Source organism: Streptomyces sp. NPDC091280, from assembly GCF_044768565.1.
Lineage (GTDB): Bacteria > Actinomycetota > Actinomycetes > Streptomycetales > Streptomycetaceae > Streptomyces.
This window is the reverse complement of sequence record NZ_JBIVUZ010000003.1, coordinates 227,374-284,295: the sequence shown is the minus strand read 5'-3', so window position 1 is coordinate 284,295 and position 56,922 is coordinate 227,374. Positions and strand designations below refer to the sequence as shown.

The 56,922-nt window shown below is 71.8% G+C and carries 49 protein-coding genes (2 of these 49 cut by a window edge); 22 read left to right on the top strand and 27 right to left on the bottom strand.

Translation table 11 applies throughout. From position 1 onward, the window contains the following. Together ACIQPR_RS11325 and ACIQPR_RS11320 are read right to left on the bottom strand one after the other, a co-directional pair. On the bottom strand, positions 1–29 hold the beginning of the coding sequence (locus ACIQPR_RS11325) for an ATP-dependent nuclease (RefSeq protein WP_403645448.1). 1,717 nt of this gene lie to the left of the window's left edge; the window shows 29 of its 1,746 coding nt (coding positions 1–29); the start codon lies at positions 27–29; its stop codon lies off the left edge, out of view. Between the two features lie 396 nt (positions 30–425). Continuing rightward, positions 426–1,208 carry a hypothetical protein gene (locus ACIQPR_RS11320; RefSeq protein WP_403645445.1) on the bottom strand — a complete coding sequence of 261 codons (783 nt, stop codon included), beginning with the start codon at positions 1,206–1,208 and terminating at the stop codon, positions 426–428. Positions 1,209–1,466: 258 nt separating this feature from the next. Here ACIQPR_RS11320 and ACIQPR_RS11315 point away from each other — a divergent pair, with 258 nt between their 5' ends. The 3 genes from ACIQPR_RS11315 (at position 1,467) to ACIQPR_RS11305 (ending at position 4,618) form a co-directional block, all read left to right on the top strand. Next, positions 1,467–2,165, top strand: coding sequence for a type 1 glutamine amidotransferase domain-containing protein (locus ACIQPR_RS11315; protein WP_403645442.1), 699 nt, complete (start codon positions 1,467–1,469; stop codon positions 2,163–2,165). Positions 2,166–2,365: 200 nt separating this feature from the next. Then, complete coding sequence (thrS, locus tag ACIQPR_RS11310; RefSeq protein WP_403645439.1) at positions 2,366–3,616, top strand: threonine--tRNA ligase; 1,251 nt, start codon at positions 2,366–2,368, stop codon at positions 3,614–3,616. A 42-nt stretch (positions 3,617–3,658) separates the two neighbouring features. Next, on the top strand, positions 3,659–4,618 hold the full coding sequence (locus tag ACIQPR_RS11305) for a nucleoside hydrolase (protein ID WP_403645436.1): 960 nt from the start codon (positions 3,659–3,661) through the stop codon (positions 4,616–4,618). Between the two features lie 86 nt (positions 4,619–4,704). On the opposite strand, the gene ACIQPR_RS11300 is transcribed toward ACIQPR_RS11305, so the two are convergent. Further along, positions 4,705–5,664 carry an LAETG motif-containing sortase-dependent surface protein gene (locus ACIQPR_RS11300; protein WP_403645433.1) on the bottom strand — a complete coding sequence of 320 codons (960 nt, stop codon included), beginning with the start codon at positions 5,662–5,664 and terminating at the stop codon, positions 4,705–4,707. A gap of 165 nt (positions 5,665–5,829) precedes the next feature. Here ACIQPR_RS11300 and ACIQPR_RS11295 point away from each other — a divergent pair, with 165 nt between their 5' ends. Beyond that, the gene (locus ACIQPR_RS11295; protein ID WP_403645429.1) at positions 5,830–7,491 is read left to right on the top strand and encodes a glycoside hydrolase family 13 protein; all 1,662 of its coding nucleotides are present in this window, start codon (positions 5,830–5,832) and stop codon (positions 7,489–7,491) included. 5 nt (positions 7,492–7,496) lie between these two features. On the opposite strand, the gene ACIQPR_RS11290 is transcribed toward ACIQPR_RS11295, so the two are convergent. Further along, positions 7,497–8,234 carry a DUF4142 domain-containing protein gene (locus ACIQPR_RS11290; protein WP_403646449.1) on the bottom strand — a complete coding sequence of 246 codons (738 nt, stop codon included), beginning with the start codon at positions 8,232–8,234 and terminating at the stop codon, positions 7,497–7,499. A 208-nt stretch (positions 8,235–8,442) separates the two neighbouring features. Further along, on the bottom strand, positions 8,443–8,916 hold the full coding sequence (locus ACIQPR_RS11285) for a carboxymuconolactone decarboxylase family protein (protein ID WP_403645426.1): 474 nt from the start codon (positions 8,914–8,916) through the stop codon (positions 8,443–8,445). A gap of 258 nt (positions 8,917–9,174) precedes the next feature. Here ACIQPR_RS11285 and ACIQPR_RS11280 point away from each other — a divergent pair, with 258 nt between their 5' ends. Beyond that, positions 9,175–9,723 carry a DUF1062 domain-containing protein gene (locus ACIQPR_RS11280; protein ID WP_403645424.1) on the top strand — a complete coding sequence of 183 codons (549 nt, stop codon included), beginning with the start codon at positions 9,175–9,177 and terminating at the stop codon, positions 9,721–9,723. 89 nt (positions 9,724–9,812) lie between these two features. Then, entirely contained in the window at positions 9,813–10,511 is a 699-nt protein-coding gene (locus ACIQPR_RS11275; RefSeq protein ID WP_403645421.1) for a DUF6445 family protein, read from the top strand. Between the two features lie 40 nt (positions 10,512–10,551). On the opposite strand, the gene ACIQPR_RS11270 is transcribed toward ACIQPR_RS11275, so the two are convergent. Continuing rightward, entirely contained in the window at positions 10,552–11,793 is a 1,242-nt protein-coding gene (locus tag ACIQPR_RS11270; RefSeq protein ID WP_403645419.1) for a threonine/serine exporter family protein, read from the bottom strand. Between the two features lie 279 nt (positions 11,794–12,072). Between ACIQPR_RS11270 and ACIQPR_RS11265 the strand changes: the two genes are divergently transcribed. The 5 genes from ACIQPR_RS11265 to ACIQPR_RS11245 all read left to right on the top strand — a co-directional run bounded on the left by ACIQPR_RS11265 (position 12,073) and on the right by ACIQPR_RS11245 (position 17,310). Next, positions 12,073–13,566: an APC family permease gene (locus ACIQPR_RS11265; protein WP_403645416.1), complete on the top strand. Its 1,494-nt coding sequence runs from the start codon at positions 12,073–12,075 to the stop codon at positions 13,564–13,566. Next, positions 13,563–14,000, top strand: coding sequence for a hypothetical protein (locus ACIQPR_RS11260; RefSeq protein WP_403645413.1), 438 nt, complete (start codon positions 13,563–13,565; stop codon positions 13,998–14,000). Before ACIQPR_RS11265 ends, ACIQPR_RS11260 begins: the two co-directional genes overlap by 4 nt. Before the next feature lie 5 nt (positions 14,001–14,005). Next, positions 14,006–15,358, top strand: a complete 1,353-nt coding sequence (locus ACIQPR_RS11255; protein ID WP_403646447.1) for a dipeptidase — start codon at positions 14,006–14,008, stop codon at positions 15,356–15,358. A gap of 51 nt (positions 15,359–15,409) precedes the next feature. Then, complete coding sequence (locus tag ACIQPR_RS11250) at positions 15,410–16,702, top strand: hypothetical protein (protein WP_403645410.1); 1,293 nt, start codon at positions 15,410–15,412, stop codon at positions 16,700–16,702. 80 nt (positions 16,703–16,782) lie between these two features. After that, positions 16,783–17,310 carry a hypothetical protein gene (locus ACIQPR_RS11245; protein ID WP_403645407.1) on the top strand — a complete coding sequence of 176 codons (528 nt, stop codon included), beginning with the start codon at positions 16,783–16,785 and terminating at the stop codon, positions 17,308–17,310. Positions 17,311–17,376: 66 nt separating this feature from the next. On the opposite strand, the gene ACIQPR_RS11240 is transcribed toward ACIQPR_RS11245, so the two are convergent. Both ACIQPR_RS11240 and ACIQPR_RS11235 read right to left on the bottom strand, forming a co-directional pair. Beyond that, entirely contained in the window at positions 17,377–17,751 is a 375-nt protein-coding gene (locus ACIQPR_RS11240; RefSeq protein WP_403645404.1) for a DUF6479 family protein, read from the bottom strand. Between the two features lie 10 nt (positions 17,752–17,761). Beyond that, the gene (locus ACIQPR_RS11235; protein WP_403645401.1) at positions 17,762–19,300 is read right to left on the bottom strand and encodes an FAD-dependent monooxygenase; all 1,539 of its coding nucleotides are present in this window, start codon (positions 19,298–19,300) and stop codon (positions 17,762–17,764) included. Between the two features lie 140 nt (positions 19,301–19,440). On the opposite strand from ACIQPR_RS11235, the gene ACIQPR_RS11230 reads away from it, so the two are divergent. Beyond that, positions 19,441–20,121 (top strand): TetR family transcriptional regulator, encoded by a 681-nt coding sequence (locus tag ACIQPR_RS11230; RefSeq protein ID WP_403645398.1) that lies wholly within the window; start codon positions 19,441–19,443, stop codon positions 20,119–20,121. Positions 20,122–20,190: 69 nt separating this feature from the next. Then, complete coding sequence (locus tag ACIQPR_RS11225) at positions 20,191–21,357, top strand: histidine kinase (protein WP_403645395.1); 1,167 nt, start codon at positions 20,191–20,193, stop codon at positions 21,355–21,357. An 18-nt stretch (positions 21,358–21,375) separates the two neighbouring features. On the opposite strand, the gene ACIQPR_RS11220 is transcribed toward ACIQPR_RS11225, so the two are convergent. The 10 genes from ACIQPR_RS11220 to pstC all read right to left on the bottom strand — a co-directional run bounded on the left by ACIQPR_RS11220 (position 21,376) and on the right by pstC (position 36,823). Then, positions 21,376–23,325, bottom strand: coding sequence for a YncE family protein (locus tag ACIQPR_RS11220; RefSeq protein WP_403645392.1), 1,950 nt, complete (start codon positions 23,323–23,325; stop codon positions 21,376–21,378). A 162-nt stretch (positions 23,326–23,487) separates the two neighbouring features. Continuing rightward, complete coding sequence (locus ACIQPR_RS11215; RefSeq protein WP_403645389.1) at positions 23,488–24,387, bottom strand: calcium-binding protein; 900 nt, start codon at positions 24,385–24,387, stop codon at positions 23,488–23,490. Positions 24,388–24,582: 195 nt separating this feature from the next. Beyond that, positions 24,583–25,704, bottom strand: a complete 1,122-nt coding sequence (locus ACIQPR_RS11210; RefSeq protein ID WP_403645386.1) for an acyltransferase family protein — start codon at positions 25,702–25,704, stop codon at positions 24,583–24,585. Positions 25,705–25,793: 89 nt separating this feature from the next. Next, positions 25,794–26,621, bottom strand: coding sequence for a phosphate ABC transporter ATP-binding protein (locus ACIQPR_RS11205; RefSeq protein ID WP_403645383.1), 828 nt, complete (start codon positions 26,619–26,621; stop codon positions 25,794–25,796). Between the two features lie 16 nt (positions 26,622–26,637). Further along, the gene (locus tag ACIQPR_RS11200) at positions 26,638–27,573 is read right to left on the bottom strand and encodes a sortase (RefSeq protein ID WP_403645380.1); all 936 of its coding nucleotides are present in this window, start codon (positions 27,571–27,573) and stop codon (positions 26,638–26,640) included. Positions 27,574–27,665: 92 nt separating this feature from the next. Then, the gene (locus ACIQPR_RS11195; RefSeq protein WP_403645377.1) at positions 27,666–29,657 is read right to left on the bottom strand and encodes an Ig-like domain repeat protein; all 1,992 of its coding nucleotides are present in this window, start codon (positions 29,655–29,657) and stop codon (positions 27,666–27,668) included. Between the two features lie 126 nt (positions 29,658–29,783). After that, positions 29,784–32,429 carry a hypothetical protein gene (locus ACIQPR_RS11190; RefSeq protein ID WP_403645374.1) on the bottom strand — a complete coding sequence of 882 codons (2,646 nt, stop codon included), beginning with the start codon at positions 32,427–32,429 and terminating at the stop codon, positions 29,784–29,786. Continuing rightward, positions 32,426–34,147, bottom strand: a complete 1,722-nt coding sequence (locus ACIQPR_RS11185) for a phosphate ABC transporter substrate-binding protein PstS (protein ID WP_403645371.1) — start codon at positions 34,145–34,147, stop codon at positions 32,426–32,428. Before ACIQPR_RS11185 ends, ACIQPR_RS11190 begins: the two co-directional genes overlap by 4 nt. Then, positions 34,147–35,838: a phosphate ABC transporter permease PstA gene (gene pstA, locus ACIQPR_RS11180; RefSeq protein WP_403645369.1), complete on the bottom strand. Its 1,692-nt coding sequence runs from the start codon at positions 35,836–35,838 to the stop codon at positions 34,147–34,149. Before pstA ends, ACIQPR_RS11185 begins: the two co-directional genes overlap by 1 nt. 1 nt (position 35,839) lies before the next feature. After that, entirely contained in the window at positions 35,840–36,823 is a 984-nt protein-coding gene (gene pstC / locus ACIQPR_RS11175; RefSeq protein ID WP_403645366.1) for a phosphate ABC transporter permease subunit PstC, read from the bottom strand. A gap of 356 nt (positions 36,824–37,179) precedes the next feature. On the opposite strand from pstC, the gene ACIQPR_RS11170 reads away from it, so the two are divergent. Further along, complete coding sequence (locus ACIQPR_RS11170) at positions 37,180–38,745, top strand: PH domain-containing protein (RefSeq protein WP_403645363.1); 1,566 nt, start codon at positions 37,180–37,182, stop codon at positions 38,743–38,745. Positions 38,746–38,772: 27 nt separating this feature from the next. Here ACIQPR_RS11170 and ACIQPR_RS11165 read toward each other — a convergent pair whose 3' ends face one another. Then, a complete protein-coding gene (locus ACIQPR_RS11165; RefSeq protein ID WP_403645360.1) occupies positions 38,773–39,117 on the bottom strand; it encodes an antibiotic biosynthesis monooxygenase family protein in 345 nt (114 codons plus the stop codon). A 277-nt stretch (positions 39,118–39,394) separates the two neighbouring features. Here ACIQPR_RS11165 and ACIQPR_RS11160 point away from each other — a divergent pair, with 277 nt between their 5' ends. The 6 genes from ACIQPR_RS11160 (at position 39,395) to ACIQPR_RS11135 (ending at position 45,356) form a co-directional block, all read left to right on the top strand. Then, the gene (locus ACIQPR_RS11160) at positions 39,395–40,579 is read left to right on the top strand and encodes a beta-ketoacyl-ACP synthase III (RefSeq protein WP_403645357.1); all 1,185 of its coding nucleotides are present in this window, start codon (positions 39,395–39,397) and stop codon (positions 40,577–40,579) included. Positions 40,580–40,741: 162 nt separating this feature from the next. Next, entirely contained in the window at positions 40,742–40,975 is a 234-nt protein-coding gene (locus ACIQPR_RS11155; protein ID WP_403645354.1) for a phosphopantetheine-binding protein, read from the top strand. After that, positions 40,975–42,210, top strand: a complete 1,236-nt coding sequence (locus ACIQPR_RS11150) for a beta-ketoacyl-[acyl-carrier-protein] synthase family protein (protein ID WP_403645351.1) — start codon at positions 40,975–40,977, stop codon at positions 42,208–42,210. The genes ACIQPR_RS11155 and ACIQPR_RS11150 overlap by 1 nt, the downstream gene beginning before the upstream one ends. 65 nt (positions 42,211–42,275) lie before the next feature. Next, complete coding sequence (locus ACIQPR_RS11145) at positions 42,276–43,271, top strand: 3-oxoacyl-ACP synthase III family protein (protein ID WP_403645349.1); 996 nt, start codon at positions 42,276–42,278, stop codon at positions 43,269–43,271. An 85-nt stretch (positions 43,272–43,356) separates the two neighbouring features. Then, on the top strand, positions 43,357–44,124 hold the full coding sequence (locus tag ACIQPR_RS11140; RefSeq protein WP_403645346.1) for a ferredoxin: 768 nt from the start codon (positions 43,357–43,359) through the stop codon (positions 44,122–44,124). After that, positions 44,121–45,356: a cytochrome P450 gene (locus tag ACIQPR_RS11135; RefSeq protein ID WP_403645344.1), complete on the top strand. Its 1,236-nt coding sequence runs from the start codon at positions 44,121–44,123 to the stop codon at positions 45,354–45,356. The genes ACIQPR_RS11140 and ACIQPR_RS11135 overlap by 4 nt, the downstream gene beginning before the upstream one ends. Here ACIQPR_RS11135 and ACIQPR_RS11130 read toward each other — a convergent pair. The 6 genes from ACIQPR_RS11130 to ACIQPR_RS11105 all read right to left on the bottom strand — a co-directional run bounded on the left by ACIQPR_RS11130 (position 45,322) and on the right by ACIQPR_RS11105 (position 54,526). Beyond that, positions 45,322–46,113, bottom strand: coding sequence for a crotonase/enoyl-CoA hydratase family protein (locus ACIQPR_RS11130; protein ID WP_403645341.1), 792 nt, complete (start codon positions 46,111–46,113; stop codon positions 45,322–45,324). The two genes, ACIQPR_RS11135 and ACIQPR_RS11130, sit on opposite strands and share 35 nt — an antisense overlap. Before the next feature lie 93 nt (positions 46,114–46,206). Then, positions 46,207–47,415, bottom strand: a complete 1,209-nt coding sequence (locus ACIQPR_RS11125; protein ID WP_403645339.1) for a cytochrome P450 — start codon at positions 47,413–47,415, stop codon at positions 46,207–46,209. A gap of 126 nt (positions 47,416–47,541) precedes the next feature. Beyond that, entirely contained in the window at positions 47,542–49,182 is a 1,641-nt protein-coding gene (locus tag ACIQPR_RS11120) for a GMC oxidoreductase (RefSeq protein WP_403645337.1), read from the bottom strand. Between the two features lie 222 nt (positions 49,183–49,404). Continuing rightward, positions 49,405–50,742, bottom strand: a complete 1,338-nt coding sequence (locus tag ACIQPR_RS11115) for a lipase family protein (protein ID WP_403645334.1) — start codon at positions 50,740–50,742, stop codon at positions 49,405–49,407. 309 nt (positions 50,743–51,051) lie between these two features. After that, positions 51,052–52,326, bottom strand: a complete 1,275-nt coding sequence (locus ACIQPR_RS11110) for a PE-PGRS family protein (RefSeq protein WP_403645331.1) — start codon at positions 52,324–52,326, stop codon at positions 51,052–51,054. Positions 52,327–52,330: 4 nt separating this feature from the next. Then, positions 52,331–54,526 carry an McrB family protein gene (locus ACIQPR_RS11105; protein ID WP_403645328.1) on the bottom strand — a complete coding sequence of 732 codons (2,196 nt, stop codon included), beginning with the start codon at positions 54,524–54,526 and terminating at the stop codon, positions 52,331–52,333. Positions 54,527–54,656: 130 nt separating this feature from the next. On the opposite strand from ACIQPR_RS11105, the gene ACIQPR_RS11100 reads away from it, so the two are divergent. After that, the gene (locus tag ACIQPR_RS11100; protein ID WP_403646445.1) at positions 54,657–54,917 is read left to right on the top strand and encodes a CopG family transcriptional regulator; all 261 of its coding nucleotides are present in this window, start codon (positions 54,657–54,659) and stop codon (positions 54,915–54,917) included. Then, positions 54,914–55,357 carry a PIN domain-containing protein gene (locus ACIQPR_RS11095; RefSeq protein WP_403645325.1) on the top strand — a complete coding sequence of 148 codons (444 nt, stop codon included), beginning with the start codon at positions 54,914–54,916 and terminating at the stop codon, positions 55,355–55,357. Before ACIQPR_RS11100 ends, ACIQPR_RS11095 begins: the two co-directional genes overlap by 4 nt. Positions 55,358–55,413: 56 nt before the next feature. Here the strand turns inward: ACIQPR_RS11095 and ACIQPR_RS11090 are convergent, their stop codons facing one another. Both ACIQPR_RS11090 and ACIQPR_RS11085 read right to left on the bottom strand, forming a co-directional pair. Then, the gene (locus tag ACIQPR_RS11090; protein ID WP_403645322.1) at positions 55,414–56,511 is read right to left on the bottom strand and encodes a lactonase family protein; all 1,098 of its coding nucleotides are present in this window, start codon (positions 56,509–56,511) and stop codon (positions 55,414–55,416) included. Positions 56,512–56,524: 13 nt separating this feature from the next. Then, positions 56,525–56,922 carry the 3' portion of a sugar kinase gene (locus ACIQPR_RS11085; RefSeq protein WP_403645319.1) on the bottom strand. It continues 577 nt past the right edge of the window, so only the last 398 of its 975 coding nucleotides appear in the window; its start codon lies beyond the right edge, outside the window; the stop codon is at positions 56,525–56,527.

The window sequence follows — 56,922 nt, the reverse complement described above, 5'->3', positions numbered from 1 at the left end:
GAGTGGCCGCTGCCTGCTTGCTCTTCCATGCCAAACTCCAGACTGTCGGTCTGATCTACCTTGCTGCCCTATGATGCCCAACTCGCCGCATTGGTGCCCGGTCTTGGCGTAGTGCACGCGTTCAGAGGCGTACATCCTCTGCGGCTGCACGCCTTATGAAGCTACGGTCAACGAGCGAGCCAGGATCGCTACCATGAGCGATCGAGGGGTGAGGTTGGTACTGCTCCACGTGGTGTGGTGCCCGATCCTATGGATGCAGGAGGTTGCAAGTCTCCGTGCAGAAGACAGGGACTGTGGACCCCGTGTGGACCACGGACTCTGCACAAGGCTCGCGCTCGGTACGCTGTACCCGCCCCACCCCAGGTGGCGAGGGGCACAGGTGGGTTCCCCGAGCGGCCTAAGGAAACAGTCTCGAAAAGGAACCCCTACACCTGCACCCGCCCCTGCAACTGCACCTCAGTGAGCCGCTGCGCCCCCACCTCCAGTGCTCGGCCCATCGCGTCCGGAGGGACGTTCGCCAGGCCGCCGTTCGTGAGGGTGATGGTGTCGCCGCCGATGCGGACGGCGGCGGTGTCCAGGGTGAGGGTGGACTGGTCGCCCTCCGGGGTGGTGCCGGTGAGGGTGACGTGGAGGCCCTCGCGGGCGTCGCCGACGTTCGGGAGGGTGGCCTCCGTGACGGTCACCGTCTGCGGGCCCGAGCGCGTCGTCGCCGCCGTGAACTGGGCGCACTTCTGCGGGAGCGTCTTCAGCCAGGCCAGCGCGCGGTTCACGTCGGCCGGTGGGAACGCGGCCACCTGGTAGTGGAGTTGGGCCTCGTCGTCGGTGTCGTCGAGGCCGATCACCGCCTGGGCGGTGGCGGGCGTGCCGAGGAGTTCGTCGGCGTAGAGCGCGTCCAGGAGGCGTTGGCAGTCGGGGTCGGCGGTCTTCGCCTTGAGGAGGCTGTCGCGCCAGGTCGCCGTGCCCTGGGTTGGGGTCCAGGGGGCGCCCAGGTCCGCGTCCGTGATCAGTGCCGTCTGCGCCTGCGCCTGGGTGAGGACGGGGGCCGCGGCCGGGGACGCGTGGGCGGCCGGGGTGCGTACCGCCGAGGGGGAGGGCGCGCTGGTCACCTTGTGCAGGGCGGCCTCGTTCGCACAGCCCGCCGCCGTCAGCACGGCGCTCGCCGACAGCGCCGAGACGAGGAGGAGGACACGGGCCGGGGAACGGGTCATCAAGGGTCCCTCCTGGGGCGGACGCGCGTGGCGCGGTTGTGTGGCGCTGGTGTCGGCGCGTGCTCCCACGGCACCATCGCCCGTGCCCGCCCACCAGCGCTCCGGGCCGTCCGGGTGACGGGCCGCCTCCGCGCGGGCCATCGGGAAACCAATACCGGCCATTCGATTCGTCATTGGCCGCGCGTCCGCGCCCCGCCTACGGTCGAACTACTGTCGAAGTCACCTCGTCCAGCCGATCCGACCTCCTGGAGACCCCCCATGTCGAAGATCCTCTTCGTGCTGACCGGCGCCGACCACCTCACCCTGGCCGACGGCACCCCGCACCCCACCGGCTACTGGGCCGAGGAGGCCGTCACCCCGTACGAGGCGTTCAAGGCCGCCGGCCACGAGGTCGTCGTAGCGACGCCCGGCGGGGTCGTACCGCCCGTGGACCGGGGCAGCCTGGCCGCTGACTTCAACGGCGGCCAGGAGAACGCCGACCGGGTCGCCGCCCTGCTCGCGTCGAGCCCCGAGTTCCAGCACCCGGTCAAGCTGACCGAGGTCGACCTCGCCGACTACGACGCCGTGTACTACCCCGGCGGCCACGGCCCGATGGAGGACCTCGCCGTCGACGCCGACTCCGGCCGCCTCCTCACCCTGGCCCTCGCCTCCGGCAAGCCGCTCGGCGTGGTCTGCCACGGGCCCGCCGCGCTCCTCCCGGCCACCAAGGAGGACGGTACGAACGCCTTCGCCGGGCGGCGGCTCACCGGGTTCACCAACGACGAGGAGACCCAGGGCGGCCTCGCCGACAAGGTGAAGTGGCTGCTCCAGGACCGGCTGGTGGAACTCGGCGCGGACTTCCGGCACGGCGAGCCGTGGGCGCCGTACGTCGTGGTCGACGGCAATCTCGTCACCGGTCAGAACCCGGCGTCCTCCGCGCCGGTCGCCGACGAGCTCCTCAAGAAGCTGGGCGCCTGAAAATCCGTGGCCGGGGCGGTCGTACGACTGCTACGGTCCGCCGCATGAAGCGCGCCAAGCCGTTCGAGTCCGCCAGGACGACGACGCCGGAGAGTGTCCCGGCGCGCTGACTGCTGACCCAAGTCGAAGCCCCGGGGCGAGTGCCCCGGGGTTTCGTGGTGCTCGCTCCTTGGCTTCCGAGATCACCGAGGGAGTTCACCATGGACGACCAGCACCTGCACGACCAGCACTTGCACGACCACCGACGGCTCGGCCGCGAACTCGGTCTCTTCGACACCGACCCGCTGATGGGCGCGGGACTGCCGTACTGGCTGCCGGACGGTGCCGTCGTACGGCATCAACTGGAAGAGTATGTGAGGGAGTTGGAGTGCGCGGCCGGGTATCGGCACGTGTATTCGCCGGTGTTGGGGAAGCGCGAGCTGTACGAGATCTCCGGGCACTGGGCGCACTACGGCGACGACATGTTCCCGCCGATGCGGCTGGGCGGTGGCGGTGAGGAGGTCGTGCTGCGGCCCAGTCTCTGTCCCCACCACGCGCTCATCTATCGGTCCCGGTCGCACAGTTATCGCGAACTCCCGCTCCGGATCGCCGAGTTGGGCGGCATGTACCGCTCCGAGCTGTCCGGTGTGCTGGGCGGGCTGACCCGCGTGCGGGCCATCCAGCTCAACGACGCCCATATCTTCTGCACCCTCGACCAGGCCGTCGAGGAGGCCCGCGCCGCCCTCGCCCTCATCGCCCGCGCCTACGCCGACCTCGGCATCCGCGCCTCCCGCCACCGGCTGTCGCTGCCGGGCGACGGCGCCAAGTACGTTGCCGATCCGGCCCTTTGGCGGCGGGCCACCGCACTGTTGCGGGAGGTGCTGGACGGTTCGGGGATCGCGTACGACGCCGTCGAGGGCGAGGCCGCCTTCTACGGGCCGAAGATCGACGTCCAGATCGTCGACCCGGCCGGCCGCGAGGCCACCCTCTCCACCGTCCAGATCGACTTCCACCAGCCCGAACGCTTCGACCTCGACTACATCGGCCCCGACGGGGCGAAACACCGGCCGGTCATGGTGCACCGCAGCGTCGTCGGGAGCGTGGAGCGGGCGGTGGCGCAGCTGGTGGAGCAGCACGGCGGGGCGTTCCCGGCGTGGCTGGCGCCCGTGCAACTGGCCGTCCTCCCGGTGTCCGAGGCGCAGGAGCGGCAGGCCCACGACCTCGCCGAGCGGGCCCGCGCCCGGGGACTGCGTGCCGAGGTCGCCGCCGAGGGCAGCCTCGGTGCCCGGATCCGGGCGGCGCGGCTGGTCCCGTACCAGGTGGTGATCGGGGAACGCGAGGCCGACGCGGGCCTGGTCGCCGTACGGCTGCGGGACGGTCGCCGGGTCGACCCGCTGCCGCCCGCCGAGCTGCTGCACCGCGTCACCGCGCGGGTCGGGGCGCGCGGCACCGAACTGTGGGCGGATGCGTAAGGTCACCCTTGATCCGCCGAACAGCTGCGAGAGGACCCTGCCGTGACCGGTCAGCCCATCCCCGTGATCATCGACTGCGACACGGGGGTCGACGACGCCCTGGCGCTGCTGTTCGCCGTCCGCCACCCGGGCCTGGACCTGCGCGCGGTGACCTGCGTGGCCGGGAACACGGACGTCGACCAGGTCGTACGGAACACCCTGATCGTCCTGGACCACGCCGGTGCCGCAGACATCCCGGTCGCGCGCGGCGCGGCCCGGCCGCTGATCGAACCGGCGCGGTCGGCCGCGCACGTCCACGGGCAGGACGGCATGGGCGACCTGGGGCTGCCCGCGTCGGCGCGCAGGCCCGTCGACGTGGACGCGGTGACGCTGCTGCGCCGCGAGATCCTGGCCTCGCCGAGCCCGGTCACCCTGATCCCCACCGCGCCGCTGACGAACATCGCGCTGCTGCTGCGCACGTTCCCCGAGGTGACGGCCAACATCGAGCGGATCGTGTTCATGGGCGGCGCGGTGGCGGTCGGGAACGCCACGCCCGTCGCCGAGTTCAACGTCTGGCACGACCCGGAGGCGGCGGCGATCCTGCTCACCGCGGGGGTGCCGATCACGATGTACGGCCTGGACGTCTTCGAGCGGGTCCAGGTCCCGGCCGCCGACGTCCAGCGGCTGCGGGAGAGCGCGGAACCCCGGCTGAGGCTGGCGGGCGACCTGCTGGCCCACCGCGACCCGGCCGCCTCCGGGGACCCCACGCCCACCGGCGGTCTCGGCGACGCGGGCGCGGTCTGCGCGGTCGCCGACCCGGCCGGCCTCACCACCCGCCTCCTGCCGGTCGAGGTCTCCCTCGCCCCCGGGCCGGGCCGGGGGCAGACGATCGTCGACCGCCGCCCCCGCCACGGCGAGTCCGAGATCCACGGCGGCGCCCGCGAACAGGCCCTGGTGGACGTCGGGTTGGACGTGGATGTGGAGCGCTACGTGAAGCTGTGGCTGGCGACCGTGGAAGGCTAGACCGGGAGACGGGACCGGGACCAGGGGAGATCCCCCACCCGATCCCCGGTCCCGTACGTACTCCGCTCGGTCGCCGCCCGCGAGGGCTACGAGTGCGACGAAGCCCGCCGACGTCGGGTGGCGACCACGATCGCCGCGCCGCCCGCCAGCAGGACCGCCGCGCCGCCGACCAGCGCGCCCGTGTTGCTGCCGCCACCCGTCTCCGCGAGGTCGCCGCCACCGCCGTTGGGCGAGGGGGCCGCCGGGGTGGCGGTCGTCTCGGAGGCGGACGGGGGCGGGGTGGACGACGAGCCCGGGGTCGACTCGGAGGCGCTCGGCGTCGGCGTCGGGGTCGAGGACTCCGAGGCGGGCGGGGTGGACTCCGAGGCCGGCGGCGGGACCGACGCGGGGGTGGACGGGGTCGGGGACGGCGACTCGGTGCTCGTGCAGTCCTTGCTGCCGCCGTTCCAGGCCGCGATCAGCTTGTCCTTGATGACCGGGTGGTCGGGGCCCTTGGGCAGGTCGCCGTGGACGAAGCCGTCGCCGGCGGCCGGGTTGCCGTCGAACTTGACGGCGCCGCGGTAGAGGTCGATCTGCGCGAAGCAGCCCTGGTCGGGCACCGAGATGTCGAGCGAGTCGGTCTGGCCCTTCTTCACGGTGACCGTGTCGAAGTCGACGAAGACCTGCTGGCCGGAGGTGGCGAAGGTCGGGCCGTGCGCGGTGTACGAGGCGAGCGAGGCGGTGCAGGTGGAGGCGTCGCCCGCGGTGCGGACCTTGATGTGGACCTTGCCGTCGTCGGTGGGCTTCAGGTTCTGGTCGTCGACCTTGACGGACGGGAAGAAGCCGGTGCCGTCCAGCGAGAACTGGCAGCCCTCGGTCTCGGTGACCGTGCCGGCGCCCGAACCTGGCTTGTAGTGGCCGCCGGACTCCCAGCCGTCACCGCCGCCGCCGTGTCCGCCGGTGGCCCAGGCGCCGGACGCGGCGGCCACGGAGGCGGCGGCGAGGGCGAGGGAGGCGGCGCCTGTCCCCAACAGGCGGCGCACGGTGACACGACTGGCTATGGACATACTGATCCCATCTGGCGTGTTCAGGGTGTGGAGGGTGTGGAGCAACGCGACGCGAGAAACACCGGGCTCACTGGTCACATGCGCCACAGCGTGTGCACATCGTGGGTCCACCGGAAGTTGACTGTCAACTTGCCTCGGCGCAGAGGGAATTCATAAGGAGACCACGTGACCGACCTGTCCTCCCGTGACCCGAACTGGTGGCGTCAGGCCGTTGTGTACCAGGTCTATCCGCGCAGTTTCACCGACGCGGACGGCGACGGGCTCGGCGATCTGCGGGGCGTCACCGAGCGGCTGCCGCATCTGGCCGCCCTGGGCGTCGACGCCCTCTGGCTCAGCCCCTTCTACCCCTCCGAACTCGCCGACGGCGGCTACGACGTCGCCGACCACCGCGCGGTCGACCCGCGCCTGGGCACCCTCGACGACTTCGACGCGATGGTCGCCGAGGCGCACCGGCTGGGCCTGAAGGTCATGGTCGACATCGTGCCCAACCACACCTCGCATCTGCACGGTTGGTTCCAGGAGGCGCTGGCCGCGGGGCCCGGTTCCGCCGCCCGCGACCGGTACGTGTTCCGGGACGGGCGCGGCGAGGAGGGCCAACTCCCGCCCACCGACTGGCCGTCCGTGTTCGGCGGCAGCGCATGGCGCCGACTGCCCGACGGGCAGTGGTACTTGCATCTCTTCACCCCCGAACAGCCGGACCTCAACTGGGCCGACGAGGAGGTGCGGGCCGACTTCCGCACCACGCTGCGCTTCTGGTCCGACCGGGGCGTCGACGGCTTCCGGATCGACGTGGCCCACGCGCTGGTGAAGGACCTGACCGAGCCGCTGCGCGACATCGGCCCGCTCGCGGCGAACGCCGAGGCCGTCCTCGACTCGATCCCGCCCGGCAGCCACCCCTACTACGACCGCGACGAGGTCCACGAGATCTACCGCGACTGGCGCCGTACGGTCTTCGACACCTTCGTCCCGCCGCGCATGGCGGTCGCCGAGGCCTGGGTGCCGGCCGCCCGCCGTGCGCTCTACGCCCGCCCCGACGAACTCGGCCAGGCCTTCAACTTCGAGTACCTGGAGGCCGGTTGGGACGCGGAGGAACTGCGCGAGGTGATCACCGGCTCGCTCGCCACGGCCCGCGCGGCAGGGGCCTCCGCCACCTGGGTGCTCTCCAACCACGACGTCGTACGGCACGCCTCGCGCCTGATGCTCCCGCCGGGCACCGACCCGAACAGCTGGCTGCTCTCCGACGGCCGCACCCCGCCCGTCGACCCGGCGGCAGGCCTGCGCAGGGCACGGGCCGCGACCCTGCTGATGCTGGCGCTGCCCGGTTCGTCGTACGTCTACCAGGGCGAGGAACTCGGACTCCCCGAGGTCGCCGACCTGCCCGTGGCGGTCCTCCAGGACCCGATCTGGGAACAACAGGGCCACACCCACAAGGGCCGCGACGGCTGCCGGGTCCCCCTGCCCTGGACCACGACCGGCCCGTCGTACGGCTTCGGGTCCGGCCCCGCGTGGCTGCCGCAGCCGACGACGTTCGCGTCGTACGCCGTCGAGGCACAGGAGGGGACCGAGGGCTCGACGCTGGAGTTCTACCGCACCGCGCTGCGGCTGCGCCGCAAGCTGCTCGACGGGGAGGCGCTGACCTGGGCCGCCGACAGCCCGCCCGGAGTGCTGGACTTCACGCGCTCCGAGGGCTGGCGGTGCGTCACCAACCTGTCGGCCGGTCCGGTCGCCCGGCCGCCGGGGGAGGTGCTGCTGAGCAGCGGACCGGCGGCGGGCGAGGGGCGGTCGGGACTGCTGGCCCCGGACACGACGGTGTGGCTGGGGGCGTAGCGCGGTCACCCCACGGTCGGGGTCCCGGTGGCCGCGCTGCTTCCGCTCGGTGTCTCGCCGGGCAGCAGCGGCGGCTGGGTGGTGCTGTTCACCGGCGGGGTGAGCACCACCTGCGGCTGGCCCGCGGCCGGGACCGGCGGGGTCAGGTCCACGGCCGGCAGCTTCGGCGGGGTCGTCTCCTGGAAGAGGACCTGGCTGAAGTTGACCAGGCCGGTCTCCTCCATCACGGTGATGTGGTCGAGGACCGTCGCGTTGGCCTGGTTGGCGAGGATGCGCACCAGGGTGTTCTCGGTCGTGGAGCGGATCTTCGCGATGGTGTTGAAGATCGAACCGTGCGTCACGCGCAGGATGTTGGCGAAGTCCGTGTCGAACTGCTTGCCGCTGTCCGCGTTCAGGGTGTTGATGAATCCCTGCTGCTGCGGGCTGGGCAGGTTCGGGATGGTGATGTTGAGCATCGGGGCGATCTTGCGGCAGCTGGCGTCCAGCGCGGCGTGTCCGTCGATCAGGTGCTTGCTCGCGGTGATGACCGCCGGGCTGGCGCCCTTCTTCAGGCCCATCTGCCCGACGGGGTACTCCCACAGCCCGGCCGCACGCACCTTGACCACGAAGTCGCGGTCCGCCTCGGTCAGCGGCCCCCACTGCGTGTTGGCGATCACCCGTGAGGTGTTCGCCGAGACCGTGTTGACGCCGAGCATTGCCGGATAGGCGAGGGCGACGAGGGTCAGGCTGAGGGCACCGCCCACCACCATGGTTCCTGTCGCATTCCGCGAGAAGCGCACCGTGCCTCCTGTGTCGTGGGCCGCCCGTCAGCGGTACGGACAGTGGGGAGTACGGATCGCGGAAGCGTTCGAAGTCTTTGGTTTTGGTAAAGCCCGAGTGGGGCGCGTCACAAGTGGCGGGTGTCGCCTCCGGTTCCGCGCCCCGGTTCGTCCACCTGGGCTGTACGGAGGGCTAGTTGAACTGACCGGGCCGGTAGTCGCCCGCCGGCATCGTGAGTATGACGTTCATGCGGTTGAAGGTGTTGATGAGGGCGATCAGGGAGACCAGGGCCATGAGCTGCTCGTCGTCGTAGTGCTTCGCGGCGGTCGCCCACACCTCGTCGCTCACCCCGCCGGCCGCGTCCGCGATGCGGGTGCCCTCCTCCGCGAGTTCCAGCGCGGCGCGCTCCGCGTCGGTGAACACGGTGGCCTCGCGCCACACCGCGACGAGGTTCAGCCGTACCGAGGTCTCGCCGGCGGCTGCCGCGTCCTTGGTGTGCATGTCGGTGCAGAACCCGCACCCGTTGATCTGACTCGCCCGGATCTTCACCAGCTCCTGTGTGGCGGCGGGCAGCGACGATTCGGCGACGACCTTGCCCGCCGCGACGAAGTGCTTCAGGGCCTTGCCTGCGAGAGGGCTGGCGAAGGCGTTGAGTCGAGCGCTCATGAGGGGCTCCTCGTTGATTCGTTGCCGTTGCTTTCACCGGACTGACGAAACGAGGCGGCCGGAATGTGACACGGCGCGAAAAAAGAAGTGGAGCGGCGCCGCCGTCCGCCCCTACCGTGCTGCCCGACCGAGTCGTCTGGGCGAGGACGTGCCGTTGTACACCGTGTGAGACCCCCCGAGAGCTGAATCGTCGCGCGTCGCGCAGCTGCGCCGCGCTCCCTTTTGCTGCGGTCTTCTCACTGGAAACGGTGTACTTCTGTGCTCGAAAACTGGGTGGTCACTCCCACCTGCCTGCCCCTCGTCCGCCGCCGCTGCCACGCGTGCGGGGCCGGAGGCTTCCGGGCGAGCGGCAAGTTCCGCGTCAACGCCCACCACAAACTGCTGGACGTGTGGCTCCTCGTGCTCTGCGCGGGGTGCGGGGACACCGCGAAACTCACGGTCATGGAACGGGCGAACGTCCGCTCCGTCCACCCCGGACTCCTCGACCGCCTCCACGCCAACGACCCAGTCCTGACAGCGGAGTTGCTCGGGTCCCCGGCCGTACTGCGCCGCAACCGTGTCGCCCTCGACTGGTCCGGCGCCTGGCGTCTGGACACCGGCGGCCCGGACCGTCCGGCCGACGAGGCGATCGATGTCACGGTCCACTTCACGGCACGTATCCCGGTTCGTCCGGTCCGGCTGATCGCGGAAGGCTTCGCCCTGCCGCGCTCCGAGGTCGAGACCCTGATCACGAGCGGAAACCTGGTCTCCACGGCCCGCCTGAACACCCGACGCTCCGAGGACTTCGTGTTCACGCTGAAGCGCTGACCACCCCAGGGGTCAACAGCCCGTCGTTGACGGAATGTTGACCCCTGCATGGCACAGCATTGGCGAACCCCCGCTATACGTTCGGCCGCATGTCACCACTCCCCCCACACCCCCAGCGGCCGGTCCGACAGGCCCCGCTCCCCGTACTCCCGTACCGCAAGCCCACCAAGGGGCGTGACTACTGGGTGCTCAACGACGTGCTCCCGGACGCCGACGCCGTACGGGAGCGGTGCCTCGCCAAGGACGACTGGGTGAAGGGGTATCCGTACACCTCGGAGACCTGGCCGGGGCTGCGCACCATGCCGGGGCTGGAGCCGGCCGAGCTGGGGCGGATCGAGCGGCTGGTCAGACAGGCCACCGGGGCCAAGGAGTTGTGGGTGCAGAAGGCACCCGGCGGCGGGACGCTCAACCACAACTGCGTCCAGGTCGTGGGGGAGGGCGAGAGCGAGCCCCGGCCCCACACCGACTCGCGGTCGCTGTGCCGCTACGCCGCCGTGCTGTACCTCAACCCCTCCGTGCCCAAGGACTGCGGCACCAGTTTCTACCGGCAGCATCTGCCGGGCGGGCGGCTCGGCGGCAATGTCGTGCAGGCCCCGCACAACAACCTCGTCGAGGCCTTGGGCACGCGGTTCGTGGCGCCCGACGCGTTCGAGGAGGACGTACGCGTGCCGCACCGGTACAACAGTCTGCTGCTGTACCACGCCAACCTCGTGCACAGCGCCACCGGTTACCACGGCAGCACGCTGGAGGAGAAGCGGATGACCGCCGTCTTCTTCTGGATGGCCTGACCGGCCGAGGCTCCCGATCCCCTGACATCGCGGACACGGCCTACGGCCGTCGGACCCGCTCCGTCAGGGCCGCGCCGAACACCATCCCCACCGCGATGGCCGTCCCGATCGTGACCAGTTTCAGCAGGTCGCGGAAGCCCTCGATGACATGCCCGCCCGCCAGCGTCGTCAGGCCGCGCATGCCGAGGGAGCCGACGGTGAGGGTGAAGAACGCGGGCAGCAGCAGGACCAGCCGGGGCGGGCGACGGTCCGCGCGGGCGGTCAGCGTGGCGGCGGCCGACAGCACCGCCGCCGCCACGAACGTGCCCCCGACCTCCCCCACCAGCTTCGTGAACAGCGACTGCACACCCACCGTGAGGTACACCAGCACGAGCAGCGGCCAGAACAGGCGGCGCGGGACGGCGAAGGCCAGCACCGTGCCGAACGTGAACACGATCCAGCCCAGGAACAGTGCCCAGCGCGCCATGTCCGAGTCCGCCGCGATGTCCCAGAGCGCGTGGGTGGAGGTGCCGGTGGCGAACACCCCCAGCATCACGCCCAGATACAGCTGCACCAGCAGGAACACGGCGTAGACGAGGCGGATCGCGCCGGTGGTGATGAGACCGGCGGCCAACTCGGCGGCAGCCGCGCTCAGATAGTCGCCCGGGACGAAGAAGAACAGGGCGGGCAGCATCAGCAACACCGGTCCGCCGTGCGACGGTTCGCGGGCGAAGACCTCAAGGGCCGTCACCGACACCACTGTCGACACCACCAGCGGCAACACCTTCGCCAGGCGCGGGAGCCGGTCCGCGGCGACCGCCAGCGCCGCCGCGATCGTGGCCAGCACGGCCGTCGACCCGACCTCGTACCAGGTGGGCTGCATGAGCGGGGCGAAGCCCAGGGCGAACAGCACGATGCCGACGAGCTTGAGGGGCCAGGGGTAGGGGGCCTTCGCGTTCTCGATGCCGGCCAGCCGCCGGTCCGCCGCCGCCACGTCCAGGCGGCCCGCCCGTACGTCCGTGAGCAGCGGTTTCAGCGCGGTGACCTGGTCGAGGCGGAACACCTCGGGGAAGCCGCGCACGGTCACCGTCCGGGTGCCGCCGCCCGCGGTGACGGTGAGCGCCGCCGCGTCCGGGACCAGCAGCAGGGTCGCCTCGCCGCCCAGGGCCCGGGCTGCCGACCGTACCGAGTGCTCGATCAACTCGGCGCCCTCACCGCTGGATCGCAGCAGCAGCCCGGTCAACCGGGCCAGGAAAACGGTGAGTTCGTCGAGCGCGGGCGTCGTCGTCCGCCGCTGGTCCACGGACGCCTCCCTCACACGGAGATAGCAGAGACAGCGGAGATAACAGAGACAGCGGAGATCGTAGAGACAGCAGAGACAGCAGAGACAGCAGAGACAGCGGATGTCGCCGACAGAAGGCCGATGCGGATGTGGCCGACTTGACCGGCCTGACCAGCATGAACGCTGCCCGCCCGGTCGGCATCCCGGGCCGTCGCCCTCACCCGAACAGCCCACCCGACCTGCGTCCGCCCGCTCCGGCGCCGAGCCTTGCAGCATCCCCGAGATCCCTCTGGAGGGCCCGTGGCCTCGATGGACGTCCCCGCCGACCTGCCGAAGTCAAGACAAGCAGCGGTGCGTACGGAGGCCAGAACCCGGGCCGCGCCCACGATCACCTGGGTCACCCTGGCGCTGATGACCACCTCGTCGGTCGCCAGTCTGCGCGCCGCCCCGACGATGGCCGTCTACGGCCTGGCCTGCGTGTTCCTCTATCTGGTGCCGGCGGTCGTGTTCCTGCTGCCGACCGCGCTGGTCTCGGCGGAACTCGCCTCCGGCTGGAGCGGCGGTGTCTACCGCTGGGTCAGCGAGGGGCTGTCGAAACCGCTCGGATTCCTCGCCGTGTGGTGCCAGTTCGCGATGACGATCTTCTACTACCCGAGCCTGCTCGCCTTCGTCGCGAGCACCATCTCGTACGTCATCGACCCGGCCCTGGCCTCCAACGGCCTCTACACCGCGATCGTCATCATGGTCCTGTACTGGACGGGGGTGTGGGTGTCCTCGCGTGGCACCAAGGCCCTTGCGGGGCTGTCCAGTTGGGGACTGATCATCGGAACGCTCGTACCGGGCACGATCCTTGTCGTCCTCGGCATGGTCTTCCTCGCCCAGGGCAACCCGTCGGCCGCCCCGATGACGTCGAGCCACCTGCTGCCCGAGTGGACGGGCCTCGCCAGCCTCGTCCTCATCGTCAACAACTTCCTCTCCTACTCCGGCATGGAGATGAACGCCGTCCATGTGTCGTCGCTGAAGGACCCGGCGAAGGAGTACCCCAAGTCGATGTTCCTGGCGATGGGGCTGGTGCTGCTGATCTTCATCCTGCCCGCGCTGGCGATCAGTTGGGTGGTGCCCTCGGACCAGACCAGCCTCACCGCGGGCGTGATGCAGGCGTTCAACGCGTTCTTCTCGTACTTCCACATCGGCTGGATGACCCCGATCGCCGCCGTGATGCTGGTCTCCGCCTCGCTCGGCGGCATGCTGACCTGGCTGGCCGGACCGTCCAAGGGGCTGCTGGAGATCTCCCGCAGCGAGGGCTATCTCCCGCCGTTCCTGCAGAAGTTGAACCGGTTCGGGGTGCAGCAGAACATCCTCGTCACGCAGGGTGTCGTCACGACCGTCATCGCCCTCGGGTACGCGCTGCTGCCCAATGTCTCCAGCGTGTACTGGATCTTCTCGACCATCACCACGCAGGTGTACCTGATCGTCTACCTGCTGATGTTCGCCGCCGCGATGAGGCTGCGCAGGACACAGCCCGACCATCCGCGCGGCTACCGCGTCCCCGCCCTCCATCTGCTGTGCACGGTGGGCCTGTTGGCGTCCGTCGCGGCCCTCGCGATCGGCTTCGTGCCGCCCTCGCAGTTCGGCGGCGGCAGCATCTGGTCGTACATCGGCATCATCGGCGGCGGCCTGGTGATCCTCGGGCTGCTGATCCCCTGGGCGTTCCTCAAGTTCCGCAAACCGTCCTGGCGCACGGAGGCGGCCGACGCGGGCACGGCGGACACGGCGGCCGGTGGTGCCGTATGAGCCCCACCCGGTTCGCCTCCGAACACCGCTGGATCTACGTCGGCGCGATCGTCGTGCTGGTCGTGCTCGCCGTCGTCGGGGTCATCCAGTACGACAGCGTGAAGACCACCAACAAGGCCGCGGACAAGGCGAATCAGCTCGCCGACGCGGCCGTGGCGGCCGGCTATCCGCGGCCCGACACCAAGACCGTCTCGCGTGCGCTGGGCACCGACGGCGGGATCGTCTGCGAGAACCCGGGCAGCGCGCTGAAGTCGGCGCTGTGGAAGATCAACGTGTCCAACGGGGCCGCGTTCGTCGGCCAGCGCCCGGTGATCGGAGACTCGGCCGCGCTGCGGGCCGAGATCAAGATCCTGGAGATCTACTGCCCGGACAAGCTGCACAAGATCCAGGACAAGATCGACGACCTGAAGACCGACGACACGGTGAGGCAGTGACCATCATGACCGAACTGGCGTCCCGCATAGCCGAGTTGATGCCCCGCGCGCAGGCCGACCTGACCGAACTCGTCGCGATCCCGTCCGTGGCCGACCCCCGCCAGTACCCGCCCGAGGAGTGCCGCAAGGCGGCCCAGTGGGTCGCCGACGCCTTCACCGGGGCGGGGCTGCGGGACGTCCACCTCGTGGAGACCCCGGACGGCAGCCACGCCGTGATCGGCCACCGCCCGCCGCCGCCCGGCGCGCCCACCGTCCTCCTCTACTGCCACTACGACGTGCAGCCCCCGCTCGACGACGACGCCTGGACCACCCCGCCGTTCACGCTCACCGAGCGCGACGGCCGCTGGTACGGGCGCGGCACCGCCGACTGCAAGGGCAACATCGTCATGCACCTCACCGCGCTGCGCGCGCTCGGCGAGGACCTCCCGGTCGGGCTGAAGTTCGTCGCCGAGGGCTCGGAGGAACAGGGCACGGGCGGCCTGGAGCAGTACGTCGCCCAGCACCCCGAGAAGTTCCTCGCCGACGCCCTGCTGGTGTGCGACACGGGCAACGCGGCGGTGGGCGTCGGCACCGCGACCACGACCCTGCGCGGGCTCGCGAACGTCGTCGTCAGGGTCGACACCCTCGCGGGCGAGGTCCATTCGGGCATGTTCGGCGGCCCCGCCCCCGACGCCCTCGCCGCGCTCATCCAGATCCTGTCCTGCCTGCGCGACCCGAAGACCGGCGCCACGGTCGTCGACGGCCTGGACTGCGAGGGGACTTGGGAGGGCGTCGGCTACGACGAGCAGCAGTTCCGCACGGACGCCGGGGTGCTGGACGGCGTACGGCTGACCGGCACCGGAAGCGTCGCCGACCGGCTGTGGGCCCGGCCCGCCGTCACCGTCCTCGGCATCGACTGCCCGCCGGTGGTCGGCTCGGCGGCGGCCGTACCCGCGACCGCCCGCGCCCGGGTCAGCCTGCGCGTCCCGCCCGGCACGGACCCGGGCGCCGCCCGCGAGGCCCTCACCGCGCACCTCACGGACGCGGCCCCCTGGGGTGCGCGGGTGTCGGTCGAGACGGAGGGCACCGGCTCCCCGTTCCGCGCCGCCACCGACGGACCGGCGTACACCGCCCTCGGCACCGCCATGCGCGAGGTCTACGGCAAGCCCCTCGCCTTCCTCGGCCAGGGCGGCTCCATCCCCCTGTGCAACGTCCTCGCCGAGACCTACCCCCGCGCCGAGATCATCCTCATGGGCGTCGAGGAACCCCGCTGCCTCATCCACGCCCCGAACGAGAGCGTCGACCCCACGGAGATCGAGCACATGGCACACGTGGAGGCGCTGTTCCTACGGGAGTTCGCGAAGGCGCGCGCCAACTGACCGACCGGGAGAGGGGGTTCGTGCGGCGGTCCCCGCCGTGGAGGAGGCAGGGTGACGGAACGGGCGACGGAACTCGACCTGCTGCGGGCGCGGGTGGCCGAGCTGGAGGCGCAACGGGCGCGCGGGCCCCGGCACCCGGTCCGTTCGCTGGTCGCCGTACTGCTGGTCGTCCTCGGGTGTGTGCTCGCCCCGCTGGGCGTGGTGGCCGCGTGGACGGCGGACACGGTCGGCGACACGGACCGCTATGTCAAGACGGTCGCGCCCCTCGCCACCCAGCCGGACATCCAGGACGCCGTGGCGGGCCGGGTGACCTCGGCCGTGATGGACCACCTCGACCTCACCACCCTGCTGTCCGGCGTCGCTCCCGCCCAACGGCCGCTGCTGGAGAAGGCGTTGGGGGCGCTGGGCGGTTCCCTTGAGGACGCGGTCCGCGCCTTCGTGCACGACAAGGCGCGGGCCGTCGCAGCCTCCGACGCCTTCGCCAGGATCTGGAAGGACGCCAACCGGCGTGTCCACAGCACTGTGGACAAGGCCCTGACCGGCAGCGGCGGCGGTGCCGTACAGCTCGACGGCGGAGCGGTCACGCTCGACGTGGCCCCCGTCGTCGACCAGGTGAAACAGCGGCTGGTCGACGACGGGATGACGGTCGCCGGGAAGATCCCCGAGATCCACACGTCGATCACCCTCGTCAGGAACGACGACCTCGACGCCTACCGGAAGTACTTCCGCCTCCTCCAACTCGCCGGTTTCTGGCTGCCGTTGGTGGCCGTCCTCCTCGTCGCGGCCGGGGTACTGCTGGCGCGGCGGCGGCGCAGGGCGCTGGTCACGGGCGCGCTGGGCGTGGCCGCCGCGACGGCGCTGCTCGGCCTCGGGCTGGGGATCGCCCGCGCCCTGTATCTGGACGCGCTCCCGTCCGGGGTGTCACAGCCCGCCGCCGGGGCGGTCTACGACGCGCTGACCCGCTTCCTGGCCACGACCGTGCGGATGGTCGTGGCCCTGGGCGTCACCGTCGCCCTGGGCGCCTGGCTGACCGGACCGGGCCGGCGGGCCGGTCTCGTCCGGCGGCTGTGGATCTCCGGGATCCGGGCCGTGCGGGCCACGGCCGACGGGGCGGGGCTGAGCACGGGGCCGGTGGGACCGTTCGCGCGCCGGTACCGGGAGTGGATCGGCTGGGTGCTGGTGGGCGGAGCACTGCTGGCGTACCTCCTGTGGTCGCGTCCGACGGGGTGGGTGGTGGTGGGGCTGGCCCTGGCGCTGCTGTTCGCGCTGGCGGTGGTGGAGTTCCTGGCGGCGGAGCCGGAGGAGGGGCCCGAGGCCGCCCCGGGTATCACCCGAACGGCGTAACCCCCCTGGTGGCGGCGGTGCCAGGGCCGGATGGTCGAAGCACCGAAGCACCACGGACCACAGAGAGGTGGGGCACGGCCATGACGCAGCAGCCGCATTCGACACAGCAGCCGCACTCGACGGCCACCGGCGGCGAGGAGAAACCACCGGTCTGGAACGACACCGGTCAGCACACCGGCCGGCCCCAGGACGCCCGCGGCTACGGCCCGTCCCCCTCCGGCAGCGGCCTCGCGGTCGGCGGCGCCGTCTTCGCGGGTGTCCTGATGCTGATGAACGGTGTCATCGCCATCCTCCAGGGCATCTCCGCGCTCGCCAAGGACGACGTCTACACCCGCGTCGGCGACTACGTGTACAGCATCAACCTCACCGGCTGGGGTGTGATCCTCCTCTGTCTGGGCGCCGTGGGCGCGGTCACCGGCTGGGGCATCCTCAGGGGCATGAGCTGGGCCCGCGTCTGCGGCATCGTCCTCGCGAGCCTCAGCGCGATCCTCCAGTTCATGTTCCTGCCGTACGCCCCGATCTGGTCGGTCATCATGATCGCGGTCGACGTGTTCGTCATCTGGGCCCTGGCCGTCTACGACCCGAAGGCCTCCGGGGCACGCCAGTAGCCGCGGACAGCGGAACCGGTGGTGGGCGGGTCGGACGGGTCGGATCTGCCGGACGGTTCGGACGGGTCAGACGTGTCCGATGCCGCCCCCACCGAAGGAACCGCTCCTCCCGGGCAGCCAGCGCTGCCGCTTCTGGTCCTTTCCCGTTCTGCTTCCGGAGTGGTGGAGCTGGTACGGCATCAGCCGTTCCCGTTCCTCCGAGGCGACGGGCATCTCGTCGGGTTCCCGCATCTCGCGCATCTCGTGGACCGCGCCGGTGGCGGGGAGGTGGGGCTGCTCCTCGGGGAGCGGCCGGGGAAGTTCCTGGTCCCGGACCTTCATACCGAAATGTATGGCCCAGACCAGCGCGCCTGCGATCAGCAGGCCACCCAGGAAGGCTGCGGTCACGTCGAGTCCGTTGTGCGACGACGCGGCCAGCACCTCATACGCTGCCGTGCTCATACTCCGAGTATCACTCTTTGGGAGTGAATGTGGCGATCCGCTGGAGATAAGCGGTGACCTCCGCGGGGTCCTGGGCGAGCAGGGCCACGTGATTGTCGGGGCGGATCAGCACCAGGGCCGGACCCGTCACGCCGTACGCCCGCCGCGCATGCCCCTCGTGGTCGCGCAGGTCGCCGCCGTCCACCGTGAACGCCTGGATCAGGCCGTCGTGCTCGGCCGCCAACTTGCCCACCGATTCGGCGACTTCGGCGCCGAAGCCGAGCAGCGTGAACCGCGGGTCCGCGTACATCTGGAAGAGCCGGACCGGATCGCCCGAGGCGTCGAGGCACGGGGCGTCGGGGGCGCGGTCGCCCGGGCGCAGCACGTCCGGTTCGCCGGTGGTGGCCGGCGCGGCGAGGGAACTCCACGGATATCCGGTGCCCATCGGGGGCGCCGCGGCGACCTCGACGCCGGTGCCGGGTTCCTTGACCGCTTCGAGCACCTTGGCGAACAGCTCGGTGGAGACGCCCAGGGTCCAGGCGGCCACCGGAAGGCGCTCCTCCTCGTAAGTGTCCAGCAGCCCGGCGTCCGCCCGGCCGGTGGCCACCAGGGCCAGCTTCCAGCCCAGGTTGTAGGCGTCCTGGATGCCGGTGTTCATGCCGAGTCCGCCCGCGATGGGATGGACGTGGGCCGCGTCCCCGGCGAGCAGGACCCGGCCGACCCGCATCCGGTCGACCATCCGCACGTTGACCCGCCACACGGAGAGCCAGGTCGGGTCCGTGAGCGTGATGCCGGGCACGCGCGCGTGCCGGTCGAAGATCCGCTGGAAGCTCTCCAGTGACGGCGGCAACGGCTCGCCGTCCGCGTCGAGTTCGGGTCCCGCCTGGAACTGGAAGGAGTCCGTGCCGGGCATGGGGCACAGCATCACCCCGCCCTCGGGCGTGAACCACTGGTGCCAGGCGTCCCGTCCGATGCCCTCGGCCACCACGTCCCCGACGACCATCGACTGCTCCGGCTCGCTCGTCCCGTCGAACCTCACCCCCAGCGCCTTGCGCACCCGGCTGCGCCCGCCGTCGCAGCCGACGAGCCGGCCGGTCCGGACGCGCTCCCCACCGGCGAGGAAGGCGGTGACACCGTCCGCGTCCTGCTCGAACCCGGTGACCTCGGTGCCGGACTCGACGTCGACCCCGAACTCCGCGAGCCGCTCGCGCAGGATCCGCTCCACCTGCCACTGCCCTATGAGCACCCCTCGCTCGTACGGCGCGTCGGGCGTGGGGCGGGCGTCCGCGAGGCGGGCGGTGTCGTTGACGTACTCCCCGTCGAAGTACTTGCGGAAGGGCAGGTCCGTCGTGCCGGTGGCGAGCACGCGCTCGGTGACGCCCAGGTCCTCCAGCACTTCCAGCGTGCGCGGCTGGATGCCCTTGCCCCGGGACTCCCGGTGCGGGGCCGGTGCCGCGTCCACGATCCGCACCCCCACACCGCGCCTGGCCAGCTCGATGGCGAGCGTGAGCCCGGTCGGTCCGGCGCCCACGATCAGCACGTCCACAACGTCCAGAACGTCGTCGGTCATCTCGAATCCCTCTCGTCGTCGTTGTGCCAAGCGAACACCGAACCCGAAGAAAATGCAACCGGGTTTCAGAAGATTCTCGGACTCATTCATTTCTCGGTCTCGTTTGGTTCCGGGTCTCATCGTCTGGTAATGTGGCACGCATGGACGAACCCGCAGGCCTGCGCGAACGCAAGAAGGAACGCACCCGGAACCTCATCGCCCAGGAAGCCCTGCGCCTCTTCCGCGAGAAGGGCTTCGACGAGGTGTCGGTCGTCGAGGTCGCGGCGGCGGCCGAGGTCTCCAAGGCCACCCTGTTCCGGTACTTCCCGGTCAAGGAGGACCTGGTCCTGCACCGCTTCGCCGACCACCTCGGCGAAGCGGCCCGCGTCGTACGCGAACGCCCGCCGGCCCTGACTCCCACCGCGGCCCTGCGCGCCCACTTCCTGGACCGCCTCGCCGCCCGCGACCCGATCACCGGCCTCAACGACCACCCGGACGTGCTCAGCTTCATGGACCTGCTGTACGGCACCCCGAGCCTCCAGACCGGCCTGGTGCAGCGCTACCGGGTCCAGGAGATCGACGCGCTCGCGGAAGCACTCGCCGAGGCCGAGGCCGACGCGGGACCCGGCACAGCCGCCGACACGGCCGCCGGCACCGGCGGCTCCACCCCGCTCACCAGACGGCTCGCCGCCACGCACCTGATCGTCGTGCAGCAGGAACTCGGCAAGGAGAACTGGCGGACGATGGCCGCCGGACGCACCGCCGACGAGGCGTACGACGATGCCGTGGCGGAGGCCGAGCGTGCCTACGGCCAGCTCATGACAGGACTGGACACGGTGTAGCCGGCTACACCACGGATTCGGCACCCTGCTCCCCCGCGCCGCCCGGCGTCCGGTGCCAGCCTGGTGAGCATGGGTAAGACAGTGCGGCAGGCGACACGGGCGACGGTTCAACTGGCCAGAGGCGTGGCCATGACCCTCGGGACATATCTCTTCGTCACCGCGCTGCTGATCGCCGCCGTGGGGACGCTGTTCGTGGTCGGCGCCTGGATGCTGCCCGAGGTGGTGCTGCTGGTGCGCCGGATCGCGGGCGCCAGGCGGCAGCAGGTCGCGCGGTGGAGCGGGCGCGGGATCCCCGAGGCGTACCGGCCGCTGGACGGGCTGCCGTTGCGGGAGCGGTTCGTGGTGGCGGTGCGCGATCCCGGTACGTTCCGGGACCTGCGCTGGATGCTCGCCCAGTACGGGTACGGGCTGCTCGGACTGATCGCCGTCCCGCTGTGGATCGTGGGACTGCCCGTGGACGCCGTGCGGTGCGGGCTGCTGCGCCGCCGGGCGCTGGTCCTGCCGCTGCTCGGGCGGCTCGCCGACCTCGACGCGCGCTGGTCGACCGCCCTGCTGAAGCCGTCCCCGAACGCGCTGCTCACCGAGCGCGTCGAGGAACTCGCCGTGACCCGGGCCGGGGTGATCGCCGCGCACGAGGCCGAACTGCGGCGGATCGAGCGGGACCTGCACGACGGGACGCAGGCCCGGCTGGTGGCCCTGTCGATGCGGATCGGACTGGCGAAGCGGGCCTACGACCGCGACGGCGGCGGTGATCCCGAGGCCGCCCGGCGGCTGCTGGCGCAGGCGCAGGACCAGGCGGAGGAGGCGCTGACGGAGTTGCGGCACGTCGTGCGCGGGATCCACCCGCCGATCCTCACCGACCGCGGGCTGGCCGGTGCCGTACAGGCGCTCGCCGCCGGCAGTGGGCTGCAAGTCGCCCTGGATGTCGAGGAGTTGGCGACCGGTCCGCGTGCTCCGGCCGCCGTCGAGGCCGCCGCGTACTTCCTGGTCGCCGAGGCGCTCACCAACGCGGTCAAGCACAGTGGTTCGGAGCACGCGCAGGTGCGGCTGGCCCGGGTGCCGCACGGGCTGACGGTGTGCGTGCGGGACGAGGGGAAGGGCGGTGCCGAGGAGGCCGGCGGCACCGGACTGCTCGGGCTGCGCCGCCGGATCGCCGCCCTCGACGGGACCGCGTATGTGAGCAGCCCCGCCGGAGGACCCACGGTCGTCGCGGCGGAGCTGCCCTACACCTGGTGATCAGGCCTGGTGGAACGGTCAGTTGGAGAAGTAGATGTACTTCCAGCCGCTGTACGTCGTCGAGTTGACGCTGTCACCGGACGAACCGTTGATGTACGCGGCCCGGATGCGGGCCTTGATGCCGGACTGGCCGGGCGCGCCGAGGTTCACCGCGACCTTGCCGTTGGTGCCGAGGCCGAAGTACTCGGAGTCGGAGTCGTACCAGCGGCCGTCGTAGTAGACCTGAAGGTCCAGCCGCTCCTGGCGGTTGGGGTAGTAGGTCATCGTGGTGGTGAAGATCGGCGCCGAGTTCTTGTGGAACCAGTAGTACGACGTCGAGCCGATCTTCGCCGTCTTGTAGTGCTTGCTGATCGCGGTGGAGATCCTGACCTTCGCGTACGCGTTGACCTTCACGGTCTTCGAGGCGTAGCGGGCGTCACCGGCGAAGACCGCGGAGACGGCCGTGTCGCGGGTCATGTCCACGGTCACCGTGAGGTTGCCGCTGGAGTTGACCTTGCCGGTCTTGACCAGCTTCTTCGGCTTGTCGCCGCCGAAGGGGTCCGCGTAGATCGCGACCGTGCGGTTCTTGTAGGTCTTGCCGAGGTGCGCGGTGAACTTCACGTCGGCGCCGTACGCGTACAGCTTGCCGTTGTTGTTCAGGCTCAGGCTCGTGGCCGCGCGGGACACGGAGACCTTGTCGGAGGCGCTGACCGCCGCGTGCGCCGGGTCGCCCGCGTAGGCCACCTTGTAGGTGACCGTGCCACCGGCCGGCGGGGTGTCCGCGAAGGAGTAGGTGCCGTCCGTCTTCACCGTGACGGCGGGCAGCGCCTTGCCCTTCGGGGACTCCAGGTCGGTCCGGGTGACCTGGAGCTTCACCCCGGCGGGCAGCGCGACCGCCGCCGACAGCCTGCCGGTGACGGTGAGCTTCTTGGCGCGGGGCGCGGAGCCGGGGGCGTTGACCGTGAGGGTCGGGACGTTCTTCTCGGGGTCGGTCAGCGCCTTGAGCGTGTAGCCGCCGCCGGACTTCCCGGCCAGCACGAAGATCCGCGAGTTGTCCGGGGCCCAGGTCAGGTCGGCCGCGCCGTAGGAGCCGATGTCGTACGTGCGGATCGCCTTCGTGGCGTTCGGCCGGTACGTCGCGATCGTGTTGCCGTTGACCTGGGCGACCGTGCCGTCCGGGGCGATGTCGGCCTGCTGGCCGGACGGGTAGGAGCCGGCCGCCGTGAACTTGCCGTCCGCGTAGGCGTCCCGTACCGAGCCGTTGACCAGCACCTGGTCGGCGCCCGCGACGAGGTCGATGTCGCCGATGCCGTTGTTCAGCGTGTAGTCGCCGGAGTACCAGGCGGTGAGCGCGGGGGTGCCGCTCGACACGTCGACCACGGCCATCGAGTCGGTGGAGATGCCGGTCTCGCCGATGGCCAGCAGGCCGGGCCGCTGCGGGTCGGTGTCCAGCAGGGCCTGGCCCCAGATGCCGATGGAGGTGCCCTCGGTCGGGAACTGCGCCATCGTCACCGGGTCGGTGGTGCCCGCCGGGTCCACCGCCGGGTCCACGGAACCGATGTCGCCGTCCCACTGGTCGCCGTAGCTGAACCACACCTTGCCGCCGGCGAACGCGATGTGCCGCGGGCCGGTGTCGGTGGGGATCGCGTAGCGGGTCTTCACGGCGAGGGTCGCCGCGTCGATCGCCACGATCTCGTGGGTGTTCTGCACCGCCGCGTAGACGGTGGCCCCGTCCTCGGAGACGGCCAGGTCGGAGACGCCGCCGATGCCGGCGACCGAGGCCAGGACGTTGCCCGAGTAGTCGGTGGCCGTGACCCGGCCGGTCGAACTGTCGCCCACGAACACCCGCTTGAGGGCGCCGTCCGCGACCAGGCCGTCGGGCGAGGTCACGGTGGCGGTGGCCGCCGAGGCCGTACCCGCCGCTACGACGCTGAGCGCCGCCGAGCCGAGAAGAACCGCGAGCGCTGTCGCGGTGGAGATGCTGCGCATCCGCACGTGCTGTTTCCCCCCACATGGAAAACCGGTCGGCAGACCGGGAGTTGAGAGCGCCGCGCAGCACCCGGGCGTGACCGCGGATGAGAGACGCGGTGACGCGCGGGGCGCGGCTGCTGTGTGCAGCGTATGGCATGCCTGTGACAGGTGGGAAAGGGATTAGTTCTGGTGGACGCTGTCACGGCCCGGGCCGCCCGACAGGACGTCCCGGCCGGTGCCGCCCCACAGGGTGTCGTTGCCGGAGTTGCCGTACAGGGTGTCGTTTCCGGCCCCGCCGTAGAGGGTGTCGTTGCCCGTGCCGCCGTAGAGGAAGTCGTTTCCGGCGCCGCCGAGGATTCTGTCGTCGCCGCTGCCGCCGGTCAGGCTCTGGCCGCCCGCGCCGCCGGTGATCCGGTCGTTGCCCGCGCCGCCGTCGGCCGCGTCGCCCGTGGTGGTGATCGTGTCGTTGCCGTTGCCGCCCTGCGCGATGGTTCCGGCACCGGCGTGGAGGGTGTCGGCGCCGTTCTCGCCCCAGCCCACCGAGTACGTGCCGAGGGTGAGCGTGTCGTCGCCGGTGCCGCCCGAGACGTAGGAGCCGTCGACGCGGCCGTCCTCGGTGTACTTGTCGGCGCCGGCGCCCAGGTCGGCCGAGGCGAAGTAGTACGTCTGGTTCGTCCTGTTGTGGTAGGTGAGGGTGTCGTTGCCGTCGCCGAGCGTCAACTGCACGGTGGGGTAAGGGTCCTGGCTGTCGTAGGTGGCGACCGTGCAGGAGACCTTGGTGTGGTCCGAGGCGGTGGGGTACGCGCAGCCGGTGCCGGGCCTGATGGTGACGACGTCGTCGATGACGTAGGTGATGGTCGAGAGGTCGGTCGTCGACGCGGTGACGACCGCCTTGTTGGTCTGTCCGGCGGCGGCCGTGTAGACGACCTCGTTGCCGCCGTTGCCGAGCGCGGCGGTGGCCGGGGCGGTGGCCGCGCCCGCGGCCGGGGCGAGGAGCAGCGGAGCGGCCAGACCGGTGCCGAGGGTGAGGGTCAGGGCCAGCAGGCGAGTGGCGGAACGAGTGGCGGAACGCGTGGGCATCGCACAACCTCCGTGAAGCGTAGGGGAGTTGGCGGAATCCGAGGAGTTCGGGTTCCGGCACCACCTCTGACCCGGCCGCACGGGGCTTGGTTGTGCGGCTTTTCGCACGGGTGTCCCGCAGGTCCGAATCGTCACCCGCGCTTCCGCGCGAATTCACCGGATGGCCCGACGATCCACGACAACCATCGCTAATGGCTAGGGAGTTCGGGCCAGTTCCGTCGTGTCCCGGCGGAACGCCCACCGCAGTTCCGGCTCCGTCGCGAAGTGGAAGACACGGCGCACGGGCGGGGTGCACAGCGCGGTCACCGCCGCGGCGGCGGCCAGGGTCACCACGATCTCGCCGAGGGGGCCCCGCACCCACGAAGGGTCGTACCAGCCCCAGGACTTGGCGCCCTGGGCGAGGAAGCCGTGCAGCAGATAGCCGTAGAGGGTGCCCGCGCCCAGGGCGGTGAACCAGGTGCGGCGGCGCGGCACCCAGGCCAGGAAGCAGGCGACCAGGAGCGTCGAGCAGGCGAAGAGGGCCAGGGTCATCAGGGGCCCTTCCCAGTCGGGGACGCCGAGTTGGTCGGCGCTCGCGTTGTGGAAGAGCCAGGCGTAGTCGAAGCGCGGCACCGCCCAGTACGCCACCGCGAGCGCGCACCCGACCACCGGAAGGGCCAACTGCCGTACCTCGGGCCGCCGTACGAGCTGGAAGTGCTCCGGCCGCAGACGGAGACCGAGCACGAAGTACGGCAGGAACTGGAGCACGCGCTGGAGATCGAGGTCGTCGCCGATGGAGGGGGAGAGCGTCGCCAACATCGCGACGGCCAGCGCGAGCGGCAGCGGGTGGCGGAGGTGGTTCCACAGCGGGGTGGTCAGCCGCCAGACGAACAGGGCGGCCAGGAACCACGTCAGATACAGCGGGTCCAACAGGCTGATCGCGCGGTCGGGTTGGTGGTCGGTCCAGCGGGTGAAGAGCGTGTACGCCGTCTCGAAGAGGACGTACGGCACCACGACCCCCGTGACCAGCCGCCCGATCTGGGGAGGGGTGGCGCGGAAACTCCGGGAGAAATAGCCGGAGACGACGATGAAGGCCGGCATGTGCACCGCGTACACCAGCGTGTACAGCGCGGTGACGCCGCGGCTGCCGGAGCGCAGCGGTTCCCAGGCGTGGCCGATCGCCACCAGCACGATCGCCAGGTACTTGGCGTTGTCGAAGAAGGGGTCGCGCTGCTTCCCGGGGACGGGTCGTGCCGTGCCGGTGGCGGGTCGTGCCGTGCCGGTGGCGGCGGGCGGTCGTACGGGGGTCTCGGCGGAGGCGGTGGGAGAAGCGCGCATCCCGCTCGCCTCACCGCCTTCCCGCGATCCAAACCCCCGCCTTCGTGTGACCCGCGCGACCCGCGCCACGAGCGTGACATGCCCGCCGCTCAGCCGAAGCGGCCCGCCACGTAGTCCGCCGTCCGGGTGTCCTTCGGGGAGCCGAAGACGTCGTCGGTGGCGCCCACCTCCACGATCCCGCCGGGCGTGCCCTGTTCGGCGAGGAAGAACGCGCACTGCTGGGAGACGCGGGCGGCCTGCTGCATGTTGTGGGTGACGATCACCACGGTGACCTGACCGGCCAGTTCGTGGATGGTCTCCTCGACCCGGCGGGTGGAGGTCGGGTCGAGCGCCGAGCACGGCTCGTCCATCAGCAGCACCCGGGGGCGTACGGCGAGCGCGCGGGCGATGCACAGCCGCTGCTGCTGGCCGCCGGACAGCGCGCCGCCGGGCTGGCGCAGCCGGTCGCGGACCTCTTTCCACAGGCCCGCCCGGGTCAGCGACTCCTCCACCAGCTCGTCCTTCTCCCGGCGGCTCGCCCGCGTGCCGGTCAGCCGCAGACCGGCCACCACGTTGTCGTAGATCGACATCGCGGGGAACGGGTTCGGCTTCTGGAAGACCATGCCGATACGGCGGCGGGCGTCCGTCAGGCGCCAGGAGGCGTCGTAGATGTCCTCGCCCTCGAAGAGCACCTCGCCGCCGAAGGCCGCCGAGGGGATCAGCTCGTGCATCCGGTTGAGGGTGCGCAGGAACGTCGACTTGCCGCAGCCGGACGGTCCGATCAGCGCGCTGACCTGGCCCGCGGGCATGGTCAGCGACACCTGCCCGAGCACCTGGTGGGTGCCGAACCAGGCCGAGACGGCACGGGCTTCGAGGGTCGCGGGGGCGGCCGTCGGGTCGCCGGCGGCGGGCAGGACGGCGGTGTCGGTCAGGGTCATGTCGGGTTCCCTCGGTTCACAGCAGGTTCGGCAGCAGTTCGGTGGTGCGGGTGGCGACCTGGAGGCCCAGGACCGCGACCAGCGGGGCGAAGACGATCCACGTCTGGTGACGGCCCCAGCGGTGCCAGGCCCATACGGCCGCCACGGCGGCCAGCAGCAGCGCCTGCAACCACATCACCAGCGGCCACGGCACGCCGTCGGGACGGGCCAGCGGCTCCTCCGCGCCGGGCAGGGTGCCGGAGCGGATCACCGCGGCCGGCGTCTGGAAGGCGGTCGAGACCAGGTCGGCGTCCACGCGCAGCACGCCGGACGGCATGAAGTGCGGGCCGGTGGCGGTGACCAGCACCAGCCGCCCCTTGCCCGCGGCGAGCGGGTCGGGCGCCGGGTCGCCGGCCCGGCGGACGTCGGTGACCTGGTAGTGCGCCGTGCCCTGCCCGGTGGTGACGGTGAACGCGACCCCGGCGCGCAGCTCGGCCAGCCGCCCGAACGGGCCGCCGTAGGCCGCCGCCCGGCCCATCAGCACACTGGTGCCGGACTGGCCGGGGAACGGGGTGTCGCGGCGGTGGCCCGGACCGTCGGCCAGGACCGTGGAGTCGGTGCCCTCCAGGACGACCTGGCTCAGCCCCAGGGACGGGACACGGATCAGGGCGACCGGCGTGCCGGGCGCGAGGAGCCTGCCCTGCTGGTCGGTCTGGGACACCGGGGCGGTGCCCAGGGCGAGTTGCCCGCGCAGCTCGTCGAACGCGGCGTGCTGCGCGGAGTGTTCCTGGGCGCCGCTGAACACGAGCAGCTGCGCGGTGATCCCGAGCAGCAGCGCGGCGAGGCTGAGCAGGCCGCCGCGCGCGAGGTGGCGGACGGCGGTGACGCTCCGCGCGGTCCGTATGCCCCAGGCGCTTCCGACGCGGGGGCGCGGCGCGGCCGGGGTGGGCCTGACGGGGGTGGCGACGGTCACGGCGGCCCGCCTCCTTCGCGGTCGGGGCCGGTCGGCGGCGGCCGGGGAGACGGTGGTGCGCCTCCCCGGCCGCGCGGTCGACTCGGCCTGGATCAGGTGGACTTGATGGTGAAGTTGGCGCCGGACTTGGTGTTCACCGTCGTGGAGCCCGCGTAGTAGGCGTGCAGGGTGTGGTTGCCCCGGCTCAGCCTCGGCAGCGTGAGGGTGACCTTGCCGCCGCTCAGCGTGCCGGTCGCGATGATCCGGCTGCCCTCGTAGATCCGCACGGTGCCGGTCGGCGTGGTGCCGGTCGCGGTGACCTTGACGGTGACCTTCGCGCGGGCCGTGTGGCCGATCGAGGCGGGCGCCGTCTTGGAGACCGCCGCCGTCGCCTTGGTGATCTTCAGGGAGACCGTCGCGGAGGACGCGTTGAGCTTGGTCGCGCCGCCGTAGGACACGGTCAGGCTGTGCGTGGCGACCTTGAGGTGGTTCGACACGTTGACGGTGACCTTGCCGGAGCTGTTCAGCGTGCCGGTGCCGACGACCGTCGAGCCGTCCTTGACGGTGACCTTGCCGCCGGGGACGACACCGTGCGTGCCGGTCACGGTGACCGCGACCTTCGGGGTCGTGCCGTACGCGGTGGTGGCGGTGGTCGCCTTGGTGGTGCTCGCGTACTTGACCGCGCCGGTCCAACTCGACGTCGAACCCGTGCCGTTGAGGTTGGCGGCGGAGACCGAGGCGCTGTACGTGCCGACGGCCAGACCGCTGAAGGTGTACGACGTGGTGGTGGCCGCCAGGTCCTTGACGGCGACGACGGCGCCGTCCGCGTCGGTCAGCGTGACGCGGTAGTCGGTGACCGGGAGACCGGTGGACGCCGGGGCGGTCCAGGCCAGCTTCACGCTCGCGTCGCCGAGGGTGGTCTTCAGGGTGGGCGCGGCGGGCGTCGACAGGTCGACGCCGGACTCCTCCAGGCCGCCCAGCTTGGCGTGCTTGGCCAGGTTGATCGAGCCGTTGTACGACTCGTTCATGAAGCCGAAGGACGAGATGACCGACTCGGCGCTGTCGGAGGCGAGGCCCGCCTCGTGGGTGCCGCTGGTGACGAAGACGTCGTAGAGCGCCTTGTCGAAGAAGATGCTGGTCGTGTCGATCGCGCGGCTCGGGACGACGTTGTAGACATCGCGGCCGAAGGTGGAGTTCTCGTAGTAGCCGCTCACCGGGGTGAGCTTGCCGTTGACCGTGGTGACCGGGCTGGTCGCGCCGCTGTCGCCGGGCAGGACGACGGAGGCGAGGTGGCCGCCGGCGGTGGCCGCGGTGGTGCTGTAGTCGGGGGAGACGCCGTTGTTCTGGGCGATCCAGCTGCCGACCGAGAACGGGACGAGCGCGCCGTCCTCGGTGAGGGCCGCGTTGCCCTGGTTCTCCTGGACGACCGGGATGTCCGCGGAGATGGTGGCGTCGGTCAGGCCGATCGCGGCGAGGAAGAACTTCCGGGTGCCGGAGCCGCTCTGCGGGATCTTCGGGTGCACGGTCTGGCCGTTCACCGTGGTGAGCTGGCCCGCGTAGATGTCGTGCAGCTGGGCCACCGTCAGGGTGTTCAGCGCCGTGCCCTGCACCGCGACGCCGACCGCGTCCCGGGCGAAGGGGATGTAGGTGAGGGCGCTGCCGGAGGTGGACGGACCACCGGAGGAACGGGCGAAGTCGATCTGGCCCTTCACCGCGACACCGGTGCTGTTCGGGTACTTGTCGCCGGTCAGCGCCATGCTGAGGGCGATCCGCCCGTTGCCGGAACCGTTCGGGCGCAGGAACGCCGGGCCGCCGGAGCGGGTCGTGATGGTGGACGTGGTGGAGCCGGTGCCGGGCTCGATCGCGTCGTAGGAGGCGATACCGGCGCCGTCCGCCGTGACCGCGGTGGCGGCGTAGCTCGTGCCGTTCACCGTGTCGCCCGCGAGGGCGTTCAGCACGTCCTGGGTGGTGTCGGAACCCACGCCGACGAGCTGGCGGAAGGTCCCGGCGGGGGTGGGGTCGGCGGACGCCGGGCTCGCCAGAGCCAGCGTGCCGGACACCACGGCGGCGGCGACCATGGCCGCCGAAAGGCGCGTTCTGCGCATTGCGGTTCTCCAGGGAGAGATGGGTGAGGCGGATCTGGCAGGGTTGGTACAAGCCGCCCGCCCCGACTGCCTTTCGGGGCGGACGGCCGTTCATGGGGGGCGCCCCTTTAGGGGCGCGGGGCTGCATTAATTTGCGGCTCCGCCGCGTGGGCGCGACCAGCCACGACGCGCCCGCAGTCGACGAAGCACCTCCGTGGCGGAGCCGATCGACACCCGCCCGCCACCGGCGAACGGCGCGCCAACACCCGCTACAGCTCCGAGCGCCGCCCCCACCGGGACGGCATACCGCAGCGGACTCGCCGGGTCGGCAGGCGTGGTGCCCGCCGCTGTCGTCTCCACGGCCTTGCCGCCGTCGTACGACGGCGAGTCACTCGGTACGACACCGGCCGCGGACGGCGTGGTGTCGCCGGCCGGCCCGCCGGAGACGAGGCCGCTGGACCCCTCCCCCGTGCCGATCGTCTCGCTGCCGCTGCTGGAGCCGGCCGTCCCCGTGTCGCCCGAGCCGCCGCCGCTCGCGGTGCTCGGGCCGGTGTAGTGGAGCAGCGCGGTCGCCGTGTGCGCCGCGGCGGTACGGAACTTCGTGGGCAGCGGGGCGTAACCGGCCGGGAGCAGGCCCGGGTCGGCGCCGCTGACCTGGCCGCTGCCGGCGGTGTAGCGCAGCAGGGCCGCGTAGTCCTTGCGGGCGGCGGCGTCCAGGGAACCGGGGCGGACGGCCGCGTAGACCAGCTCGGCGAGCGGGTAGGCGGTCCTGGCCGTGGTGGACGCGGGGGTGATCTCGGCGACCGGGCTGCCGGTCGCGGTGCTCGCGGCGGCGGTCAGCGAAGCGGCCGTGGGAGCCACGAACCTGCCCGCGCTGTTGCGCAGTCTGGCCGTCTGGAGCCCGTACCGGGCGGCCGAGGCCGCGTCCGTCACGGTGATCACGAACCGGGAGCCGACGACCTGCGGACCCGGGCTCTTGAACACGGGCGGGTTGGCCAGCGCGTCCCAGGTCGACTTCCACAGGGTGTCGGCGCGGCGGGTGTGCAGGGCGCCGGAGTGCATGTCGTCGACGTACGGGTGGAAGTCACCCATGCACTGCTTGTCGGTGGCGCCGGTGCCCGGCGGGATCGTGCACCACGGGTCGCTCTTCGGGAAGTCGTCGGAGTGCGCGGGGTCGAAGGCGATACCGGTCGGGTTCACGTCCGCGTTGGTGGAGTAGTACGGGTTGACGCGCATCCCGTAGTCGTCGGAGACACCGCCGAGGAACTGGCGGGCGTCCTTGTCCGACATGATCCACTGCCACAGGGCGCGGGCCGTGTCGCTGTGGCCGAGCGCGGTGATCAGATCGGTGTCGGTGGAGGGCGTCTCGGCGACCGAGAGATACGCGAACTGCGGGTTCAGGGCGATGAATTCGGGGTCGCTGGCCAGACCCGCCGGGTTGTTCCTCGCCCAGCCGTAGCCCTTGGCGGCGGTACCGCTGAGCACCGCGCCCCAGGGGGAGTTGCGGTACGACTCGGTGAGCAGCTTGGCGACCAGACGCGGGGTGAGATCGATGGACTCGACCTTCGTGCCGTCGAGTTTCTGGACCGACTCCGGGGCACCGGACTTGGCTCTGCGTTCGATGGTGAAGCCGATGACGGCTCCGGACAGGGCGACCGGTGCGTACGACGTCGTACCGGAGGGTGCTGTCGTGCCGTCGTCGGCGCCCAACGCGCGGGTGGTGAAGGCGAGTCCGGAGGTGCCGTCGGCGGTGAGCCGGGAGCGGGTGTCGGGCTCGCCGAGTTCGGTGTAGCCGTAGACCGTGCCGGTCGGGCACAGGGCCGCCTGCCAGCTGGTCATCGCGTCGGCGACGAGTTCGCTGCCGGTGGTGGCGCGTTCCTTCGCGCCGAGCGCGCAGTTGGTGCCGACCGTGTTGAAGTGCAGCGGGATCGCGACGCGGTTCTTCCAGTTGGTGGAGGAGACCGGGGAGCCCGCGTTGACCTGGCTCTGGTCGGCGTACGGCTTCCCGTCCAGGTCGAGATGGCCCTGCGGGACGATCACCAGCCAGCAACTCCGGGGCTTGGTCACGCCGTTGGTGGTCACCGGGGTGCCGCAGCCCAGGTGCGGGGCCTCGTTGGCGGTCTGGATCTCGAAGTACTCCTTGCCGGTGCCGTCGGCGCCGGTGCGGGCGAAGTCGATCTCGTTGGTGGTGTTGCGGTTGAACAGGGCGTTGTTCTGGGTGCCGCTGGTGATGACCGTGCCGTCGACCGACTTGAAGGGGACCTCGCCGGGGGCGTTCGGGTTGGCGGCGCCGTACCGGTTGTCCTGGCCGTAGTTGGTGGGGTCCGCGCTGTAGAAGACCTTGCGGGTGTCGTCGTAGTCGTTGCCGGGCCAGCTGCCGCGGTCGGTGGTCGGGGAGGCGCCGTACTGGCACTGGGTGCGGGAGGGGCCCGGGTTGGCGGGCACGGTGCCGTCGTCGTCGCCCCAGCACTGCATGATCTGCACGTAGTCGGTGTCGAACAGCGTGCCCGCGAACGTGGTCGCCGTGCCGCCGGTCCAACTCACCGTCACCGCCTGGCTGGTGAGGTGGGTGGTCTGGTCGACGGTGAACTTCATGTCCTTGAACTCGCCCCGCCCGGCGACCGTCACGGCGGAACCGGTCGCCGTCGCGGCCGTGGCGGGCGGCGCGGTCTGCCCCACGGCGAGCCCGACGAGGGCGCCGATGGCGGCGCCGGCGAGGAGCCGGACCAGGAACCTTCGCCGCCGCCGCGGCGGATGCGCTGTCGGCGGGTGCGGGTCGGGGATGGCGGTCATCGCGAACTCACCTCGTCCTGGCGGTCGTCGGTGCGGGAGGAGATCAGGCGGGAGGCGATCGACGGGAGGAGCAGCAGGCCGAGGATCAGGATGGCGGCGAGCAGCATCAGGGTCTGGGTGGTGGTCCAGCCGTGTGCGGCGGAGACGGCCACCGGCTGGGCGAGGGCGATCGTGCCGTCCGCCGCGGTCGCCGCGCTCCCGGTGCCCGTGCCCGAGCCGGTTCCGCCGGAGGCGGTTCCGGTGCCCGTGCCGCCGGAGGTCAGGGCCTGGCCGGTGTCCGGGTCGACGGACGGTTGCGCGGAGCCGCCGCCGGTCGTGTCACCGGTGGTCGTGCCTCCGGCCGAGGTGCCGCCCGTGCTGCCGCCGGAGGTGCCGGTGCCGCCCGAACCACCGCTGCTGGACGTCGACTTGGCGCCGCCGCTGCCCGTCGTGCAGGCCGTCGCGCCCTGCTTGTCGCAGGCCGACGGGTACGGCGCGGTCTCCGCCAGCTTGTTGCGGCCGTCCGTGGTGAACGTCGGGTTGTTGCAGTTCCTGATGTTGATGTTCTGCGTCTGCACGCCCGGGATACGGCGGATCTGGTCGAAGCCCGCCTGCACCAGGTTGATCGGGAGGGGCGAGTAGCCGAGGGAGGGCGCCTGTTGCTGGCCCTGGCACATGAAGTAGTAGGAGAAGGCGCCCAGCGTCTTGCCCTTGGTCTTCGTGAACGTGCCCTGCACCTTCAGCGGCAGGATCATGTACGAGTAGCTGGAGAGCGGGTAGTTGCGCCGGTCGGTGTCGTTGTAGACGCCGTTGAGCTGCTGGGTGAGGTAGTCGGCGGACGACTTGTCCGTGTTGATCTTCGCCTTGAGGAGCGAGACCGCGACGTTCTGCGGGGTCGGTTCGGTGTAGTAGCCCGCGTGGTTGAGGACCTTCGCCACCGGATAGTGCGCGTTGAGGGCGTAGGAGTAGTTGACGTAACCGATCGCGCCCTCGCCGTAGTTCTGGGCGATGTAGCCCGCCACGCCGAGGTCGCCGGACTGGGCGATCATCCCGGAGACGGTGGGGTAGTAGGAGGTCTGGCCGCAGGCGCCCGAGCGGCCGACCCTCGCGCAGTACGCGTTCCACAGGGACTTGTGCTGGGCCGCCATCCACATCGTGAACTGGGCGGTGGAGCCGGAGCCGTCCGAGCGGACGACCGGCACGATGGTGCGGTGCGGGAGCTGGAGTCCCGGGTTGTCGGCCTTGATGACCGGGTCGTCCCAGGTCTTGACGGCTCCCGTGAAGATCTTGGTGACCACGGCGCCGGAGAGGCGGAGGTTGGTGACCCGCTTGCCGTTGACGGTCAGGTGGTACATGAAGACCGTGCCGCCGGCCACGATCGGCATGTAGGCGTACGAGCCCGAGCCGGGGCGTTCCGCCGCGCTGCCGTCCGTGGGATGGGTCTGGAACGGGATGTCCGACACCGCGAAGTCCACCGTGCCGCTGAGGAATTGGCGGCGGCCGTCGGAGGAGCCGGTGCCGGCGTAGCTGATCCGCATGCCGTACTGGTTGACGGCACGGCGCCACTCGTCGACGGCGTTCTCCGCCCAGGTGGAGCCGGCGCCGGCGATCGGCGTGTAGCTGTCGGCTGCGGCCGGCCCGGCGAGGGGGCCTGCCAGGAGGGCGACGAGGGCGGTGAACACGGCGCCGAGGGTTCCCAGCGCCCGTATCGAGCGGGGGAGGGTGAGATGGCTGGGCATCAGTCGGTCTCTCCGGGGGCGGGGGTGGGGGTGGGTGCGGGCGCGGCTTCTTCGGCCTCGGCTACGCCGTCGGCAGCGATGTCGTTCCCACCCGCACCACCCGTGACAGTCGCGTTGTCGGGTGCGGGTGGCCCCTGTGGGGCGGGTTCGCCGTCGGCGGCTGCGGGTCGCCTCTGCGGGGCTGCATCGCCGTCGGCGGCTGCGGGTGGCTCGTCGTTTCCGGGTGCGCCCTCCGTGTCGGCTTCGCCGCCACTGCGGGCGCTGGTTGTGGCGGGTGCGCCGTGGGCGGGTGCGGGTTGCCTCTGTGGGGCTGCATCGTCGTGGGCGGGTGCCGGTCGACCCTGCGGGGCTGCATCGCCGTCGGCGGCTGCGGGTGGCCCCTGTCGGGCGGGTTCGCCGTCCTCGGGTGCCGGTCGTCCCTCTGAGGCCGCGTCGCCGTTGGCGGGTGCGGTGCGTTCAGGTGTGGGGGGTGGCGTCGTTGTCGGTGGCTCGTGCGGGGCGAACAACGACAGGCCCGGGGAGTGGAGTTCGGTGAAGCGGAGGGTGTCTCGGTGGGAGGCTCTCGCGGTGCGGCGGGCCTGGGAGCGGGACTGCTGGCCGGGGCCCCGGCCACCGATCACCCGGGCGATCACGAACAGGATGAGGACCAGGGCCATCAGGACCGCCGCCGCTCCGAAGCCGCGGGCGATCATCGCGGGTTCGGGGGAGCGGACGAAGCTGAAGACCGCGAGCGGGAGGGAGATCATCGGGCCGTGCAGGGGGTTGTAGTTGGTCGCGGCGGTGAAGCCCGCGGTGAGCAGGACCGGGGAGGTCTCGCCGATGCCTCGGGCCGTGCCGAGGATGACCGCCGTGGCCAGGCCGGAGCGCGCGGTCGGCAGGACCACGTGCCAGACCGTTCGCCAGCGGGGCGCGCCCAGCGCCTCGGCCGCCTCGGTGAGCGTGCCGGGGACCAGCCGCAGGACCACGTCCGCCGCCCGGATCACGATCGGCAGCATCATGACGCTGATCGCGAAGCCCGCCGCCAACCCGGACTTCTCCATGCCCAGTTGGAGGACCCACACCGCGTAGACCATGAGGCCGGCCACGATGGACGGCAGCGCGGTCATCGCCTCGACGATCGTGCGGACGAATCGGGAGAACCGGCCGGGGATCTGGTTGAGGTACACCGCGCAGGCCAGGCCCAGCGGGACGGTGATCAGCAGCGCGATGGTGATCATCAGCAGGGTGCCGACCATCGCGTGGGCGATACCGCCGACGCCCAGCGGGTCGAGCGGGCCCGCCGCCTGCATGTCCTGGTGGAAGAAGTTGAGGTAGGTGAGCGCCTCGCGGCCCCGCCAGAGGGTGAAGCCGACGACCAGGGCGAGGGCGCAGAACAGGAGGGCCGCGGCCGTCCACAGCACCACCGTCATCACCCGGTCGCGTACCGCCTGGCCGTTCTCCTCCAGGCCGGTGAGTACGGCGTAGACGCAGAGGAAGACGGCGTACCAGGTGACCGCGAAGCCCAACGCCCCGGAGAAGGGGGCCAGTTCGCCGAACAGGAGCACGCTCACGCACAGGCCGGACACCGCGGCGCCGGACAGGGCCAGTACCCCGGAGCGGGTGAGGCCGCCGATCCGCCGCGGCACGTCCGGGAGTTGGGGGGCCGACGACTCCGACTGGGGGGTAATCGCCGCTTGTTCCACGACTGTCATCTCATGCCTCGCTCTGCGCGCCGGACCGGGAGCGGGCCGCGATCGTGGAGGCGGTGAAGTTGACCGCCAGGGTGAGCAGGAACAGCGCCAGGCCCGCCGCCATCAGGGCCGACATGCCGAAGGTGGACGCGTCGCCGTAGTGCAGGGCGATGAGGGAGGAGACCGAGTTGGAGCCCGTCTGGAGGATGTGCGGCTGGATCACGAAGACCGGCGAGATGATCATGTAGACGGCGATCGTCTCGCCCATCGCCCGGCCCAGCCCGAGCATCGTGCCGCCGATGATGCCGCCCTTGCCGTAGGGCAGGACGACCGCGCGGATCATGCCCCAGCGGGTGGCGCCGAGCGCGTAGGCGCCCTCGCGTTCGCCGGCCGGTGCCTGGGCGAAGACCTCGCGCATCACCGAGCACTGGATGGGCGCGACCATCAGCGCGACCACGATCCCGGCGACGAACGCGGACGCGGTGTAGACGCTCGCGGAGGCCAGCGGGTCGCCAGGGTGGGTGCCGTCGACCTTGAAGAGGGGGAACCAGCCGAACCAGTCGGACAGCCACCGCGACAGGCCGATCACGTGCGCCTGGAGGAAGAACAGGCCCCAGAGGCCGTAGACCACGGAGGGCACCGCCGCCATCAGGTCGACCAGGCTGACCAGGGTGCGGCGCAGGCCCCGTGGGGCCACGTCGGAGATGAACAGCGCGGTGCCGACGGCGAGCGGCACGCTGATCGTGACCGCCACGGCCGCGATCAGCAGGGTGCCGGTGAGGACCGCCGCGATGCCGAACTTGTGGACGTCCGGCTGCCATTGGGCCGTCGTCAGGAACGAGGGCCCGGTCGCGCGCAGCGCCTGCGTGGCCCGCAGGAGGAGGAACAGTCCTACGGCGGCCATGATGCCGAGGACGACGACCCCGGTGGCCGTCAACTGGTAGCGGAAGACGCGGTCGCCGAGCCCGCGGGCTGCCTGGGGCCGCCTGGGTGGCTGGTCGAGCACGGGTCTGTGGGGCTCCGTTCGGTCGGAGCCCTTCTGCGCGGACAGCACGTGTCCCTCCACCTGCGGAAACGAAACGAAACGAACGGAATGGATCGGTACGGAACGAGGCGCTTCGCGACTCCGTGGATGCCGCGCGGAGTGAGTCAATGGCCGGATTCTTGCCACGCAGCGCTTCGTATGTGGAGGATCAGTGAACGGGTCATGTCATTTCGGTGGGGCTGCTGTGGAGGAGGCGCCAACGAGGGCACTCCTGGAGGTTTTCGGGCACCTTGTCTCCTCCGGGCAACCTCGCGGGCCGGAACGCTGCCGGAGATCCCACAAGCGCTTGCCGCGCCGGTCGGGGCAGAGTCGGAGCCATGACCGACATCCAGGAAGTGCACTGCCGTGCCCGCCCGCGCCGCGCCCTGTGGGCGTCCGTGGCGTTCTCGGCGGTGGGCGCCGGGGCGTCGGCGGGGTGGGCGGCGTGGGCGGGGCGGGGGGCGTTCCACGGGCCCGGTGTGTTGTGGGTGCTCGGCGGTGGGGCCCTCGCGGTTCTCGGTCTCGGGGCGCTCTACCTGGTCACCGCCCGGGTCGGTGCCGACGCGCGCGGTCTGCGTTCACAGACCCTGCTGCGCCGCTGGAGCGCGCCCTGGTCCGAGGTCGTCGCACTGCGGATCCGGCTGAAGCGGAGCAGCGGTTCGCGGGGCGGGCAGGTCCGGCGCGTCGCTGTGCTGCTGCGGGACGGGCGCCGTCGCACGCTGCCCCTGCCGGTCGCGAACGGACCGTACGAACTCGACGTCTTCGAGGAGAAGTTGGCCGGTCTCCGGGCGCTGCATCGGCGCTACGGGGTCGGGGTCGAGGACTCGGCGGCCGGCTCCGTCCCCGTCGTGTCGGACCGCAGCGCCGGGCGCGGGTGGGCCCGGGCGGCGGTTCTGTGGTGTGCGGGGCTGCTGGTGGTGGCGGGGGTGGCCGCCGCGTTCGTGTCGGGCGCGGCGGCCGACCGGCGGGCCTGGCGCGCGGCCGTCCCGTGCGCCGCCGCCACCCCGGTCGCCCAGCGCGGCGAGTGCCTGACCCACACCTCGGCCGTGATCGCGCGGACCGACCCCAACCGGCCCAAGAAGTCCAGCTGGTTGTACTTCACCGACGACCGGCCGCTGCGGCGTCTTGAGGTCACGGTGGAGGCCGCCCAGGGGTTCCGCGCGGGTGACCGGGTCCAACTGACGTACTGGCGCGGCGAGGTGTGGACCGTCAGCGGGGCGCGGTACGTCTGGCACCGGCCCGCTCCGGACCCCGGCCTCCTGGCCCTCGTGTCGGCCGGGACCGCCCTCGCCGCCGGCTACCCCGCCGCGCTGACCGCGCTACGGCTGCGCGGGCGCCGGCTGCCCGACGACGAAGTCCTGCCCTCCCCCTTGCCGTTCGCGTTCGCCCTCGCCGCCACGGCCCTGTGGCTGCTGCCGCTGTGCTACCTGCACCCGACGACCCTGTTCGGCTCCGCCACCACGATCGCCTGGGCGGCGGCGGGCACGCTCGCCACCCTCGCGCTGCTGGCCCGGGCCTGGCACGCGACCGGGGTCCGGCCGGCCGACGAGGCCGAACGGGCCGTAGGGCGAGGCGGGTTGGCGGGGGAGGTGTTCGTCGTCGCGCGCTTCCTGGAGCACACCGACTACAACCCGTACGGCTTCGGCACGCACATCGCCCTCGGTGACGGGCCGCCCGCGGTGACCCCGGGCCCGGGGCGGTTCGCGGCCCGCCGGATCCCGGTGGAACGGCTCACCGTCAAGCGCGTACGGCGGGTCCGGGGCGGCGACGGCGAGACCGTGCCCGGCGACTGGCACATCGCCGAACTCGACGACGGGGGCCGCCCGGTGCGCCTCGCGGCGGCACCGGCCGACCTGACCCGCGTGCTGCGGGAGCTGACGGCGGTGCGGGAGGCGGCCTCGTAGCGCGCCGGTGCCGTACCGCCGGACGGCTCAGTCCTGCTTGGGGCCCGCCTGCTGGACCACCTCGAAGGTCCACAGCGTCGCGTCCGACGCGGCGGGCCTCGGGCGTTCGCCCTGGGCCGCGCCCTCCTGGGACTGGGACGCGCCTCGGTGCGCGGCCTGGCCCATGCCGGACATCCAGTTCTGGAAGTCCTCCTCGGCGCGCCAGCGGGTGTAGACGAGGTAGGTGTCGGTGCCCTCGACGGGGCGCAGCAGCTCGAACCACTCGAAGCCGTCCGAGCCGTCCACCGTGCCGGCCCGGTTGGCGAACCGCTTCTCCAGCGTCTCGCGCTGCTCTTCGGGGACGGTGAGTACGTTGATCTTGACGATGCTCATGGGGCCATTGTCCCAGCGCCCTCCCTCGGCCCGGTGAACTGGCCGGTCCTCCGGGGCGGTTGTGTGCCGAACGGCGTCACCGGCCGTCCTCTTTCGGGTGATCCGTGGACGGCATAACGGGCGTAACGTTTCCTCACTTCGGCCGCTGAGCTGCGTTTTTGCTGGTGGGAAAGGGAATTTGGCGCACGCTTTCGATTCGTGTCGCGCTCCCGGCCCGTTCTTGATCCGATCTACAGTCGTGCTCGCTCGTCCAAGATCACTTACGAACGAGGCGTGTGTGACCCACCGACTGCCCAGCGCGGCCCCCCTCTTGACGCCGTCGCGGACGGCCGTGCTTGAGGGCATCGCCGGTTTCGTCCCCCCGGAGGCGGTGGCGAACGACGCCCTGCCCGCCGCGTGGGGTGTCGACGACGCCTGGGTGCGCAGACGCACCGGCATCGGCGAACGGCGCCGCGCGGCACCCGGGGTGAGCACCGGCGACCTCGCCCTGGAGGCGGCCCACCGGGCCCTCTCGGCCGCCGGCCGGCCACCGGTCGACGCCGTGATCGTCGCCACCTCCACCCCCGACCGGCCGATGCCCGCCATGGCACCCCGGCTCGCCACCCGCCTCGGCCTCGGCGGACCGGCCGCCTGGGACGTCTCCGCCGCGTGCAGCGGATTCGTCTACGGCCTCGCCGCCGCCGTGGGCGCCCTGGCCTCGGGCTGCGCGGACCGGGTGCTGCTGGTCGCGGCCGAGGTGTACTCGACGCTCCTCGATCCGCAGGACCGTTCCACCGGCATCCTGTTCGGCGACGGCGCCGGGGCGGCCCTCCTGCGGCGCGGCGCACCGGACGAGCCCGGCGCGGTGCTCGCCCTCGACCTCGGCAGCGACGGCTCGGGCGAGGACCTCGTCCAAGTGCCCGGCGGCGGCGCGCTGGAACGCTCCCGCCCCGGCGAATTCGGCCCCGGGGACCGCTACTTCCGCATGCGGGGACACGACGTCTTCCAGCACGCGGTGACCCGTATGACACAGTCCGCCCACACCGTGCTCAAGCGCGCGGACTGGGCGGCCGAGGACATCGACCGGTTCTGCGCCCACCAGGCCAACGCCCGGATCCTGTCCGCCGTGGGCGCCCGCGTCCCCGTGCCCGACGACCGGCATGTCACCAACATCGCCCGGGTCGGCAACACCGGTGCCGCCTCCATCCCGCTGGCCCTGGCCGACGCCGCCGCGCGGGGCGAACTCCACGCCGGGGAACGGGTATTGCTCACGGCCTTCGGGGCCGGGCTCACCTGGGGCTCGGCGGTCGTGGTGTGGCCGGAGCTGCCGGCGGTTCCCGGGATCGAGGCCGCCGACAGTGCCGACGGTTCCGGTGGTGCCGGTGGTGCCGGTGGTGCCGGTGGTGCCGGTGGTTTCGACGGTACCGACAGCACCGGCGGTGCCGATGGCCGCGAACCCGCCGTGCGGGAACCGGTCGCCTGAGACCTCGCCCGTTCGCGGGCGGAACCGCCCTCGCCCGCATCTCCCGTCCGCCGGTGCTTGCCGTCCGCGTACCGCGAAACAGGTCAAGCGCCCCGACAGTGCGGCGCTGCCCCGCGCGGCGCCCCGATTGTGCCGCTCCGCCCACCACTCGAAAGGAACGCCATGTCCCCCGTGCAGAGTGCCGTGACCGCCGTACTCACCCAGAAGTTCGAGGTCAGCCCCGAGTTCATCCGCCCGGAGGCCACCCTGGAGAGCCTCGACCTCGACTCGCTCGCGCTCGCCGAACTCGCCCTCGCGCTCCAGGAGGAGCTGGGGGTGCCGGTCGCGGAGGAGGAGGCCGCCCGCCACAGCACCGTGGGTGAGCTCGTCGCCACGCTCAACGCCAAGCGCGCGTGATGAAAGCCCCCTGCGCACCCGTCTCCGTCACCGGCCTGGGGCTCATCACCCCGGCCGGGGTCGGCCGCGCGGCGACCTGGGAAGGGGTCCTCAGCGGCCGGTCCACCGCCGCCACCGACCCCGAACTCAAGGGCTGCGCCGTCGACTTGTCCTGCCGTATCCCGCTCATGACCCCCGAACAGGCCCGGATCGGCGGCGGCAAGGCCTGGCGCATGGGCCGCTTCAGCCAGCTCGCCGTGCTCGCCGCCCGGGAGGCCGTCGCCGACGCCGGACTCGACCCCGCCGGGTGGGACGGCGCACGGGTGGCGGTGGTGATCGGCTCGGGCCTGGCCGGGGCCGCCCATCTGGAGGACCAGACCCTCCGCCACCACCAGGGCGGCCCGGAGCTGGTCTCGCCCGCGCTCGTGCCCATGCTGATCTCCAACATGGCCGCGGGAGAAGTGCTGTTGGACCTCGGCGCGCACGGCCCCTCGATGGCCACCGAGACCGCCTGCGCCTCCGGTGCCAGCGCCCTGGCCACCGCCCGCGCGCTGCTGCTCGCCGGGCTGTGCGACATCGCGGTGGCGGGCGGCGCGGAGGCGGCCGTCACCCCGGTGATCACCTCCGGCTTCCAGCGGATGGGCGCCCTGTCGTCCCGGACCGGCCAACCCGGCGCCGCCTCACGGCCGTTCGCGGCGGACCGGGACGGGTTCGTGATCGCCGAGGGCGCCGCCGTCCTCGTCCTGGAGCGGGAGGCCGACGCCCGCGCCCGTGGCCGTCGGCGCTACGCCCGCCTCGCCGGTGTCGGCCAGACCTCCGACGCGTTCCACCCGACAGCCCCGGCACCAGGGGGAGTTCACGCCGAGGCCGCGCTGCGGGCCGCGCTCGCGGAGGCCGGGCTCGGCCCCGGGGACGTCGACCACGTCAACGCGCACGGCACCTCGACCCCGCTCAACGACCTCACCGAGGCCGAGTTGATCGAGCGCGTGCTGCCGCACCGGCCGAGTGTCACCGCCGCCAAGGGAGTTCTCGGCCACGGCCTCGGCGCGGCCGGTGCCATCGAGGCCGCGCTCACCGCCCTGACCGTGCAGCGCTCCACCGTGCCGCCGATCGCCAACCTCACCCCGGACAACCTCCCCTACGACCTGGACTGCGTGACCGGCCTCCCCCGCCGCCAGCGCGTCCGCGCCGCCGTCAGCCACTCCTTCGGGTTCGGCGGACACAACGTGGTGCTGCTCTTCACCGCCGAGGACTGACGACCGAGCACCGAAGGCAGGACGCCGAGGGTCGCGCACCGAGGGACCGACCGCAGGAAGGACCAATGACCGTTCACAGCAGGATCGTCCACGCCACCGTCCACATCCCCGAGGGGCGGCAGAGCGTGGCCGCGGTGGAGGACCGCTTCCGGGCGGGCAGCCCCGCCGTGCCGCTGGCGCGCGGGGTGCTCCAGCGGATGTACGGGCTGGCCGAGCGCACCGTGGCCGACGACCTGGAGCAGCCCTCCGACCTCGCCGCGCACGCGGCCCGGCGCCTCTTCGAGGACACCGGCACCGACCTGGCCGGCATCGACCTGCTCCTCTACGCCGGCATCCTCGCCGACCTGGAGGAGCCGGCCACCGCCCATGTCGTCGCCGACAAACTGGGCCTGGGCTGCCCGGTGTTCGACCTGAAGAACGCCTGCAACGGCGTCCTCAACGCGCTGGAGGTCGCCGACGCGTTCGTCCGGGGCGGCCGGTACCGGCGGGTGCTGGTGACCACCGCCGAGGTCAGCACCCGGGAGAGCCGCTGGCAACTGGACGACCCGGCCGACCTGGCGACCGCGCTGCCCAGCCTCAGCACCGGCGACATGGGCTCGGCGCTGCTGGTCGAGGCGGACGAGCGGCCCGGCATCCTCGGCTCCCGGTTCTTCGCCAACTCCTGGGGCTGGCGGGCCGCCACCCTGCCCAATCCGTACGCCCAGCACCGCACACTCGGCCATCTCCGCATCGACTCCGCCGAGCTGCTGGGGTCGTTCGACGGACTGCCGGGCAAAGTGCGGGGCGCGCTGCGGGAGTTGGACCTCACGGGCGAGGACCTGGACCTCGTCTGTGTGCACCAGCCCTCGGTGCCGTTCACCAAGGTCGTCTGCGAGTGGGTGGGCGTCGACCCGGGCCGCGTCCTGGCGACCTTCCCCACCCACGGCAACGTGGCGACCAACACCATCCCCCTGCAACTGGCCGCCGCCCTCGACGCCGGACGGCTGCGACGCGGCGACCTGGTCGGCATGTTCGGCTTCGCGAGCGGGGCCAGCGCGGGCGTGGTCGTCGCCCGCTGGTGAACCCCGTCGATCCCCGTCGCCCCTCCCGGGGGTCGCCCCCCGTCGACCCCCGGTCCGCACGCCACCGTACGAAGGTGAAGGCACCATGACCTCGACCCGCACCCCCCGCATCCCTCCCCTCCCGCCCGCCGAATGGCCCCCGGTCCTGCGGACGTTGCTCTCCGAGTCGCGGCAGGACGGGCCCGGCCGGGAGAACCTGTTCGGCACCCTCGCCCACCACCCCGCGCTGGCCCACGCCTGGCTCTCCCTGGCCCGGGTCCTCACCCACGAGGGCACCCTCGGCCACCGCAGACGCGAGTTGACCGTCCTGCGCGTCGCCCACCGCCTCGACGCGCCCTACGTCCATCAGCGGCACCGCGCCTCGGCCGCCGAAGTGGGCCTGACGGCGGCCGAGATCGACGCTACGGCGGCCGACCTCGACGCCCACCCCTGGGCCGGCGAGGACCGCACCCTGCTGGAGGCGGCCGACCTGCTGGCCGCCAACATCCCTGTCTCGGAAGGGCTTTGGGCCCGGCTGTCCCGCGACCTGCGGCCCGAACAGCTCCTGGAACTGCTGGTGCTGGCCGGGCAGACCGCCACCATGTGCACCACCCTGAACGTCCTGCGCACCCCCGCCGACACCACCGCCCGGCCCTCCGTCACCGTCCGCCTGGACCGGGAACGCTGTTGCAGCGCGGGGCAGTGCGTGGGCGCGGCGCCCGAGGTGTTCGAGCAGGACGAGGAGGACGGCCGGGTCACGCTGCTCGTACCGGAGCCGGGCCCGCGCCACGCGGCCGAACTGCGGTTGGCCGCCGACCTGTGCCCCAGCGGGGCCATCTCGCTCGTCGACCCCCGGGAGGCGGTCCGCCCGTGACGACCACCACCGCCTCTGTCAACCTCCCGGCCCCCTACGGAAGTTGTCCCCTCTCCCCGCCGCCCGCCTACACCGAAGCCGCCCGCGAGGCCGCCGTCACCCGGGCCGTGCTGCCGGACGGCACCGCGTGCTGGCTGGTCACCGGCTACGACGAGGTCCGGGCCGTGCTGGCGGACGCCCGGTTCAGCGCCGACGCGCGCACCCCGGGCTTCCCCTTCCTCTCCGCCGGTCAGCGCGAACTCGCCACCGCCAAGCCGAGTTTCATCCGCATGGACGACCCCGAGCACGCCCAGCTGCGCCGGATGGTCAGCAAGGACTTCCTGGTCAGACGGATCGAGGAACTGCGCCCGGCCATCCAGGACATCGTCGACCGGGCCGTGGACCGCATGACCGAGGGCCGTACCTCGGCCGACCTGGTCGCGGACCTCGCGCTGCCGATCCCCTCGCTGGTCATCTGCCTCATGCTCGGCGTGCCGTACGAGGACCACGAGCTGTTCCAGTCGCTCAGCCGGACCCTGCTCGACAACCGGACCGCCCGGCCCGAGGCCGAGCGGGCGCACGCCGAACTCATGGGCTACCTGGCCGAGTTGGGTCGGCGCAAGCGCAGCCGTCCCGGCGACGACATCCTCAGCCGGCTCGCCGCGCGCGCGGACCTGACCGCGCAGGAGACCGCGTCGCTCGGCTTCCTCCTCCTGGTCACCGGGCACGAGTCGACCGCGAACATGACGGCCGTCAGTGTGCTCGCGCTGCTGCGACGCCCCGACCAGCTGGCCCTGTTGCGGGCCGACCCCGGTCTGGTCCCCGGCGCCGTGGAGGAACTGCTGCGCCACCTCACGATCATCCACCTCGGCCTGGGCCGCGCGGCGACCGGGACCGTACGGGTGGGCGGGGTGACGATCCCGGCCGGGGACGGCGTGATCTGCATGCTGTCCACGGCCAACCGGGACCGTGAACTCTGCGGTGGCAGCGCCGACTTGGACGTGACACGGGACGCGCGCCGCCATGTCGCCTTCGGCTACGGCGTCCACCAGTGCCTGGGCCAGACCCTGGCCCGCGTGGAACTCCAGACCGTCCTGACCACCCTGCTCCGCCGCCTGCCCGGCCTGCGGCTCGCCGTCCCCGCCGACCGGCTCGCCTACAACCGGGACGCCATCGTGTACGGGCTGCGGGCGCTCCCGGTGACCTGGTCGGGCGAGGTCACGCACGCCAGCGGGGTGGCCGCTTCTCGGTGAAGGCGCGACTGCCCTCGACGGCGGCGGAGGTGGCGAACACCGGTGCGCTGAGCGGGTCCTGCACGGCGAAGGCGGCGCCGTCGGCGAGGCCCTGGGTGTCCCGCACGATCCGCTTGGTGACGCGCACGGCCTCGGGCGAGTGGGCCTGGACGCGGGCCGCGAGAGCCAGCGCGGCGTCGAGTGCCTTGCCCTCGGAGGTCAGTTGGTTGACCAGACCGTGCCGCGCGGCGGTGGCGGCCGGCAGGGGTGCGGCCGTCAGCAGCAGTTCCATGGCCAGCTGACGCGGCAGCCGGCCGGGCAGCCGGACGGCTCCGCCCTCGGCGGCGACCAGACCGCGGGCCACCTCGGGCAGCCCGAAGAAGGCGGTGTCCGCGGCGGTCACGAGATCGCAGGCGAGGACGAGTTCGAAGCCTCCGGCGACGGCGGCACCCTCGACGGCGGCGATCAGGGGCTTGCTGATCCGGGCCCGGGTCAGCCCCGCCAGCCCCCGGTCGGCGACCACCGGGACGCCCTCGACGGGGAAGGCCTTGAGGTCCATGCCGGAACAGAAGTGGCCGCCGCTGCCGGTGAGGACGCCGACGGTGAGGGCCGGGTCCGCCTCCAGCTCGGTCAGGGCGGCGTCGACGGCCGCGGCCATGTGCCGGTCGATGGCATTGCGGACGTGCGGCCGGTTGAGGGTGATGATCAGCGTGCCGTCCTGGCGGGCGGTCACCACCACGGGGCCGGGGGCGGGCGCGAGGGCGGGTGCGGGTTCCATGGCGGGGTCCCCTCTCTTGGGGGTTCTTGGGGATTGACGGGTGCTTCACGGGTCACGGGTGCTTCTCGCGTGCTCGCGCGGTGCGCGGGGCGGTCAGCGGCGGACGACGGGCAGTGCGGCCAGTCCGCGCATCACGCGCGTGGGACGCCAGGACAACTCGGCGGCGGGCTTGGCCAGTTGGACCGGGCCCAGCCGGTCGAGCAGCAGGGGGAAGGCGACGGCGCCTTCGAGCCGGGCCAGGGCGGCGCCGATGCAGAAGTGGGGTCCGTGGCCGAACGCGAGATGGCTGTTGGGGCTCCGGCCCAGGTCCAGCCGGTCCGCGTCCGGGAAGCACGTCTCGTCCCGGTTGGCGGAACCGATCAGGAGACTCACGATGTCCCCCGGGCCGATCGACTGCCCGTGCAGCCGCACCGGTTCGGCGGCGCACCGGAACGTGGCGTCCCGCACCGGGGAGTCGTAGCGCAGCAGCTCTTCCACGGCGGTGGCGACGAACTCCGGTCCCGCTTCGGGGCTTTGGAACCGTGCTGCCTCGCCGGGGTGGCGCAGCAGGGCGAGCATGCCGTTGCCGATGAGGTTCATGGTGGTGTCGTGGCCCACCAGGAGGAGCAGATAGGCGGTGGAGCGCAGTTCCTCCTCGCTCATCGCGGAGGTCTCGTCACCGGCCCGGACGAGCGCGCCCAGCAGATCAGCGCCGCTCTGCTCGCCGCCCGCGCGTTTTCCGGCGATCAGGGTGTCCAGCAGGGCGTGGAGGTCGCGCTCGCCGTGGTCGGGGCCGGTGCCGGGAGCGGGGGCGATGGTGGCCATGAGGGTGTCGCGGGTCGCCGCCGTGTCGAGTGCGTCGGGGACGCCGAGGATCGCGCAGATCATGCGGAACGTCAGGGGCGCCGCGAAGTCCGCGATCACGTCCACGTGCGGGTTCCGTTCGACCCGGTCCAGCAGCCGGTTCGCGACGCGGGTGACGACGGGCTCCAGTTCCGCGATGCGGCGGGGCACGAACGCCGCGTTGACCAGGGTCCGCAGCCTGGTGTGATCCGGCGGATCGGCGTGCACCAGATGCCGGTTGAGCCCGGCCGGTCCCGGTACGTAGCCGGGTACCCGGCCGGGCTCCTTGCTCAGCCGCGGGTCCGTCAGCAGGGCCCGGACGTCCGCGTGCCGGGAGATCTGCCACACCGCGGGCCGGCCGGGGCGGCGCTCCACCCGGGCGGGCGCGTGCCGGCGGAGCCAGGCGAAGTACGGGTACGGATCGCTCTCGCGGATCGCGAGGACGTCGGCGGGCGGACGGGCGACTGCGTCGTCGGACATGGGCACTCCGGCTGGGAACGATCGGTGAGCGCCGCCCCGGCGACGGAGCGAACGCCTCCCTAACGATCAGCCGGGGCAACCGATACGTGCCGATGACGACCGTCACCGAGCCGTCGGCCCGGTCGTTCAGAACACCAGCCCCAGGTCCTGCCGCACGATCGTCCGCATGCTGTGTTCGGCGAGCGCGGCGATGGTCATGGACGGGTTGCAGGCGCCGGTCGAGCCGGGGATGCGGGCGCCGTCCAGGACGTAGAGGCCCCGGTGGCCGAGGACGCGGCCGGTGAGGTCGACGGCGTCGCCCATCGGGACACCGCCCAACGAGTGCCAGGTGGACGGGGCTTGGGCATTGGTGTCGATCATGATGCCGCCGCCCGCCGCGGCGATGTCCTGCATCTTGGCCGCGATCAGCGCCTGGAGCGCGGCGTCGGTGTCGGTCGGCCAGGTCAGGACGGCGTCGTCGGTGTCGGCGTCGTAGGCCCAGGTGCCCGCGCCGTCGACGATGCCGAAGCCGACGACGGTGAGGGCTGTGACACCCGGCTGCTGGATGGGTGATCCGGCGTGGACGACGGTGAGCGGGATGCCGCTGTTCGGGTCGCGTCCGCCGACGCAGGCGGGGCCGCCCTGCTGCGTGCCCGCGTCGCCGGACGGGTTGATCCAGGCCCAGATCCGGTCGCCGTTGTTGCCCCACTTGGTGCCGACGGCGTCCGGCAGGTCCGGGATCAGGCCCTTGGCGCGGGACTTGACCAGGAGGCGGGTGGTGCCGGGTGAACCGGCGTTGAGGAACACGGCGTCGGCGGTGATCCGGATCTTCTCCTGGACCGTGCCGGCGGTGTCGATGCGGTCGACGGACAGCACCCATTTCTTGTTCGCGTCCATCGCGAGATCGCGGACGACGTGCAAGGGCGCCACCCGCACCAGCCCGGTGGACTCCGCCTGTGCGAGATAGGTGACGTCGATGGAGTGCTTGCCGCCGTTGTCTACACCGAACGCGATGTCGCTCGTGGTGTACGTCGCGTCGTACACGCCCGCCAACTCGCCCCGGACATACGCCCAGTCGATGGGCAGCGGCACCTTGAACGGGGTGAGGCCGGCCCGCGGCGCTACGTCCTGGAAGAGGCGGGAGGACTTGTAGGGGTCGGAGGCGAGGACGTCGTAGGGGACGGTGGAGATGCCCAGCATCCGCGAGACCGTGGGGTAGGCCCAGAGGTCGAGGTCGTCGTAGAGGGCGGCGGCCTGCGGGACGGAGGTGGCGAAGTCCGCCTTCGTCGGTTGCAGGGTCATGCCGTGGTACATGATCGAGCCGCCGCCGACCGCCGCTCCGCACATGGCGGTCATGCCGTTTCCCACGACGGCTTCGAGCACGCCCGTGTACGGCGTCCAGGTCTTGTCGACGCCGCCGACGATCGCGTGGTCGGTGAGCCAGGCGGAGCGGTTGTCCATGTTCGCGAAGCGGCAGAACGTGGTGGAGTCCGGGCCGGTCTGCCAGCGCCGTCCACGCTCCAGGACCAGGGTGGAGACCCCGGCCTGGGCCAGCCGCAACGCGCTGACGCCACCGCCGAAACCGGTGCCGACGACCACGGCCCGTTCGCGAAGTTCGGTGACGGCGGCGGGAGTTGAGGCGGCGGCGGCTCGGGTCTGGGCGGCGCCGGTGAGCGCGACGGCACCCAGCGCGGTCGCGCCGAGCAGGCTGCGGCGGCTGAGAGTGGGGGTGGCGGTGGGGGTGGGCGCGGGTGCGGGGGTGGTGTTCGGGGAGGTGTGCTCGCGCATGGGGGGACTCCGGCAAGCCGTAGGGGAGTGCGGGCCGCGGGGAGCGTAGCGCGGGTGAGCATGTCACTGTCAATGAATGAAAACGTAATTCTCTTACAGGGAAGTGGAGTTACCGGCGACGGGGGGAGGGGGTGACGGGAGCGCGGTGCCCCGCACCTGCCCGCCACCCCCTCCCCCTCCGCCGGTGCGGAGGACTCTGTTCTTCCTTCCTCCGGCCCGGTCTCAGAGCTGGACGGGCATGCTCCAGCAGTTGGAGACGGTCGGGGTGCCGGAGAGGCGGTCGGTGAGCCAGGAGATGGCGTCGCCCTGGTCGGTGAGCAGCGGGCCGAAGTGGTTGAGGAGCGCGCTGCCGACGCTGGGCAGCAGGACGGCCTTGTAGGTGACGTCGGCACCCTTCGCGCACCAGTCGAGGGCGAGTTGGCGGGCCTGGGCGTGCGGGACGAGGTTGTCGCTGACGCCGGTCGCCAGCCGGACCGGCCCGGACGGCTTCAGGGTGCCGAGGCGCTGTTCGTCGAGGAAGCTCTGGAAGGCGGGAGTCGACGCGATGATGTCGCTGATGGACTCGCCGTCGGTGGTCCAGCTGGTGCTCTTCTTGTAGGCGTAGCCGAGCAGCGCGTCGCCGACGCACATGGTCGACAGGTCGTCGAGCGCGGCCTTCCCGGCGTCGTTGAGGTGGGCTTCGGCCAGGGGCTTGAGCGCCGGGTCCGACTGGAGGAAGCCGTTGAGCGACCAGCCGAGCGCACCGGCGAGTTCGCTGCCGTCGATGGCCTTGGTGACCGAGGTCAGGTCGGCGGGCGGGGCTCCGGCGTAGGTTCCGGAGAGGGTGACGTCGGGGGCGTAGGAGGACTGGAGTTCGGCGGCGGCGGCGGTCGCGCCGCCGCCCTGGCTGTAGCCGTAGAGCCCGACCGGTGAGGCGGCGGTGACCGAGGTCCCGGTGAGCGAGCGGGCGGCGCGGACGGCGTCCAGCACCGCGTGCGCCTCGTCGACCCGGTTGACGTAGGTGTGCAGGCGGTCCGTGGCGCCGAGTCCGACGTAGTCGGTGACGACCACGGCGACGCCCTCGGCGAGCAGGCGGTAGATCGCCAGGTCCTCGTAACCGACCGAGACGGTCTGGTCGGTGAAGACGAGGGGGTGCTCAAGGCCCATCGAGGCGGCGCACTGGTCGCCCTGTCCCACGGTGCCGGGGGCGACCGCGACGAGGGGGCGCGGGCCGCTGCCGGACCAGGCCGCGGTCGGTTCGATGTAGGCGCCGGTGACGGCGACGGGCCCGCCGTTGGAGTCGGTGGACTTGTACATCAGCCGGGTCGCGGTGCCCGGGAGCGGGCCGTCGACGCCGGGCAGGCTCAGGGCGAGGGGGAGGGGCTCACTGCGGACGAGGGCGCCGTTCGCGGCGGGCAGGGTGGCGGGCGGGTTGTAGAACGCGGGGATCGTGACGCCCCGGGACACGACCTCGTCCGAGCCGGTGGCGGCGGTCGCGGTCGTGGCGACCAGGGCCTGGGCCCCGAGGCAGGCGACGACGGTCAACGCGGCGCCGAGCAGGCGCCGTTGGCGTGCGGGCATGGCGAACCTCCTGTGGAGCGGCCGTCAGGAAGCAGCGGCGCGATGGCGCGCGCACGCGTCCCACGCACGCACACCGGCACCGCCCGGAAGTGGTTCGCCTGGAACTTACCTGCGGGTAAGTTACTCGTGATACCCGTCGGTAGGTTACGTTTCGGTAATGTGACTGGCTGTCAAGTCGCGGCGATCGGTTCGGGGCGATGCGGACGCGCCCGCTCACCGAGCCCGGTCGGCGGTGGGGCGTACACCGCAGGACCGTCCGCGTGCAGGATTGCCAACTTGTCCCGTACGGCCGCCTGTTGCGAAAGTCGACTACGCCGGGGAGGCGGAAGCGGCGAATCCGGCGATCGCCTTGCGCAGCGGTGCCACGGAGGTTTCAGGGCTCGTACGGGTGTCGAGGCCCAGGACCTTGATGAGGCCCATGCCGCCGCGCGGCCCCTCGATCCGCAGGTCGCGCTCGGTGGGACCGTCCGGTGCGGGGTGGACGACGAGGGCGAGCGGATGCTCCGGGTCGGTGTAGCCGGCGATGTAGGTGAGGAGCTGGTGACGGTCGGTGGAAGAGACGTTCTTCGCCGCGTAGTTCTTGTATTTCGCGTCCACGGCGAGGAAGCGCGGCGCGGTCGACCCCTCACCCTGCGGCGGGAAGGCCAGCAGCACATCGGGGTTGAACGGCGGAGTCCTGTCCGCCAACCCGCCATGGGTACGGATGACTCCCTCTTCCCTTCGCGCACCCCTCCCGCCCACGGCGACGGCCGCGTCGACGGCCATGCGGCGCACGACCCGCTCCCACAGCACGTTCAGGTTGAGCAGCAGACTCTTCGCCCCGAAGCCGTACGGATCCAGCAGGTCCGAGACGCCACCGCCGCCGAGCACCATGCGTGCCCAGGCGTGGGCCGCCCGGTAGTGCGTGTTCAGCCGTGTGTACTGCCCTCGCGCCAGCAGCGGCACCGCGTCCAGCGGCCGGAGCGGTGCGGGGAACTGCGCGGCGGTGTCCAGCAGCCGCCGGATCTGCGCCGGGTCGGTGGATCGCCGTGCGGCGACGGTGAGCGCGGCGCCGCACACCAGGTTCTCCCAGCCGCCGTCCTCGTACTCGAACGTCTGGAGATGGAGCCGGTCGATCGCGCCGTAGCACCGGGTCGCCTGCGCCTCCATGTCGAGTCGGCCGCGCAGTGTCGTGTCGATACGAGGGCGGCGCACGTAGTCCCGGCGCAGGCCGCGGCGCAGCAGCAGTCGGCATTCGTGGAGCAGGGCGGCGGGCACCAGACCGGCGTAACCGTCTTGGCCGAGAGGCCAGTTGCGCAGCGTCTCGTCGGGCGTCCGCCGGTCGTTGGCGTAGCACAGCCAGTTGATCAACTGCCGCCCGGCGATGGGGAACTTGGGGCGCAGCACGAGCCGTATCCGTTCGAGTTGGAGCACCCCGGTGGTGGCCCTCGTCCTGAGCGCGTAGCCGTCGCGGACCTCGACGACGTCCACGACCTTGGTCGAACGGAGTCTGTCGAGGTCGTCACCGTAGAGCCAAGAGCGGGGAACGAGGGCGGATCTGTGCTCCTCGATGACCACTTCGTGCCGGGCGGCCGTACGGGGCACCCCGCTACTCCCCGCCCCAGCCGGCGCCGTCCACGTCGCCCGTCGGTTCCTCACCGACGGACGTGGTGTCCGCGAACTCGTCGGCGAGGATCTTGGGCAGGTCCTGCGGGTTGGTCTGGACGACTCGTCCGGTCCCGTCGTCCACCAGCTTGCCGAGGACGTTCCGCAGCAGTTCGGGCTGGCCCAGGCAGTAATCCGTCACGAGCGGCACGATCTCGTGGTGGAACGCGCGGGAGAGCTGTTCGGCGGTGACCAGCGGCCGGTCGTCGGCGAGGAGATAGGCCTGCCCGAGCAGATGGTCCGGCCCGAAGGCGGCGTCCAGTTTGGCGTTCAGCCCCTCCAGGAAGCCGGCCAGGCCGAGCCCCTCGACTTCACCGTCCAGCGCGTCGAGATCCGGTGGTACGTCGAAGAAGGCGAACCTGCGTCGGATCGCGGCGTCGATGTGCCCCACGCTGCGGTCGGCGGAGTTCATTGTGCCGATGATGCGCACGTTCCGCGGCACGCTCTGCTGTCGGCCGCTGGTGGGCAGGGTGATGGAGACGGAGCCCCGTTTGTCGAGTTCCAGCAGCGTGATCAACTCGCCCAGGATGCGGGGCAGGTCGCCTCGGTTGATCTCGTCCACGATGATCAGGAAGGTCTGGTCGGGGGCCTTCTGAGCCGCCGCGCACACCCGGCGGAACAACCCGTCGGTCAGCATCAGGTTGAGCCCTGCCCCGGCCTCCGCAGGGTTCGGCTTGAATCCCTCGACGAAGTCCTCGTATCCGTAGGACGGGTGGAAGGTCACCATGGTCAGGCGCGCGGTGTCCGTGCCGCCGTCCGGCACCTGGGACAACTCGGCGAGGGCGGCGGCCCGTTGGTCCGGCGGGGCGTCGATCAGATCGGCGCGGCCGGCCAGGGCGAGAGCCACACTCAGCGCCAGCCGCGTCTTGCCGGTACCGGGCGGACCCTGGAGCACGACCTGCCCCTTGTGGTGGAGCAGATCACGTACTTCGCGTACGACGTCGGGCAGTTCGGCGTCCGACTCCGTCGCGGCCTCGGGCTCGACGGGCTCGGTGAGGGACGCCTGCCGTCCGTTGCGGATCTCCCGCCACAGCTTGGCCGGAACCTTGGCGAGGGTCTGCTGCCAGGCGTGCCGCGGTGAGTCGAACAACTGGGCATATGACATGTCCCAGTTGACGCCCACGGTGTGCCGGTGTTTCTCCAGGCTCGCCTCGTAGACGTAGCCCTCGGCGATCGTGCCCACGGCCAGCACCTCGGACTTGCCCCGGTTGGCGACGATCAGATCGCCGGGCTCCAGATCGCGAAAGGCGAGCATCTGGCGGGCGAGCCGGAGGTTGGCGCCGGCGCTGCCAGGCCAGTACTGGTCCAGCGCTTCCTTGAGTTCTTGATCGCTCTCGAACTGGCCGAGACTGCCGATCTCGTCCCAGCCGATCCGGATCCGCCGGTTTGTGAGGCAGTCGTCCCAGAGACTGGCGCGCTCGCCCGGAGCGATCTTCCAGATCACCCGGTCCTTCGGCCGTGGATCGTGAAAGGTGTACAGGAAGTCCATCACTTCATGCGGCAGCCAGCCCTTGAACTCCGGTACCTGGCGCACGAGTTCGAGGAGCTCCCGGTTGGCCCGCCAGGTCCGTACCCCCGAGGAGTACTGGTGCGGACGGCCACCGATCAGCGCGGTGAAGTGTCGGACGTGCGAGGCGGAGAAGATCGGCAGGAACGCGCCGGGGAAGTAGATCGCCAGTGCCTTGGTGGTCAGCGCCTGGCCGTACGACAGCGACTCGAACTCGTCGATGAGTTCGTACCGGCCCTGAGCCGCGGCGGTGAAGGCGGCATCGAACTCGGCCCGCACCTTCTCCCACGCCTCGTGCACGCGGAGTCCGCGCAGCGCGGTGGGCACGATTCGCCACTCGCCCGACCGGTGCTGGTACACGATGTGTTTCGCCGCGCTGCCGCCACGGATGCTGCCGATGTTGTCGGTGCCGTATTCCAACAGGCGGCAGAACGAGTACGACGGATTCCTGTAGGCCGTCGGCCCCAGGGCGTACCGCTCCAGAGGCAGGTCGGCCCAGATATCCAGCGGGAACTGCTCCACCACCCCCCGCCGGGCTTCCTCGGCCCTGGCGGCGTCGCCGCTGGCCGCCTCACGGTCGAAGGCCGCGATGCGATCCGCGAGACCGTCCCGGAACTCCCCACTGTCAGCCATGCGCGCATTCTTCCGCACACCCCGACCGCCGGTTCCCGCATCCCCCGAACTCATCGAGGGAAGCGGTGCGGAGCCCTGTGACGCCGCCCCTCCCTATACATCATTCTGGTACATGACCTACTCTTGGTACATGTCCATGAAGCGCACCAATGTCTACGCCGACCCCGAGGACCTGGCGATCATCAAGGAAGCCGCCGCTCGGCGCGGTGTGAGCGAGGCCGAGATCATCCGCCAGGGGATCCATCTCGCGGCCATGGCGAACCGGGTCTGGGACGAGCCGTTGTTCTCGCGCACCTTCGAAGGGCCGGGCCGTACGCTGTCCGGGTCCGAGGTCCGTGACGCGGTCGTGGACGCCGTCCGCCGCGAGACGGACGCCGGAAGCGCCGCGTGATCGTCGTCATCGCGGACACGTCCGGACTGCTGGCGGCCCTCGACTCGACGCACCCGGAGCACGGAGGGGCCAACGAGGCGATCATGGCCGCCGGCCTTCTGGTCATGTCCCCGCTTCTGCTCGCGGAGCTCGACCACGTCGCCACGCGTGAGCTGGGCCGCGAGGCCGCCCTCAGCGCGGTCGACGACATCCGCCGCTGGATGCGGCGCGGCCGGGTCGTCGTCCCGGAGATCACCGAGGACCACCTGGCCGCCGCGCAGTCGGTCCGGATCCGCTACCGCGCCCTGGATCTCGACCTCGCCGACGCGGTGAACGTGGCACTGGCCGCCGACTACGACACCGACGCAATCCTCACCCTCGACCGCCGAGACTTCCGCGCGGTACGTCCGCTGGGCACCCACAAGGCGTTCCGCGTCCTGCCGGACGACCTGCCCCTTTGACGCGGGCTCCCGGCCGCACCCGTCGGTAGGTTACGTTTCGGTAATGTGACTGGCTGTCAAGAGAGGGTGAGCGCGCACACCACCGAGGCGACCTCCACCACCACCCCCGCCTCCCCCGGCGTCCCGTCCGCCCCCACCGGCAACACCGCCACCGTCCCGCTGTGTTGGTTCGCCACGAGTAGTCTGCCGGGGGCCGATGTCAGGCCCCGGGGCCAGTTCCCGCCGCTGGGGACCTCGCCGAGGGGCTCAAGGGTCGTGCCCGTGAGGCGGAACGCGGCCACCGTGTCCGCGCCCCGGTTGGTGACCCAGACGTAGTGGCCGCAGGCCGAAGTGACGATCCCGCCGGGCTGGTTGGGGAGGTCCGCCACCGCCGTCGCCGGTACCCGGGACAGTTCGTGCAGGGTGCCCGTCTCGGCGTCGTAGCGGTGGCAGGTCACCGTGGAGGACAGTTCGTCGGCGCTGACGACCAGGTCGCCGGCCGGGGTGAACGCGAGGTGGCGGGGGCCGGAGCCCGGACGGAGCCGGGACGCGCCGACCTGGTTCAACTTGCCCGTCGTCAGGTCCAGTTGGTAGGCGAACACGGTGTCCGCGCCCAGGTCCGTGGCCAGGATGTAGCGGCCCGCCGGGTCCACGACGACCTGGTGCGCGTGCGTGCCCTCCTGGCGGCCGGTCACCGGGCCCGAACCCTTGTGCTCGACCACGTCCGTGAGGTCCGCCAGCCGGCCGTCCGCGTCCAGGCGGTGGACGGCCACCGTGCCGGGCAGCGTGTCCGTGCCGTAGTTGGCGGTCAGCAGGAAGTCGCCACCCGGGTGGACCGTCAGATGGCAGGGGTTCGCGCCGCCGCTGGTCAGGGGCGCCCCCAGCGGCACCGGCGCGGCGCCCTCCCGCAGGCTGAACGCCCCCACCGCGCCGGGCGTCGACTCGTGCGTCGTGTAGACGACGGGCAGGCTCGGATGCGCGGCCAGGAAGGACGCGCCGCTCGCCGCCACCGCGTCCACCACGCTCAGAACGCCGTCCTCCGGTGTGAGCCGCAGCGCCGTCAGGCCCACGCCCTCCCCACCCGTGTCCGGCGTGTACGAACCGGTCAGGATCTCGACGTGCCCTGGGACGGCGGTACTTGTGTCTGTGCTCGTGCCTGTACGTGTGCTTGTCATTGCGCTTCAGCCCTCAGCGGAGTACGTCGTCATGGTGGTCCAGCAGCGGGAGTTCGGCCCGGCGCGGCAGGCCCTCCCAGTCGCCCTCCGTGCCGACCGCGAACGCGCCGACCCGGGCGGCCGTGTCGAGCCGTACCGCTGCCGGTGCCCCGGCCAGCAGCTCGGCCAGGTAGCCCGCCACGAAGGCGTCCCCGGCGCCGACCGAGTCGTGGACGCGGGCGGGCAGCGCGGGCTGGCGGTACGGGTGGCCGTCCAGGAGGGCGAACGCCCCCTCCGCGCCGAGCTTGATCACGGCACCGGAGGGCCCCAACTCGCAGATCCCCTTGGCCAGTTCCTCGGGCTCGTGGCGGTCCGGCACCGCGAGCCGCGCCTCGTGCGGACCCGCGAACACCAGGTCGCTGTCGTGGAGGA

Bases quoted from the DNA above. Each gene is read 5' to 3' on its own strand.
- ACIQPR_RS11320 (WP_403645445.1), bottom strand. From the start codon at position 1,208: ATGACCCGTTCCCCGGCCCGTGTCCTCCTCCTCGTCTCGGCGCTGTCG.
- ACIQPR_RS11315 (WP_403645442.1), top strand. From the start codon at position 1,467: ATGTCGAAGATCCTCTTCGTGCTGACCGGCGCCGACCACCTCACCCTG.
- thrS (WP_403645439.1), top strand. From the start codon at position 2,366: ATGGACGACCAGCACCTGCACGACCAGCACTTGCACGACCACCGACGG.
- ACIQPR_RS11300 (WP_403645433.1), bottom strand. From the start codon at position 5,664: ATGTCCATAGCCAGTCGTGTCACCGTGCGCCGCCTGTTGGGGACAGGC.
- ACIQPR_RS11285 (WP_403645426.1), bottom strand. From the start codon at position 8,916: ATGAGCGCTCGACTCAACGCCTTCGCCAGCCCTCTCGCAGGCAAGGCC.
- ACIQPR_RS11275 (WP_403645421.1), top strand. From the start codon at position 9,813: ATGTCACCACTCCCCCCACACCCCCAGCGGCCGGTCCGACAGGCCCCG.
- ACIQPR_RS11260 (WP_403645413.1), top strand. From the start codon at position 13,563: ATGAGCCCCACCCGGTTCGCCTCCGAACACCGCTGGATCTACGTCGGC.
- ACIQPR_RS11255 (WP_403646447.1), top strand. From the start codon at position 14,006: ATGACCGAACTGGCGTCCCGCATAGCCGAGTTGATGCCCCGCGCGCAG.
- ACIQPR_RS11245 (WP_403645407.1), top strand. From the start codon at position 16,783: ATGACGCAGCAGCCGCATTCGACACAGCAGCCGCACTCGACGGCCACC.
- ACIQPR_RS11240 (WP_403645404.1), bottom strand. From the start codon at position 17,751: ATGAGCACGGCAGCGTATGAGGTGCTGGCCGCGTCGTCGCACAACGGA.
- ACIQPR_RS11235 (WP_403645401.1), bottom strand. From the start codon at position 19,300: ATGACCGACGACGTTCTGGACGTTGTGGACGTGCTGATCGTGGGCGCC.
- ACIQPR_RS11230 (WP_403645398.1), top strand. From the start codon at position 19,441: ATGGACGAACCCGCAGGCCTGCGCGAACGCAAGAAGGAACGCACCCGG.
- ACIQPR_RS11225 (WP_403645395.1), top strand. From the start codon at position 20,191: ATGGGTAAGACAGTGCGGCAGGCGACACGGGCGACGGTTCAACTGGCC.
- ACIQPR_RS11220 (WP_403645392.1), bottom strand. From the start codon at position 23,325: ATGCGCAGCATCTCCACCGCGACAGCGCTCGCGGTTCTTCTCGGCTCG.
- ACIQPR_RS11215 (WP_403645389.1), bottom strand. From the start codon at position 24,387: ATGCCCACGCGTTCCGCCACTCGTTCCGCCACTCGCCTGCTGGCCCTG.
- ACIQPR_RS11210 (WP_403645386.1), bottom strand. From the start codon at position 25,704: ATGCGCGCTTCTCCCACCGCCTCCGCCGAGACCCCCGTACGACCGCCC.
- ACIQPR_RS11205 (WP_403645383.1), bottom strand. From the start codon at position 26,621: ATGACCCTGACCGACACCGCCGTCCTGCCCGCCGCCGGCGACCCGACG.
- ACIQPR_RS11195 (WP_403645377.1), bottom strand. From the start codon at position 29,657: ATGCGCAGAACGCGCCTTTCGGCGGCCATGGTCGCCGCCGCCGTGGTG.
- ACIQPR_RS11190 (WP_403645374.1), bottom strand. From the start codon at position 32,429: ATGACCGCCATCCCCGACCCGCACCCGCCGACAGCGCATCCGCCGCGG.
- ACIQPR_RS11185 (WP_403645371.1), bottom strand. From the start codon at position 34,147: ATGCCCAGCCATCTCACCCTCCCCCGCTCGATACGGGCGCTGGGAACC.
- pstA (WP_403645369.1), bottom strand. From the start codon at position 35,838: ATGACAGTCGTGGAACAAGCGGCGATTACCCCCCAGTCGGAGTCGTCG.
- ACIQPR_RS11170 (WP_403645363.1), top strand. From the start codon at position 37,180: ATGACCGACATCCAGGAAGTGCACTGCCGTGCCCGCCCGCGCCGCGCC.
- ACIQPR_RS11165 (WP_403645360.1), bottom strand. From the start codon at position 39,117: ATGAGCATCGTCAAGATCAACGTACTCACCGTCCCCGAAGAGCAGCGC.
- ACIQPR_RS11155 (WP_403645354.1), top strand. From the start codon at position 40,742: ATGTCCCCCGTGCAGAGTGCCGTGACCGCCGTACTCACCCAGAAGTTC.
- ACIQPR_RS11150 (WP_403645351.1), top strand. From the start codon at position 40,975: ATGAAAGCCCCCTGCGCACCCGTCTCCGTCACCGGCCTGGGGCTCATC.
- ACIQPR_RS11145 (WP_403645349.1), top strand. From the start codon at position 42,276: ATGACCGTTCACAGCAGGATCGTCCACGCCACCGTCCACATCCCCGAG.
- ACIQPR_RS11140 (WP_403645346.1), top strand. From the start codon at position 43,357: ATGACCTCGACCCGCACCCCCCGCATCCCTCCCCTCCCGCCCGCCGAA.
- ACIQPR_RS11130 (WP_403645341.1), bottom strand. From the start codon at position 46,113: ATGGAACCCGCACCCGCCCTCGCGCCCGCCCCCGGCCCCGTGGTGGTG.
- ACIQPR_RS11125 (WP_403645339.1), bottom strand. From the start codon at position 47,415: ATGTCCGACGACGCAGTCGCCCGTCCGCCCGCCGACGTCCTCGCGATC.
- ACIQPR_RS11120 (WP_403645337.1), bottom strand. From the start codon at position 49,182: ATGCGCGAGCACACCTCCCCGAACACCACCCCCGCACCCGCGCCCACC.
- ACIQPR_RS11115 (WP_403645334.1), bottom strand. From the start codon at position 50,742: ATGCCCGCACGCCAACGGCGCCTGCTCGGCGCCGCGTTGACCGTCGTC.
- ACIQPR_RS11105 (WP_403645328.1), bottom strand. From the start codon at position 54,526: ATGGCTGACAGTGGGGAGTTCCGGGACGGTCTCGCGGATCGCATCGCG.
- ACIQPR_RS11100 (WP_403646445.1), top strand. From the start codon at position 54,657: ATGTCCATGAAGCGCACCAATGTCTACGCCGACCCCGAGGACCTGGCG.
- ACIQPR_RS11090 (WP_403645322.1), bottom strand. From the start codon at position 56,511: ATGACAAGCACACGTACAGGCACGAGCACAGACACAAGTACCGCCGTC.